This window comes from Solicola agrisoli (assembly GCF_049059935.1).
In the GTDB taxonomy this organism is placed as follows: Bacteria; Actinomycetota; Actinomycetes; order Propionibacteriales; family Nocardioidaceae; genus JAURVT01.
This window is the reverse complement of sequence record NZ_JBMGQR010000026.1, coordinates 1-49,655: the sequence shown is the minus strand read 5'-3', so window position 1 is coordinate 49,655 and position 49,655 is coordinate 1. Positions and strand designations below refer to the sequence as shown.

The 49,655-nt window shown below is 73.1% G+C and carries 47 protein-coding genes and 1 other RNA gene; 14 read left to right on the top strand and 34 right to left on the bottom strand.

Translation table 11 applies throughout. The annotated features are described in order from the left end of the window. From ACI6PP_RS11440 to ACI6PP_RS11420, 5 genes are all read right to left on the bottom strand, one after another. A partial coding sequence (locus ACI6PP_RS11440) for an aminotransferase class V-fold PLP-dependent enzyme (protein WP_421111708.1) occupies positions 1 to 457 on the bottom strand: 457 nt, incomplete at its 3' end. Then, positions 454 to 1,305 (bottom strand): carboxylating nicotinate-nucleotide diphosphorylase, encoded by an 852-nt coding sequence (gene nadC, locus ACI6PP_RS11435; RefSeq protein ID WP_421111707.1) that lies wholly within the window; start codon positions 1,303 to 1,305, stop codon positions 454 to 456. The genes nadC and ACI6PP_RS11440, both read right to left, overlap by 4 nt. Continuing rightward, positions 1,299 to 2,798, bottom strand: coding sequence for an L-aspartate oxidase (nadB, locus tag ACI6PP_RS11430; RefSeq protein WP_421111706.1), 1,500 nt, complete (start codon positions 2,796 to 2,798; stop codon positions 1,299 to 1,301). Before nadB ends, nadC begins: the two co-directional genes overlap by 7 nt. Continuing rightward, on the bottom strand, positions 2,795 to 4,054 hold the full coding sequence (gene nadA, locus ACI6PP_RS11425; protein WP_421111705.1) for a quinolinate synthase NadA: 1,260 nt from the start codon (positions 4,052 to 4,054) through the stop codon (positions 2,795 to 2,797). Before nadA ends, nadB begins: the two co-directional genes overlap by 4 nt. Beyond that, complete coding sequence (locus ACI6PP_RS11420; RefSeq protein WP_421111704.1) at positions 4,051 to 4,704, bottom strand: NUDIX hydrolase; 654 nt, start codon at positions 4,702 to 4,704, stop codon at positions 4,051 to 4,053. Before ACI6PP_RS11420 ends, nadA begins: the two co-directional genes overlap by 4 nt. A 94-nt stretch (positions 4,705 to 4,798) precedes the next feature. Here ACI6PP_RS11420 and ACI6PP_RS11415 point away from each other — a divergent pair, with 94 nt between their 5' ends. Then, positions 4,799 to 6,214, top strand: coding sequence for a magnesium chelatase ATPase subunit I (locus tag ACI6PP_RS11415; protein ID WP_421111703.1), 1,416 nt, complete (start codon positions 4,799 to 4,801; stop codon positions 6,212 to 6,214). Further along, complete coding sequence (locus tag ACI6PP_RS11410) at positions 6,214 to 8,196, top strand: vWA domain-containing protein (protein WP_421111702.1); 1,983 nt, start codon at positions 6,214 to 6,216, stop codon at positions 8,194 to 8,196. The genes ACI6PP_RS11415 and ACI6PP_RS11410 overlap by 1 nt, the downstream gene beginning before the upstream one ends. A gap of 4 nt (positions 8,197 to 8,200) precedes the next feature. Here the strand turns inward: ACI6PP_RS11410 and ACI6PP_RS11405 are convergent, their stop codons facing one another. The 9 genes from ACI6PP_RS11405 to ftsE all read right to left on the bottom strand — a co-directional run bounded on the left by ACI6PP_RS11405 (position 8,201) and on the right by ftsE (position 18,210). Continuing rightward, positions 8,201 to 9,793, bottom strand: coding sequence for a GGDEF domain-containing protein (locus tag ACI6PP_RS11405; RefSeq protein ID WP_421111701.1), 1,593 nt, complete (start codon positions 9,791 to 9,793; stop codon positions 8,201 to 8,203). A gap of 107 nt (positions 9,794 to 9,900) precedes the next feature. Further along, positions 9,901 to 11,790, bottom strand: a complete 1,890-nt coding sequence (locus ACI6PP_RS11400; protein WP_421111700.1) for an ArnT family glycosyltransferase — start codon at positions 11,788 to 11,790, stop codon at positions 9,901 to 9,903. Positions 11,791 to 11,906: 116 nt separating this feature from the next. Continuing rightward, positions 11,907 to 12,276: a transfer-messenger RNA gene (gene ssrA, locus ACI6PP_RS11395) on the bottom strand. A 72-nt stretch (positions 12,277 to 12,348) separates the two neighbouring features. Further along, positions 12,349 to 13,647 (bottom strand): putative bifunctional diguanylate cyclase/phosphodiesterase, encoded by a 1,299-nt coding sequence (locus ACI6PP_RS11390; RefSeq protein WP_421111699.1) that lies wholly within the window; start codon positions 13,645 to 13,647, stop codon positions 12,349 to 12,351. A gap of 38 nt (positions 13,648 to 13,685) precedes the next feature. Beyond that, positions 13,686 to 14,561, bottom strand: coding sequence for an amidohydrolase family protein (locus ACI6PP_RS11385; RefSeq protein WP_421111698.1), 876 nt, complete (start codon positions 14,559 to 14,561; stop codon positions 13,686 to 13,688). A 2-nt stretch (positions 14,562 to 14,563) separates the two neighbouring features. After that, positions 14,564 to 15,040, bottom strand: a complete 477-nt coding sequence (gene smpB / locus ACI6PP_RS11380) for an SsrA-binding protein SmpB (RefSeq protein ID WP_421111697.1) — start codon at positions 15,038 to 15,040, stop codon at positions 14,564 to 14,566. Positions 15,041 to 15,071: 31 nt separating this feature from the next. Further along, positions 15,072 to 16,481, bottom strand: coding sequence for a M23 family metallopeptidase (locus ACI6PP_RS11375; protein ID WP_421111696.1), 1,410 nt, complete (start codon positions 16,479 to 16,481; stop codon positions 15,072 to 15,074). An 88-nt stretch (positions 16,482 to 16,569) separates the two neighbouring features. Then, positions 16,570 to 17,490 (bottom strand): permease-like cell division protein FtsX, encoded by a 921-nt coding sequence (gene ftsX / locus ACI6PP_RS11370; protein WP_421111695.1) that lies wholly within the window; start codon positions 17,488 to 17,490, stop codon positions 16,570 to 16,572. 30 nt (positions 17,491 to 17,520) lie between these two features. After that, positions 17,521 to 18,210, bottom strand: coding sequence for a cell division ATP-binding protein FtsE (ftsE, locus tag ACI6PP_RS11365; protein ID WP_421111694.1), 690 nt, complete (start codon positions 18,208 to 18,210; stop codon positions 17,521 to 17,523). Between the two features lie 71 nt (positions 18,211 to 18,281). Here ftsE and asnB point away from each other — a divergent pair, with 71 nt between their 5' ends. Beyond that, positions 18,282 to 19,775: an asparagine synthase (glutamine-hydrolyzing) gene (gene asnB / locus ACI6PP_RS11360; RefSeq protein WP_421111693.1), complete on the top strand. Its 1,494-nt coding sequence runs from the start codon at positions 18,282 to 18,284 to the stop codon at positions 19,773 to 19,775. 10 nt (positions 19,776 to 19,785) lie between these two features. After that, entirely contained in the window at positions 19,786 to 21,018 is a 1,233-nt protein-coding gene (locus tag ACI6PP_RS11355) for an amidase (RefSeq protein ID WP_421111692.1), read from the top strand. On the opposite strand, the gene prfB is transcribed toward ACI6PP_RS11355, so the two are convergent. Both prfB and ACI6PP_RS11345 read right to left on the bottom strand, forming a co-directional pair. Continuing rightward, entirely contained in the window at positions 21,019 to 22,140 is a 1,122-nt protein-coding gene (gene prfB, locus ACI6PP_RS11350) for a peptide chain release factor 2 (protein ID WP_421111691.1), read from the bottom strand. It abuts the gene before it with no gap. A 20-nt stretch (positions 22,141 to 22,160) separates the two neighbouring features. Then, the gene (locus ACI6PP_RS11345; RefSeq protein ID WP_421111690.1) at positions 22,161 to 23,210 is read right to left on the bottom strand and encodes an endonuclease/exonuclease/phosphatase family protein; all 1,050 of its coding nucleotides are present in this window, start codon (positions 23,208 to 23,210) and stop codon (positions 22,161 to 22,163) included. Between the two features lie 83 nt (positions 23,211 to 23,293). Here ACI6PP_RS11345 and ACI6PP_RS11340 point away from each other — a divergent pair, with 83 nt between their 5' ends. Then, a complete protein-coding gene (locus ACI6PP_RS11340) occupies positions 23,294 to 23,992 on the top strand; it encodes a Type 1 glutamine amidotransferase-like domain-containing protein (RefSeq protein WP_421111689.1) in 699 nt (232 codons plus the stop codon). Here the strand turns inward: ACI6PP_RS11340 and ACI6PP_RS11335 are convergent. The 9 genes from ACI6PP_RS11335 to ACI6PP_RS11295 form a co-directional block, all read right to left on the bottom strand. Beyond that, positions 23,989 to 25,170 carry a calcium-binding protein gene (locus ACI6PP_RS11335; RefSeq protein ID WP_421111688.1) on the bottom strand — a complete coding sequence of 394 codons (1,182 nt, stop codon included), beginning with the start codon at positions 25,168 to 25,170 and terminating at the stop codon, positions 23,989 to 23,991. The two genes, ACI6PP_RS11340 and ACI6PP_RS11335, sit on opposite strands and share 4 nt — an antisense overlap. Before the next feature lie 137 nt (positions 25,171 to 25,307). Beyond that, the gene (locus ACI6PP_RS11330; protein WP_421111687.1) at positions 25,308 to 26,225 is read right to left on the bottom strand and encodes a hypothetical protein; all 918 of its coding nucleotides are present in this window, start codon (positions 26,223 to 26,225) and stop codon (positions 25,308 to 25,310) included. 57 nt (positions 26,226 to 26,282) lie between these two features. Beyond that, positions 26,283 to 26,684 carry a pilus assembly protein TadG-related protein gene (locus ACI6PP_RS11325; protein WP_421111686.1) on the bottom strand — a complete coding sequence of 134 codons (402 nt, stop codon included), beginning with the start codon at positions 26,682 to 26,684 and terminating at the stop codon, positions 26,283 to 26,285. A gap of 20 nt (positions 26,685 to 26,704) precedes the next feature. Further along, positions 26,705 to 27,142 (bottom strand): hypothetical protein, encoded by a 438-nt coding sequence (locus ACI6PP_RS11320; protein ID WP_421111685.1) that lies wholly within the window; start codon positions 27,140 to 27,142, stop codon positions 26,705 to 26,707. Next, on the bottom strand, positions 27,139 to 27,519 hold the full coding sequence (locus ACI6PP_RS11315; protein WP_421111709.1) for a TadE/TadG family type IV pilus assembly protein: 381 nt from the start codon (positions 27,517 to 27,519) through the stop codon (positions 27,139 to 27,141). The genes ACI6PP_RS11320 and ACI6PP_RS11315 overlap by 4 nt, the downstream gene beginning before the upstream one ends. After that, positions 27,516 to 27,692, bottom strand: a complete 177-nt coding sequence (locus ACI6PP_RS11310) for a hypothetical protein (protein WP_421111684.1) — start codon at positions 27,690 to 27,692, stop codon at positions 27,516 to 27,518. Before ACI6PP_RS11310 ends, ACI6PP_RS11315 begins: the two co-directional genes overlap by 4 nt. Positions 27,693 to 27,720: 28 nt before the next feature. Beyond that, on the bottom strand, positions 27,721 to 28,662 hold the full coding sequence (locus ACI6PP_RS11305; RefSeq protein WP_421111683.1) for a type II secretion system F family protein: 942 nt from the start codon (positions 28,660 to 28,662) through the stop codon (positions 27,721 to 27,723). Further along, positions 28,659 to 29,522 (bottom strand): type II secretion system F family protein, encoded by an 864-nt coding sequence (locus ACI6PP_RS11300; protein ID WP_421111682.1) that lies wholly within the window; start codon positions 29,520 to 29,522, stop codon positions 28,659 to 28,661. Before ACI6PP_RS11300 ends, ACI6PP_RS11305 begins: the two co-directional genes overlap by 4 nt. Next, complete coding sequence (locus ACI6PP_RS11295) at positions 29,519 to 30,760, bottom strand: TadA family conjugal transfer-associated ATPase (RefSeq protein ID WP_421111681.1); 1,242 nt, start codon at positions 30,758 to 30,760, stop codon at positions 29,519 to 29,521. Before ACI6PP_RS11295 ends, ACI6PP_RS11300 begins: the two co-directional genes overlap by 4 nt. A 316-nt stretch (positions 30,761 to 31,076) precedes the next feature. Between ACI6PP_RS11295 and ACI6PP_RS11290 the strand changes: the two genes are divergently transcribed. From ACI6PP_RS11290 to ACI6PP_RS11270, 5 genes are all read left to right on the top strand, one after another. Beyond that, on the top strand, positions 31,077 to 31,649 hold the full coding sequence (locus tag ACI6PP_RS11290) for a putative glycolipid-binding domain-containing protein (protein WP_421111680.1): 573 nt from the start codon (positions 31,077 to 31,079) through the stop codon (positions 31,647 to 31,649). A gap of 44 nt (positions 31,650 to 31,693) precedes the next feature. Beyond that, on the top strand, positions 31,694 to 32,164 hold the full coding sequence (locus tag ACI6PP_RS11285; protein WP_421111679.1) for a TspO/MBR family protein: 471 nt from the start codon (positions 31,694 to 31,696) through the stop codon (positions 32,162 to 32,164). A 66-nt stretch (positions 32,165 to 32,230) separates the two neighbouring features. Next, on the top strand, positions 32,231 to 32,626 hold the full coding sequence (locus ACI6PP_RS11280; RefSeq protein ID WP_421111678.1) for a MerR family transcriptional regulator: 396 nt from the start codon (positions 32,231 to 32,233) through the stop codon (positions 32,624 to 32,626). A 45-nt stretch (positions 32,627 to 32,671) separates the two neighbouring features. After that, positions 32,672 to 33,676, top strand: coding sequence for an aldo/keto reductase (locus tag ACI6PP_RS11275; protein ID WP_421111677.1), 1,005 nt, complete (start codon positions 32,672 to 32,674; stop codon positions 33,674 to 33,676). A 45-nt stretch (positions 33,677 to 33,721) separates the two neighbouring features. Next, positions 33,722 to 33,973, top strand: coding sequence for a hypothetical protein (locus ACI6PP_RS11270; protein WP_421111676.1), 252 nt, complete (start codon positions 33,722 to 33,724; stop codon positions 33,971 to 33,973). A 6-nt stretch (positions 33,974 to 33,979) separates the two neighbouring features. Here the strand turns inward: ACI6PP_RS11270 and ACI6PP_RS11265 are convergent, their stop codons facing one another. Further along, complete coding sequence (locus tag ACI6PP_RS11265; protein WP_421111675.1) at positions 33,980 to 38,749, bottom strand: NAD-glutamate dehydrogenase; 4,770 nt, start codon at positions 38,747 to 38,749, stop codon at positions 33,980 to 33,982. A 74-nt stretch (positions 38,750 to 38,823) separates the two neighbouring features. Between ACI6PP_RS11265 and ACI6PP_RS11260 the strand changes: the two genes are divergently transcribed. Continuing rightward, positions 38,824 to 39,309: a DUF2505 domain-containing protein gene (locus tag ACI6PP_RS11260; protein WP_421111674.1), complete on the top strand. Its 486-nt coding sequence runs from the start codon at positions 38,824 to 38,826 to the stop codon at positions 39,307 to 39,309. A gap of 12 nt (positions 39,310 to 39,321) precedes the next feature. On the opposite strand, the gene ACI6PP_RS11255 is transcribed toward ACI6PP_RS11260, so the two are convergent. From ACI6PP_RS11255 to ACI6PP_RS11230, 6 genes are read right to left on the bottom strand one after another with little or no spacing between them, the layout of a single operon-like run. Next, positions 39,322 to 39,885: a carboxymuconolactone decarboxylase family protein gene (locus ACI6PP_RS11255; RefSeq protein WP_421111673.1), complete on the bottom strand. Its 564-nt coding sequence runs from the start codon at positions 39,883 to 39,885 to the stop codon at positions 39,322 to 39,324. 1 nt (position 39,886) lies between these two features. Then, positions 39,887 to 41,515 (bottom strand): L-glutamate gamma-semialdehyde dehydrogenase, encoded by a 1,629-nt coding sequence (pruA, locus tag ACI6PP_RS11250; RefSeq protein ID WP_421111672.1) that lies wholly within the window; start codon positions 41,513 to 41,515, stop codon positions 39,887 to 39,889. A gap of 43 nt (positions 41,516 to 41,558) precedes the next feature. After that, positions 41,559 to 41,867 carry a hypothetical protein gene (locus ACI6PP_RS11245; RefSeq protein ID WP_421111671.1) on the bottom strand — a complete coding sequence of 103 codons (309 nt, stop codon included), beginning with the start codon at positions 41,865 to 41,867 and terminating at the stop codon, positions 41,559 to 41,561. After that, a complete protein-coding gene (locus tag ACI6PP_RS11240) occupies positions 41,864 to 43,273 on the bottom strand; it encodes a WS/DGAT/MGAT family O-acyltransferase (protein WP_421111670.1) in 1,410 nt (469 codons plus the stop codon). The genes ACI6PP_RS11245 and ACI6PP_RS11240 overlap by 4 nt, the downstream gene beginning before the upstream one ends. Positions 43,274 to 43,277: 4 nt before the next feature. After that, positions 43,278 to 44,507: a CpaE/TadZ family protein gene (locus tag ACI6PP_RS11235; protein ID WP_421111669.1), complete on the bottom strand. Its 1,230-nt coding sequence runs from the start codon at positions 44,505 to 44,507 to the stop codon at positions 43,278 to 43,280. Continuing rightward, positions 44,504 to 45,187, bottom strand: a complete 684-nt coding sequence (locus ACI6PP_RS11230; RefSeq protein WP_421111668.1) for a hypothetical protein — start codon at positions 45,185 to 45,187, stop codon at positions 44,504 to 44,506. The genes ACI6PP_RS11235 and ACI6PP_RS11230 overlap by 4 nt, the downstream gene beginning before the upstream one ends. Before the next feature lie 99 nt (positions 45,188 to 45,286). Here ACI6PP_RS11230 and ACI6PP_RS11225 point away from each other — a divergent pair, with 99 nt between their 5' ends. Further along, positions 45,287 to 45,517: a helix-turn-helix domain-containing protein gene (locus ACI6PP_RS11225; RefSeq protein ID WP_421111667.1), complete on the top strand. Its 231-nt coding sequence runs from the start codon at positions 45,287 to 45,289 to the stop codon at positions 45,515 to 45,517. 249 nt (positions 45,518 to 45,766) lie between these two features. Here ACI6PP_RS11225 and ACI6PP_RS11220 read toward each other — a convergent pair whose 3' ends face one another. Beyond that, on the bottom strand, positions 45,767 to 46,291 hold the full coding sequence (locus ACI6PP_RS11220) for a hypothetical protein (RefSeq protein ID WP_421111666.1): 525 nt from the start codon (positions 46,289 to 46,291) through the stop codon (positions 45,767 to 45,769). Positions 46,292 to 46,441: 150 nt separating this feature from the next. Here ACI6PP_RS11220 and ACI6PP_RS11215 point away from each other — a divergent pair, with 150 nt between their 5' ends. Next, entirely contained in the window at positions 46,442 to 47,074 is a 633-nt protein-coding gene (locus ACI6PP_RS11215) for a LysM peptidoglycan-binding domain-containing protein (protein WP_421111665.1), read from the top strand. Further along, positions 47,071 to 47,589 (top strand): Rv3235 family protein, encoded by a 519-nt coding sequence (locus ACI6PP_RS11210; RefSeq protein ID WP_421111664.1) that lies wholly within the window; start codon positions 47,071 to 47,073, stop codon positions 47,587 to 47,589. The genes ACI6PP_RS11215 and ACI6PP_RS11210 overlap by 4 nt, the downstream gene beginning before the upstream one ends. A 13-nt stretch (positions 47,590 to 47,602) precedes the next feature. Here ACI6PP_RS11210 and secA read toward each other — a convergent pair. Then, the coding region (gene secA / locus ACI6PP_RS11205) for a preprotein translocase subunit SecA (protein WP_421111663.1) at positions 47,603 to 49,655 on the bottom strand (2,053 nt) is incomplete at its 5' end.

The following is a 49,655-nucleotide window of genomic DNA, read 5'->3' as shown; positions in this document are numbered from 1 at the left end:
TGCCCACCTCGTTGCTGGCGGTCATCACCGTGCACAGCGTGGTGTCGTCGCGCAGGGCGGCCGCGACGTCGTCGGGGTCGACGGTGCCGGTGGCGTCGACGCCCACCCGGGTGACCTCGAACCCGTGCAGGCGCTCCAGGTAGGCCACGGACTCGGCGACCGCGGGGTGCTCGATCGCCGAGACCACGACGTGCCGCCCGCGCGGGGACGCCAGGGCGATGCCCTTGACGGCGAGGTTGTCGGCCTCGGTGCCGCCACCGGTGAGGACGACCTCGGCCGGTCTGCACCCCAGCTGCGCGGCGACCCGGGCCCGCGCGTCGGCGAGCCCGGCCGCGGCGGCCTCGCCGTAGGCGTGGTGGCTGGACGCGTTGCCGAACGTGCCCGTCAGGTAGGGCCACATCGCCTCGAGCACCTCACGGCGGACGGGCGTCGTCGCGGCGGCGTCGGCGTAGATCACGGCCGGGTGGTGACGTCGAGGCCGAGGTCGAGGGCCCGCGCGGCGTGGGTGAGGGCGCCCACCGAGATCACGTCGACCCCGGTGGCGGCGACCGCGGCCACCGTCTCCAGGCTGATGCCGCCGCTGGCCTCCACGAGGGCTCGCCCCGCCACCTGCCCGACGCCGGCGACGAGATCGGGCAGCGAGAAGTTGTCGAGCATGATCGTGTCGACGCCGGCGGCCAGCACGTCCTCGACCTGGTCGAGGCGGTCGACCTCGACCTCCAGGTGCGCCGTGTGCGGGATGCGCGCGCGGGCGGCGCGCAGGGCCTCGGTGAGCCCGACGCCCGCGGCGGCGAGCACCGCGAGGTGGTTGTCCTTGGCCATCACGGCGTCGGACAGGCTGAACCGGTGGTTGCTGCCGCCCCCGCAGCGCACGGCGTGGCGCTCCAGCGCACGCAGGCCCGGCGTCGTCTTGCGGGTGTCGGCGATCCGGGCGCGCGTGCCGGCGACGGCGGCGACGTGCGCGGCCGTCAGCGTCGCGATGCCGCTCATCCGCTGGACGAGGTTGAGCGCCACCCGCTCGGCCCGCAGCACCGACCGGGCCGTGCCCTCGACGCGCGCGATCACGTCGCCGGCCGCGAACACGTCGCCGTCGTGGACGAGCACGGTGGTCGACACTCCCCCGACGAGGTCCATCACGCGCGCGAACACGTCGACGCCGGCCAGCGTGCCCGGCTCGCGGGCGACGAGCGCGGCGTCGGCGCGGGCATCCTCGGGCACGAGCGCCTCGCAGGTGAGGTCGCCCCAGGGGGCGTCCTCGGCCAGCGCGCGCGTCACGACGTCGTCGACGGCCGCCTGCGTCAGCACGGGGCCACGTCCTTGGCCACCAGGTAGGTGGGCCGGGCCGCGCCCACCGTGTGGCCCGGGGCGTCGCTGCGGTGGTGCGCCCCGCGGCTCTCCTCGCGGAGCGTGGCGCCGGCGACGAGGGCACGACCGAGGTCGAGCAGGTTGTGGTCCTCGAGGTGGTCGGACGCCGCGACCGCACCGTCGAGCACCGCGGCGGCGGCGGCCAGCCCGTCGGCGTCGCGGACCAGCCCCGCACCGGTCCACATCACGTCCTGCAGGGCCTCGCGCGTCAGCGGCTCGTCGCCGCCGCCCAGCGCCACGACCTCGACGTCGACGACGTCGGGCTCGCGCCACGGCTCGTCGAGCGCGCGGGCGCAGCGGGTGCCGAACACGGCGCCCTCGAGCAGCGAGCTGGACGCCAGCCGGTTGGCGCCGTGGACGCCGGTGCGGGCCACCTCGCCGACGGCCAGCAGGCCGGGCAGCGAGGTGCGTCCGTCGAGGTCGGTGCGCACGCCGCCCATCCAGTAGTGCGCGGCCGGGGCCACCGGGACGGGCTCGCGGGCCCAGTCCAGGCCGTGCGACGCGCACTGCGCCGTGAGGCCGGGGAACCGGCGCGCCAGGTGCTCGGCGCCGAGAGCGGTGGCGTCGAGGACGACGGGCGCGCCGCCCTGCTCGGCCATGGTCCGGGCGATGGCGCGGGCGACGACGTCGCGGGGCGCGAGCTCGGCACGCGGGTCGACGGCGGTCATGAAACGGCTGCCGCGGGCGTCGCGGAGCACGGCGCCCTCGCCGCGCACCGCCTCGGAGATCAGCGCCCCACCGGGGACGGCCAGCATCGTGGGGTGGAACTGGTACATCTCGAGGTCGCCCACCACGGCGCCGGCCCGCAGCGCGGCGGCCAGCCCGTCGCCGGTGGCCACCGAGGGGTTGGTGGTGAACGGGTAGAGCTGCCCCGCACCACCGGTCGCCAGCACCACCGCGTCGGCCGAGAGCTCGTCGCCGCGGTCGGTGCGCACGCCCACGACCGCGCCGTCGCGGACGACCAGGTCGGCCACCGCGGTGTGCTCGACGACCTCGACGCCGGAGCGTCGCAGCGCCTCGACGAGCGCGAGCTCGATGGCGGCACCCGTCGCGTCGCCGCCGGCGTGCAGCACCCGCGCGGCCGAGTGCGCGGCCTCGGTGCCGCGCGCGTACGCGGCGCCGTCACGGTCGAAGTCGACGCCGCGGCGCACCAGGCCGGCCACGGCGGACGGTCCCTCGGCGCACAGCACCTCGACGGCGGTCGGGTCGCACAGCCCGTCGCCGGCGGCCAGGGTGTCGGCGACGTGCGAGGCGACGGTGTCGTCGCCACCGGCCCCGTCGGCGTCCCAGACGACGGCGACGCCGCCCTGCGCCCAGCGCGTGGCGCCGTCGGCCACGCCGGCCTTGGTGACCACGGTGACGTCGTGGTGCGCCGCCGCCTCCAGCGCGCAGGTCAGGCCGGCGATGCCGCTGCCGACCACCAGGACCCTCACGGCCTGGCCGCCAGCATCCGCTCGAGCGCGACGCGGGCAGGCGCGGCGACGTCGGCCGCCACCTCGATGCGGTTGAGCACCTCGCCGTCCACCAGCGCCTCGAGCACCCAGGCCAGGTAGCCGGGGTGGATCCGGTACATGGTCGAGCAGGGGCAGATCACCGGGTCGAGGCAGAAGATCGTGTGCTCGGGGTGCTCCTGCGCGAGCCGGTTGACCAGGTTGACCTCGGTGCCGATCGCGAACGTCGAGCCGGGCTCGGCCGCCGCGATGGCCTTGACGATGTAGTCGGTGGAGCCGGCCGCGTCGGCGGCGTCGACGACCGGCATCGGGCACTCGGGGTGCACGATCACCTGGACGCCGGGGTGCTCGGCGCGGGCCTTGTCGACCTGCGCGACGGTGAACCGCTTGTGCACCGAGCAGAAGCCGTGCCACAGCAGCACCCTGGCGTCCGTCAGCGTGGCCTCGTCGTTGCCGCCGAGCGGCTTGTTCGGGTTCCAGGTGGGCATCTGCTCCAGCGGGACGCCCATCGCCTTGGCGGTGTTGCGACCGAGGTGCTGGTCGGGGAAGAACAGCACCCGCTGCCCGCGCTCGAAGGCCCACTCCAGCACCGTCGCGGCGTTGGACGAGGTGCACACGATGCCGCCCCGCTCGCCGCAGAACGCCTTGAGCGCGGCCGAGGAGTTCATGTACGTCACGGGGATGACGGGCACGCGGCCGTCGGCGTCGGGCTCGGTGCCGTAGAGGTCGCACAGCTCCTCCCAGCACTCCAGCACCGAGTCCTCGTCGGCCATGTCGGCCATCGAGCAGCCGGCCGCGAGGTTGGGGAGCACCACCTGCTGGTCAGGGCGCGACAGGACGTCGGCGGTCTCGGCCATGAAGTGCACGCCGCAGAACACGATCGCCTCGGCGTCGGGACGCGTCAGCGCGGCGTTGGCGAGCTGGAAGGAGTCACCCACGAAGTCGGCGTACCGCACCACCTCGTCACGCTGGTAGAAGTGCCCGAGCACCACGACGCGCTCCCCCAGCGTCTGCTTGGCCGCGACGATGCGGGCGTCGAGCTCGTCGGGCGAGGCGTCGCGGTAGGCCTGCGGCAGCTCCCCCTGGCGCGGCGTGCCCGCCGGGACCGGGTCGGCGACGGACGCGCCGGGGCCGTACGTCGGCGCGGCGAGGTCGAAGACCCACGGACCGCTCGCGAGGTCGGTGTCGCACGTGCTCGCGCCGCTGCGGATGGTGGTGTCGACGGACGGTGCACTCATGACGTCTCCTGAGGTGCGTAGCGGTACAGACGGGGCGGCCGGTGCCGCCCGCCGGTGAGGAAGCGCCCGGTGGCGACGACGGTGCCGTCGGCCTCCACCTGGCGCCGGAAGTTGGCGGGGTCGAGCCGCTGCTGCAGCACGACCTCGTAGACCTGTCGCAGCTGCGCCAGGGTGAACTCCTCGCCCAGGAAGGCGTGGGCGAGGCGGGTGTACTCGACCTTGGTCCGCAGCCGCCACAGCGCGTAGGCCACGATCGCGTCGTGGTCGAAGGCCAGGCCCATGACCTGCTCGGCCTCGAACCAGCGGACGTTGTCGTCCTCGACGGTGGCCGCCGCCTCCTCGGGCTGCACGAGCGCCCAGTAGACGATCGAGACGACGCGGGCGCCCGGCGAGCGGTCGGGCGTGCCGAACGAGTACAGCTGCTCGAGGTACGTCGGGCTCAGCGCCGTGGTGGCCACCAGGTTGCGGCGCGCGGCGTCGTCGAGGCTCTCGCCGTCCTCGAGCGGTCCCCCGGGCAGCGCCCACCGTCCCTCGTAGGGCTCGCGGATGCGGCGGACGAGCGGGATCCACAGAGACGAGGACGCGCCGTCGTCGCTCTGGCGGAGCGCGAAGATCACGGTGGAGACGGCGAGGTCGACCTCGGCGGGCACGGCCACCACCTCCGACGTCTGAGTAAAGGTCGAGATGACCTGAAGCAATAATAGTCATCGGAACCTTTACACGGCAAGGCGTACGGTCGAGGCCATGGTCGGAACCGACATCCCCACCTCCCCCGCCCCCTCCATCAGCACCCTCGGCGAGCTCCGTGCGAGCGGCGCCGAGCCCCGCTCGGTCAAGGCCGAGGTGCGCGCCAACCTCGTCGCCCGGCTCCGCGCCGGCGAGCCCACGTTCCCCGGCATGGTCGGGTTCGAGGACTCGGTCGTCCCCGCCATGGAGCGCGCCCTGCTCGCCGGCCACGACGTCGTCCTGCTGGGCGAGCGCGGCCAGGGCAAGACCCGCCTCATGCGCAGCATCGTCGGCCTGCTCGACGAGTGGACGCCCGTCGTCGAGGGCTCGGAGCTGCGCGAGCACCCGCTCGCCCCGCTCACCGACGCCACCCGTCGTCGCATCGCCGAGCTCGGCGACGACCTGCCCGTCACCTGGCTGCACCGCGAGGACCGCTACGGCGAGAAGCTCGCGACGCCCGACACCAGCGTCGGCGACCTGATCGGCGACGTCGACCCCGTGCGCATCGCCGAGGGCCGCACGCTGGGCGACCCCGAGACCATCCACTACGGCCTGCTCCCCCGCACCAACCGCGGCATCTTCGGCCTCAACGAGCTGCCCGACCTCGCCGAGCGCATCCAGGTCGGCCTGTTCAACATCCTCGAGGAGCGCGACCTGCAGGTGCGCGGGTACGCGCTGCGGCTGCCGCTCGACGTCATCGTCGTCGCGTCGGCCAACCCCGAGGACTACACCAACCGCGGCCGCATCATCACCCCGCTCAAGGACCGGTTCGGGGCCGAGATCCGCACCCACTACCTCGACGACGTGCAGGACGAGGTGGCGCTGATCGCGCAGGAGGCCGAGGTCGTCGCCGAGGTGCCGCGGCACGTGCTCGAGGTGCTCGCCCGGTTCGTCTACGAGCTGCGCGGCTCCAGCGCCGTCGACCAGCGCTCGGGCGTCTCGGCCCGGTTTGCGATCGCGGCCGCCGAGGAGGCGTCCGCCGCGGCCCTGCGTCGCTCCGCGCTGTCGGGCGAGGAGCCGCCGGTCACCCGCGTCTCCGACCTGCCCGACGTGGTGCCGGCGCTGCGCGGCAAGGTCGAGTTCGAGATGGGCGAGGAGGGACGCGAGGACGAGGTGCTGTGGCACCTGCTGCGCGTCGCCACCGTCGACACGTTCCGGCAGCGCCTCGGCGGCCTCGACCTCACCGCCTTCACCGAGCGCTTCGCCGACGGCGAGATCATCGAGACCGGCCCGTTGGTGCCCGGCTCGTCGCTCCTGGAGCAGATGGGCGCCGTCTCCGGCCTCGCGACGGTCCTGGACCGTCTCGGCGTCGAGGAGGACACCGTCTCCCCCGGCCAGGCCGCGGCCGCGGTCGAGTTCGTCCTGGAGGGGCTGCACCTGACGCGGCGCCTCGCCAAGGACGAGGTCGACGGGCGCACGGTCTACGGGGCCTGATGCCGTACCGGGGGCGGGGCCACCGCTACGGGTCGTGGCGCGGCGGGCCCGACCCGCTCAAGCCGCCGTTCGACGTGCGCGACGCCGTCGACCAGATCGGCAAGGACGTGCTCGCCGGGTCCGACCTGCGCAGCGCGATCGACCGGCTGCTCGACCGCGGCGCGTCCGGACGCGACGGGCTGCAGGAGATGCGTCGCCGCCTGCGCGAGCGGCGCGAGATGCTCGAGCGCCGCGGCAACCTCGGCGGCACGCTCGACACCGTCCGCGCCGCGCTCGACCAGGCGCTCGCCGCCGAGACCGACGAGCTCGCGAGCCGCGCCGACGACGACGCCGCCCGGATGGCCGAGATGGAGCTCGCCGAGCTCCCGCCCGACACCGCGAGCGCCGTCCGTGAGCTCGCCGACTACCAGTGGGCCTCCGACGAGGCCAGGCAGATCTTCGACTCGATCAAGGACCTGCTCAAGCGCGAGGTGCTCGACGCCCAGTTCGCCGGCATGAAGCAGGCCCTCGAGGGCGGCGACCCCGAGGCCATGCAGGCCGTGCGCGACATGCTCGCCGACCTCAACCAGCTGCTCGCGGCCCACGCCCGGGGCCAGGACACCACCGAGCAGTTCGAGCGGTTCATGGAGCAGCACGGGGAGTTCTTCCCCGAGCAGCCCCAGGACACCGACGACCTGATCGACCTCCTCGCCCGCCGTCAGGCCGCGGCCGACCGGCTGATGCGCTCGCTCACCCCCGAGCAGCGCGAGGAGCTCTCGCAGCTGATGCAGGACGCGATGGGCGACGACGTCGACCTGCAGTCCCAGCTCTCCCAGCTGCAGGACAACCTGCACGGCCTGCGTCCGGGCATGATGCGCGGACGTGGTCGCGTCGACGGCCAGGGCGACCCGGACGGCGAGCCGATGGGGTACGGCGACGCCGTGGGCGCCGTCGCGGACCTGTCCGACCTCGAGCAGCTGGAGGCGCAGCTGTCCCAGGACTACGGCGGCGCGTCGCTGGACGACGTCGACGTCGACGCCCTGGAGCGCCAGCTCACCCCCGCGGCCGTCCAGGACCTGCGGGCCCTGCGCGAGCTCGAGCGCGAGCTGGAGCGACAGGGATACCTCCACCGCGACGGTGGCGAGCTGAGCCTGACGCCCAAGGCGCTGCGGCGTCTCGGCGAGTCGGCGCTGCGCCGCGTGTTCGACGACCTCGACTCCCAGTCGCGCGGCGACCACAGCCTGCACCGGCCGGGCGCCGCGGACGACCGCACCGGCGCGAGCCTGCCGTGGAACTTCGGCGACGAGCGCCCGCTCGACGCCGTCGGCACCGTCCGCAACGCCGTCCTGCGCACCGCGGGCAGCGGCCGTCCCCTCGACGGCCGGCTGCGTCTCGACCCCGACGACTTCAGCGTCGAGGAGACCGAGCACCGCACGGTCGCGGCGGTCGCCCTGTGCGTCGACCTGTCGTTCTCGATGGTCCAGGAGGACCGCTGGGGACCGATGAAGCAGACGGCGCTGGCGCTGTCTCACCTGATCAGCACCCGGTTTCGCACCGACGCGCTGCAGATCATCGGGTTCTCGCGGATGGCGCACCGCCTCACCGACACCGAGCTGGCCTCGCGCGAGCCGTCGTACGAGCAGGGCACGAACCTGCACCACGCCCTGCAGCTCGCCGGCCGCCACCTGCGTCGTCACCCCGAGGCCGAGCCGGTGGTCCTCGTCGTCACCGACGGCGAGCCCACGGCCCACCTCGAGCCCGACGGCAACCCGTTCTTCTCCTGGCCCACCACGCAGGAGACGCTGCGCGCCACGCTCGGCGAGGTCGACGCGATGACCCGCATGGGCGCGACGATGAACTTCTTCCTGCTCGGGGACGACCCCGGACTCGCCCGGTTCGTCGGCGCCGTGGCCCGACGCAACGGAGGACGGGTGTTCGCGCCCAGCCTGGACCGGCTCGGCGAGTACGTCGTGAGCGACTACCTACGGAGCCGCCGCGGCTGAGGGCTCAGCCCGCCGCCAGGTCGTCGCTGCGGCGCCTCCTGCGGTGCTTGACCTCGTACATGCGCGTGTCGGCGGTGCTGAGCAGGCGGTCGACGTCCAGGCCCTCGTGGGTGCTGGCGATGCCCAGGCTGGCCGACATGAGCGCCAGGTGCGGGCGGTCCTGGTCGTGGGTGAGCGCGTCGAGCGCGAGCGAGATCCGGTCGGCCACGAGCGTGCCGTCCTCGCGGGCGGAGTCGCGCAGCACGATGACGAACTCGTCGCCGCCGAGCCGCAGCGTGAGGTCGACCTCGCGGGTGTTCTCCACGAGGAGCCCGGCGAACACCGAGAGCAGGTCGTCGCCGGCCTCGTGGCCCCAGGTGTCGTTGACCCGCTTCAGCCGGTCGACGTCGAACAGCAGCAGCGTGCTCGGCACCGAGTGCGCCTCGTCCGAGGCGAGCCACTCGTCGAACGCCCGACGGTTGCCCAGGCCGGTGAGCGGGTCCTCCCGGGCGGCACGGCGGTCACCCTCGCTCATCTGGTAGCGGGCGTACCCGACGATCGCGGCGCGCATCATCTCCAGCCGGTTCTCGCGCTGGGCCCACCAGCCGCGGGCGACGGTGGCGCCGAACGCCAGGCCGGACGACGCCCAGCCGTCCCCCTCGGCGTCCTGGACGGTCAGCGCGACCCAGCGCACGTACCGGTCGAGGCTGGTGTCGGCGTCGGGGGTGAGGACGTCCACCGCGCGGCGGGCCTCGGCCGCGGCGGCCTCGACGTCCCCGGACGCCGCCAGCACCTCGGCCAGCGTCGCCGTGCACTCGACGGTGTTGGCGTCGTCCTCGGCCGCGCCGAACTCGCGGCGCAGCTCGCGCAGCTCGGCGAGACGCGCGGCGGGCTCGGCGTCCCAGTCGTTGGCGGCCAGAAGCAAGCGTGCCTGCAGCACGAGGTGCGGGAAGGACGACGGCGACCGCAGCCCGATGGCCCGGCGGGCGTGCTCGACGGCGGTGCGACGCAGCCGGACGACGTCGCGCTCGTGGCTCGTCCGTGTGCTCGCGAGCATCGCGATCTCACGGGCCCAGATGGCGTGCACCGACGCGAGGCTGAGCTCGTCGATCAACTGGGAGTCGGGGAACTCGAGCGGGTCGGCCCGCAGCGCGGAGGTCCGCTGGTAGTGCGGCGCCGCGAGCTCGAACAGCCGCAGCTCCTCGTAGGCGGTGCCGAGACCGGCGTGGGCCCAGGCGACGAGCCCCGGGTCGGTCGACCTCCGGGTCTCGTACTCGCACCGCACCAGGTCGTCGATGGACTCCGCCGCCCGTCCGAGCCGCTCGAGGGCCACCGCCCGCAGGCTCAGGGCGTTGGCCGCCCAGCCACGCTCGTGCAGGCTCTCGCCGATGCCGACGCACGCGTCGGCGGCACGGAGGGCCTGCTCGAGGTTGCCGGCCATCAGGTGCGCGACAGCGAGGACGTACTCGGTGGCCGCGCGCTCGTGCGAGACCTCGCCGCCGAGCCCGTTGAGGACGCCCTTGAGCTCACCGACCACGGTGAGCGCGTCGCCGCCCTGGGCGCGCTGCATCGCGCCGGCAAGCGTGCGCCCCAGCGCACCCCCCACGCGAACAGGCATCGGGCTGCTTCCTCCTCGTCAGTCCTGACGACAGAATGCCCCGTCGAGGGCCTCGACGTCCCTTGTTTGGGGGAATCGTCGGACTCGACGGGGCATCTGTCCATCCCTCAGGACGAGAGGTCGTAGACCGTGGTCCCTCCGACCGTGGTCGCGGTGAAGGTGGCCTCGACCCACGCGGTGATCTCGCTGCCGGACGAGCTGCCGCCGCCCCCGGGACCGCCGCCGCGACCTCCCTGCCCGCCGGAGACGAAGTAGGCGACGTCGCCGTCGGCCACGTACTGCTTGAACTGCGCGAGCGTCGGCGAGTCGTCGCTCCCGCTGAACCCGCCGATGGCCATCACGGCGACGTCGGTGCTCAGGATGTAGCCGGCCGCCGACTGCGAGCCGACGGTGGCCGCCGCCCAGCGGCTCGTCGTGCCCTCCAGCAGGGTGGTCAGCTCGGTGCTGGACGACTGGTCGCCGCCCATGCCCCCGCCCATGCCGCCCTGGCCGGCCGACGCGGGACCCGCCGTCGGCGTCGAGCCGGTGTGTCCCGACGTGACGGTGGCCGCGGTGAAGGCGGTGGTGCCGGCCACCGAGAACAGCGCGCCGACCACCACCGCGACGACGGCGACCTTCTTGAGCCGGTCGGTCGAGAAGGCGAGCACGATCGCCGAGGCCCAGCCGCCGACGAGCATGGTCCAGGCGAGCCAGGTCATCCAGCCGCTCGCGTCGCGTGTCATCAGGTGGAAGCCCCAGACCGACGAGGCGAAGATCATCAGAGCCAGAGCTCCGCGCGCGACGTGGTCGTCGCGGTGGGCCCACAGGAAGCTGCCGCCGATGCCGACGAGGGCGCCGATCGCGGGGACGAGGGCCACCGCGTAGTACGGGTGGATCGTGCCCGACATGAACGAGAAGACGGCCATGGTGACCAGGAGCCACGAGCCCCACAGCACCAGGGCCGCACGGGTCCGGTCGGTGCGGGTGGCGCGGCGCGTCAGGAGCAGTCCGGCCACCAGCGCGACCAGCGCGGCCGGGACCAGCCAGGAGACCTGCGCGCCGAACGCGGTGCCGAACATGCGGGTGATGCCGGTGGAGCCGCCGAACATCGAGTTCTGCCCGCCGCCTCCCCCGCCGCCGCCGTTGCCGCTCCCGCCGAGGATGCGGCCCAGGCCGTTGTAGCCCACCGCGAGCTCCCACAGGGAGTTGTTCGTCGAGCCGCCGATGTAGGGGCGCGACGCCGCCGGCCACAGCTCGACGAGCGCGATGAACCAGCCGGCCGAGACGACCATCGCGGCGGTCGCGGCCAGCAGGTGGCCGATGCGCGCGCGGACGCTCGTGCTCGCGGCCAGCAGGTAGACGAGCCCGAACGCCGGCAGCACCAGCAGGCCCTGGGCCATCTTGGTCAGGAACGCGAAGCCGATCGCGGTGCCGGCCAGCAGCATCCAGCGCAGAGCCCGCGAGCGTCCGGCCGACGAGGTGGAGTCGATCGCCCGCACCACGCAGTAGGCGGCAGCCGTCATCAGCAGCACCAGGGCGGCGTCGGGGTTGTTGAAGCGGAACATCAGCGCGGCGACGGGCGTCAGCGCGACGGCCAGCCCCGCGAGCAGCCCGGCCGCGGGCCCGGACCAGCGCTTGACCGCGCCGTGCACCAGTGCCACCGTGCCGACGCCCATCAGCGCCTGCGGCAGCAGCATGGAGAACGACGAGAAGCCGAGGATCCGTGCCGACAGCACCATCACCCACAGCGACGCGGGCGGCTTGTCGACGGTGATCGCGTTGGAGGAGTCCAGCGACCCGAACAGCCACGCCTTCCACGACTCGGTGCCCGACTTCACCGCCGCGGCGTAGAAGTCGTTGGCCGTGCCGGACTGCGACAGCCCGATGACGTACAGCGCCGTCGTCGCGGCGATCAGCGTCCAGAACAGGGGGCGTGCCCAGCGCGGCTGGTTTGCGGGCGGCGCGGCGGCCGGGGCAGGGGGTGCGGCGGGCGGCCGTTGCAGGGTGGTGGCAGACATGGGTCATACCCTCGGGCCCCGACCTGTGACCCCCACCGGTCCGCGCTGGGAGGTGCCTGTGAACGCACGAGACGCGCCGCCGGTGGGGCGACGCGTCGGGTGCACAGGGGGTGGACTGGTGGAGCTGGCGGGAATCGAACCCGCGTCCTTCGACGTCCGTTCAGGTCTTCTCCGGGTGCAGTCCGTCAGATCGCTGTTCTCAGCCCCGGTGCTCGGACGGACACGTCACCGACAGGCTCAGTCGCTGTTGATGTCCCACTCACGCCCCGCGACCGGACGTGAGCAGCAAGTCTCCTAGATGACGCCAGGCTCCGGAACGGAGACACATCCGGTCTGACGGTTCACCGGCCGCTCAGGCGGCGAGGGCGAACGAAGTGCGACTGTTATCGGCACTTGTTGGTTTCCAAGGAACGTTTACGAGATGACCTTGGCTTCTCGACCCGCTTCTCCTGACCGCCACGACCGAAGTCGAAACCGATCAGCCCCTCTGTAGTTGTTCGACACTGCGTTGTGCACTGCTCTCGCAGCGTACCCGTCACAACCGTCTCGGCGCACGCCCTATTCCGACGGGTGCTGCACGACCCAGGCGGCGAGGTCGTCGACCGGCATGGGCTCGGCCACCCCGTACCCCTGCAGGAGGTCGACTCCCAGCTCGGTGGCCAGCTGCTCGTCACCGGGCGTCTCGACGCCCTCGAGGACCGCTCGGGCGCCGAGCGCGTGGATCATCTGGACGGTGGCGGCGAGCAGGTCGCGGGACCGGTGACCGGCGCGTCCGCGCACGAGGAGCGAGCGGTCGATCTTGATCAGGGCCGGCTGCAGGCTGTCGAGGATGCCCAGGCTCGAGTACCCGGTGCCGAAGTCGTCGATGCTCACGGTGGCCCCCAGCCGCCGCAGGAGCAGCAGCGTGTCGTACCCGCGGCTGCCCTTCTCGAGCGACACCGACTCGGTGACCTCGACGACGAGTCGCTCGTAGCCGCCCGGCACCTCCCACGCGAGCAGCCGGTCGACGAAGTCGCGCTCGCCCAGCTCGCTCGGCGACAGGTTCAGCGCCACCCGCATGCCCGCGGTGGTCACGCTCTGGTCGAGGCGCAGCATGTCGTGGGTGACCAGCTCCATGGCCAGCTGTCCGAGGGCACGGACCTGCCCGGTGTCCTCGGCGATCGCGATGAAGTCCTCGGCGACGACGTCCTCGCCGTCGCGCTGCCCCCGCAGCAGCGCCTCCACCACGGCCGTCCCGCCCGTCGCCACGTCGACGATCGGCTGGTAGTCCAGGCGGAAGGCGCGGTCGCGCAGCGCGACCGCGAGTCGCTGGCGTCCGCGTCCGCGCACCACCGCGGCCTCCTCGACGTCGGGGTCGAAGAAGGCGTGCCGGTCGAACCCCTCGAGCTTCGCCGCGGACTTGGCGGCGTCGGCCTGCTGCAGGAGGTCCTCGATGCTCATGGCGCCCGCGGTCGAGGTGGCGACGCCGACCGTCGCCGTCAGCTGGACCTGCTGCCCGCCGACGAGCATCGGCGCCCGGATCGAGTCACGCAACCGCGACACCGCGCGCTCGAGCTCGGGACGCGCAGGCGCGTCGACCAGCGCCACCACGAACTCGTCGCCGGCCGTCCGTCCGACCAGGTCGCCGCGGCGGGCGGCGTGACGGAGCCTCTCGGCCACCTCGACGAGCGCGCCGTCCCCGGCCCGGCGTCCGTAGCGGCCGTTGATCTCGGCGAACCCGTCGAGGTCGATCCACAGTGCTGCGACGTCGTGCAGGGCCACCGTCTCGGACAGCCGGGACTCCAACGCCTCGACGGTGAGCAGTCCGGTCTTGGAGTCGCGTTGCCGACGGTCGGGCAAGCCGCGTGCGTGTCCCACGTGCGGACCTCCTGGCTCGAGCCCTGCCCCCCGACCATTCAACCGCGGCCGGGGAACAAGCGCACCCCGTTGTGCCAGCAGACGTCGCGCAGCCAGTCGTCGCCGAGGCCGGTGCGCTGCAGGGCCTCCACCTGGTGGGCGTAGGTGTACGGGATGTTGGGGAAGTCCGAGCCGAGCAGCACCTTGTCCTGCAGCGCGACCAGGCGCGGCAGCAGGTGGCGCGGGTAGGGCGCCGACTCCTCGGTGAAGTCCGTGAACACCATCGTGGTGTCGAGGTGGACGCGCTCGTGCTGCTCGGCCAGCTCGAGGAACTCCTCGTACTCCGGCGTCCCCATGTGGGCGACGACCAGCGGCAGCCGCGGGAACCGTCGGAGCACCTGCCGCACGCCGTCCACCCCGGTGAACCGGCCCGGCGCGGGGCCCGAGCCGGCGTGCAGGACGACGGGCCGTCCGGTCTGGGTGAGCACGTCCCAGACGGGGTCGAGCAGCGGGTCGTCGGGCGCGAACTGCCCCACCTGCACGTGCGCCTTGAAGACCTCGACGCCTCGCTCCACCGCCTCGGCCACGTACTCGCCGGCGCCGGGCTCGGGATAGAAGGTGGCCGAGCGCAGCGACTCGGGGTGGGCGTCGGCGAACTCGGCGGCCCAGTCGTTCAGGTAGCCCGCGATGCCGGGCTTGTGCGCGTACGGGAGCGCCGAGTAGTGCCGCACCCCCATCGCGTGCAGGTGCGCGACGCGCTCGTCGTCGCTCCAGCGGTAGGTGATCGTCCAGGGCCGGCCGATCAGCGGGCCGGCGGCGTCGAAGTACGCCCAGACCTTGCGCAGGATCGGGGGCGGCAGGAAGTGCACGTGGACGTCGAACAGCCCCGGGACGCCGAGGTGGGCGGCCCAGTCGGGCAGGTCGCGGTCCTGCACGGTCAGCGCAGGCCCTTGAGCCTGCGATCCACCTCGGCCTTGGCCTCGCGGTCGAGCTGCCGCTCGGCGAGGGCGTGCCGCTTGTCGTAGGCCTTCTTGCCCTTGGCGACGGCGATCTCGACCTTGGCCCGGCCGTCCTTGAAGTACAGGGCGAGCGGCACGATCGTGTAGCTGGACTCCGACGACTTGCGCTCGATCTTCTCGATCTCGTGCTTGTGCAGCAGCAGCTTGCGCTTGCGACGCGTCGTGTGGTTGGTCCACGTGCCCTGGGTGTACTCGGGGATGTGGACGTTGTGCAGCCAGATCTCGCCGCCGTCGACGTCGCCGAACCCGTCGACCAGCGACGCACGTCCGGCGCGCAGCGACTTGACCTCGGTGCCCGTGAGGACGATGCCCGCCTCGACGGTGTCCTGGATCAGGTAGTCGTGGCGCGCCTTCTTGTTCTGCGCGATGAGCTTGCGCCCCGTCTCCTTGGCCATGGGTCCATTGTCGCGCAGGTGCGCAAGCCCGTTAGAGCCAACCCATCGGGTTCACGGTGTCGCCGTCCTCGAGCACCATGAAGTGCAGGTGGCAGCCCGTGGAGTAGCCGGTGGTGCCCGAGTAGGCGATCACCTGGCCGCGCTTGACCTTCTGGCCCACCCGCACCTTGAACCGCGACAGGTGGTTGTAGGTGGTGGCGATGCTCTTGCCGCGCATCTGGCCGTTGGCCAGGATGATGCGGTTGCCGTAGCCGGCGTTGAAGTACTTCTCGATGACGCGTCCGCCGGCGGCGGCCCTGACCGGGGTGCCGCAGGGGACGCCGAAGTCGGTGCCGTCGTGCAGCTTCCAGACCTTGAGCACGGGGTGGAAGCGCATGCCGTAGCGCGAGGTGATCGGACCGTCGACCGGACGCGACAGCGTCCCGCCGCCGTCGGCCGCGTCACCGGCGCCGCCGGTGTCCTCCTCGGGCTCGGGGGCGCTGGACGACCCGCCTCCCCCGCTGCTCTGCTTGCGCTTCTTGGCGGCGGCCGCGGCGTGGCGGCGCTTCTCGGCGGCCCGCTCGCGGGCGGCGATCGCCTTGAGCTTGTTGCCCAGCCGGCTGCGCTCGGACTCCAGGCGCCCCAGCTCGGCGAGGTCGTCCTGCTTGAGCGCCGCCGCGGCCGTCTCGGCCTTCGACGCGGTGCCGACGAGCTGGGTGACCTTGGCGGTCTGCGCGGCCTGCTCGGCCTCGAGCCGCTCCTTGGTGGCGAGGTTCTCCGCGGCGGCCTTGCGCTGGGCCTTGACCGAGTCGCGAAGCTTCTCGACCTTCTCCTCGTTCAGCGTCAGCATCACGCGCGAGGCGTCGAAGGTGTCCATCTGGGCCAGCTGGGCGTCGCCTACCGACCCCGACAGCACCATCTGCTCGGTGAACTTGCTCGGCGCCTCGCCGCGCAGGAGCCCGCTGAACGCCCGCAGGCTCGGGTCGCCGTTCTGCAGCGACTCGAGCGTGAACTCCTTGACGTCGGACTCGGCCCGCTTGAGCTTCTTGCGGCCCTTCTTGAGCGCGGTGCGCGCGCCGTCCAGCTGCCCCTCGGCCTGCGTGAGCTTGGCCTGCATCGCGGTGTCCTGCGCCTTGGCGGTGGCGAGCTGGCCACGGGTGGTGGTGAGCCGGCTGCGCGCGGTGGACAGCGACGTCTGGGCCGCCTCCAGCGCGGCCGCGGCCTGCGAGTACTGCTTGCTCGACTGGTCCAGGCTTGCCTTGGCGCCGCCGATCTGGCCGGCGACGTCCTGCTGCTTCTTGCGGACCTTGTCCTTCTGGTCGTCGGCCGACCCGGGCGAGGCGATCGCCAGGACGAGCCCGCACGTCACGAGCAGGGCGAGCAGGGCCTGACCACGGTGGACGGAGCCGTCGCGGACGACGAACCAGGACCGCGGCCGACCGAGGGGGAAGTGTCGGGCCACGGGAGGACGCTACGTCACCTGGACCAGAAAACCCGGGCATTCCCCGGCGAGTCTCGACGTCAGGTCGAGGTCGAGAGCCGCGCGGCGGTCAGACCTTGAGGTACTTGCGCGTCATCACGAGCGTCGGGACGAGGGCCAACAGGAGCGCCAGGACCGAGATCCAGCCGCCCACGTAGAAGGCCTCCTGCCATCGCACCCAGGTGGTGATCTGGCCCAGGGACGGTCTGAGGTACCCGTAGACGGCGAAGTGCATGAACGCCGCGAGGCCGCCGCAGGCGAGCGCAGCCGAGATGATCGCGGCGGCGAGCGACTCCAGCAGGAACGGGGCCTGGATGTGCCAGCTGGACGCACCGACCAGGCGCATGATGCCGATCTCGCGGCGGCGGGCGAACGCCGTCATGCGGATGGTGTTGGAGACCTGCAGGATCGCGGCGATCACCAGCACGAGCGCGGTGCCGAGCGCGGCCCAGCGCAGGATGCCCAGGGCCTGGAACAGCGGGCCGAGCAGGTCGCGCAGGCTGTTGACGTTGCCCACGCCGTCCATCCCGCGCACCTGGCTGGTGACGCCCTCGAACTCCCGCGGGTCGTCGAGCGTGACGAAGTACGAGACAGGGAACGCGTCGGGTCCGAGGGTCTCGAGCTGCTTGCGGCCCGTCTCGGTCTGGCCGAGGTACTCCTGGGCGCGCTCGAAGTTCTGCTCCGGCGACCGCTTGTCGAACGAGCGGACCTCGGGGTTCTCGCGCAGCGCGTCCTGGACGGCGGTCTGCTGCTCGGCGGTCGAGCCTCCCTCGATGCACTGCTCGCTCGGGGAGTTCTCGGTGCACATGTTGACCTGCAGCTGCAGGCGGTCGCCGAAGTACTGCTCGGTGCGGTCGGCCTGCTGCTGGATGAGCAGTCCGAGCGCCGCGAGGAGGAGGGAGACCGTCATCGTCACCACGAGGGAGACGGTCATCGAGAAGTTGCGTCGCAGGCTCGTTCCGAGCTCGGCGAAGACGCTGCGCATGGCCATGGGTGTCGTGTGTCCGATCGGGTCGGTGCGTCAGTTCTGGTAGCCGTAGGCGCCGCGCGACTGGTCGCGGACGAGCTCACCGGCCTCCAGCTCGATGACGCGCTTGCGCATCTGGTCGACGATGCCGGCGTCGTGCGTCGCCATGATCACCGTGGTGTCGGTGCGGTTGATGCGGTCGAGGAGCTTCATGATGCCGACCGACGTGCCCGGGTCAAGGTTGCCGGTGGGCTCGTCGGCGATGAGGATCATCGGCCGGTTGACGAAGGCGCGCGCGATGGCGACGCGCTGCTGCTCGCCGCCGGAGAGCTCGTCGGGCAGACGGTGCCCCTTGCCCTCCAGACCCACCAGCTCGAGGGTCTCGGGGACGAGCTTGTTGATCTCGGCACGCGAGCGGCCGATCACCTGCAGCGCGAACGCGACGTTCTCGGTGACGGTCTTGTTGGGGAGCAGGCGGAAGTCCTGGAACACCGTGCCGACCTGGCGGCGCAGGCGCGGGACCTTCCAGTTCGCCAGGCGGTTGATCTCCTTGCCGGCCACGAAGACGCGTCCGGACGTGGGCCGCAGCTCGCGCAGCACCAGGCGCAGGAAGGTGGACTTGCCGGACCCGGACGTGCCGACGAGGAAGACGAACTCGCCCTTCTCGACCTCGAGGTTGATCGCGTCCAGCGCCGGGCGACGCTGCCCGGAGTAGGACTTCGTCACGTTCTCGAATCGGATCACCGGGACAGCGTACGGGCGGCGCCCACGGCTTCCGCGGACCCTGCCGCACGCCGTGTCGGTAGTCTCGTCACATGTGCGGCATCGTCGCGATCCACGACCCGAACGGCCCTGACGAGACCCTCGGCGGGAGGATGCTCGACCGCATCACGCACCGCGGACCGGACGGTTCGGGCGAGCGCACCGTCGGCCCGACCTGGCTCGGCCACGCCCGGCTGTCCATCGTCGACCTCGACCACGGCGCGCAGCCGCTCGGCTCGGCCGACGGCCACTGGGCCGTCGTCAACGGCGAGATCTACAACCACGCCCAGCTGCGCGAGGTGTCGCCGCGCGACTTCCGCACCGACTCCGACAGCGAGGCCGCCCTGGCCGCCGCCGTCAGCGACGACCCGAACGGGTTGGCCGACCTGCGCGGCATGTACGCGTTCGTCGTGGCCCACGAGGACGGCGACGTGGTGGCGGCGCGCGACCCAGTGGGCGTCAAGCCCCTCTACTGGGCCCGCATCGACGGCGCGACGCTGTTCGCGTCCGAGATCGGCGCGTTCGACCCCGCGCACCGCTCGGCCGTCGCCGAGTTCCCGCCCGGGTTCCGCTGGACGCCCGAGGCCGGGCTCGTCCGGTTCCGCGAGCTGCACGTCGAGGGCGAGGAGCTGACCAGCCGCGACGACGCGACGACCGCCGTCCGCGAGACCCTCGAGACCGCGGTGCACCGCCGGATGATGGCCGACGTGCCCGTCGGGGTGTTCCTGTCGGGCGGGCTCGACTCCAGCCTGGTGGCCGCGATCATGGCCAAGCACTCCGGCGACGTTACGGGCCCCGTCCACTCCTTCGCCGCCGGCACCGCGGGCAGCTCGGACCTCGTCGCCGCGCGCCGCGTGGCCGAGCACCTCGGCCTGGAGCACCACGAGCGCGTCTACGACGCCGACGAGGTGCTGCGCGTGCTGCCCGCGGTGGTGCAGAGCATCGAGTCGTACGAGCCGTCGCTCGTGCGCAGCGCCGTGCCCAACTACCTGCTCGCCGAGACCACGGCGCAGACCGTCAAGGTCGTGCTGACGGGCGAGGGCGCCGACGAGCTGTTCGCCGGCTACGCCCACTACCGCGACATCACCTCCGACGACGACCTGCGCGACGAGCTCGTCCGCAGCGTCGCCGGCCTGCACAACCTCAACCTCCAGCGCTGCGACCGCGTGACGATGGCCCACGGTCTCGAGGCCCGCGTCCCGTTCCTCGACCGCGACCTGGTCAACCTCGCCGCCCGCATCCCCATCGGCTGGAAGCTGCCCGGCGAGCTCGGCCAGGAGAAGGCCCTGCTGCGCGAGGCGTTCACCGGCTGGCTGCCCCACGACATCCTGTGGCGCGCCAAGGAGCAGTTCGGCGACGGCAGCGGCACCGCCGACGTCATGGCCGCGCGCGTCACCGACCTCGTCCCCGACGAGGGCTGGCAGGACCAGCGCGTCGCCGGCCTGCCCGCTCCCCGCAGCCAGGAGGAGCTCGCCTACCAGCAGATGTTCGCCGAGCGGCTGGCCGGCGTGGACGCCGCGGTCCTGGGCAGGTTCGCCACGGCATAGCCTCCCGGGCATGACCCTCGACGACGTGCTCGCGGACGTCGCCCGGCGCGACGGCGAGCTGAGCGCCTTCGTCCACGTCGACGCGCACGACGTCGGCGGCGAGGGCCCGCTGGCAGGACGCCTCGTCGCCGTCAAGGACAACGTCGCCGTCCGCGGCGCGCCGTGGGCCTGCGGGTCGGCCACCCGGTGGGACGGCCCGCCCGCCGACCACGACGCCGAGGTGGTCCGCCGCCTGCGCGCGGCGGGTGCGGCCGTCGTCGGCACCACCAACCTCGACGAGTTCGCGATGGGCGCGTCCACGGAGAGCTCCGCGTGGGGCCCGACCCGCAACCCGCACGACCCGCGTCGCACGGCGGGCGGCTCGAGCGGTGGGTCGGGCGCCGCGGTCGCCGCCTACGGGGTGCTCGCCGTGGGCACCGACACCGGCGGCTCGATCCGCGAGCCGGCGGCGTTCTGCGGGATCGTCGGCGTCGCCCCCTCACCCGGCACCGTCCCGACCGACGGCGTCGTCGACTTCGCGCCGACGATGGACCGGGTGGGCCCGCTGGCGCCGACGCTCGCCGACGCCGCGCTGCTCCACGAGGTGATGGCCGGCGTGACCGACGGACGACTGACGCACGCCGCCGAGGTCGGCGCGCACGAGCGCCTGGTGGGCCGCGCCGTCGGCGTCGTCGTCCCGATGTCGGGCGGCCGCAACGCGCCCGAGGTGGTCGAGCGGTTCGAGGCGGGCGTGGAGGTGCTGCGAGGCCTCGGGGCGTCCGTCGTGCACGTCGACGTCCCGCGCTTCGGCGACCTGCTCGACGTCTACTTCACCCTCACCTGCGTCGAGGCGCTCCCCGTCCTGGAGGCGCACGTCGGTCGCGGGCGGCTGGGCGAGGAGGCGGCCAACCGCCTGGAGACCGGACGTCGTCTGCTCGGCTCGGACGAGCACCGCGACGCGCTGGCCGTCCGCGAGCGCATCCTGCGCGACGCCGCCGAGGCGTTCGACCGCTGCGAGGTGATGGTGAGCCCGACCGTGCCGCTGGTGGCGCCGCTGGTGGGACGCGTCGGCGTCGACGACCCACTCGCCACCCCGCGGACGGACTGGTGGACCGTCGAGGCCAACCTGGCCGGGATCCCGGCCATGTCGGTGCCGGCCGGGACCGGCGGCGGGATGCCCGTCGGGTTCCAGCTGATGGCCCCGCCGGGCCGCGACGACCGGCTCTACCGGTTCGGAGCGGCCGTCGAGGCGGGCCTCAGCTGATCAGACCGGCGTGACGTCGACGCCGCGACGCCAGCGGATGCCGGCCTCGATGAAGTCGTCGATCTCGCCGTCGAGCACGGCCGAGGGGTTGCCCGACTCGTGCTCGGTGCGCAGGTCCTTGACCATCTGGTACGGGTTGAGCACGTAGCTGCGCATCTGGTCGCCCCAGTTGGCGTTGCCGCCGGCCTCGCCACGCAGCTCGTCGAGGTGGGCGCGTTCCTCGGCCTTCTTGAGCGCGAGCAGCTTGGCCTTGAGGATCACCATCGCCGACGCCTTGTTCTGCAGCTGGCTCTTCTCGTTCTGGCAGCTGACCACCGTGCCGGTGGGGATGTGGGTCAGGCGCACCGCCGAGTCGGTGGTGTTGACGCTCTGGCCGCCGGGGCCCGAGGAGCGGTAGACGTCGACGCGCACCTCCTCGTCGGGGAGGTCGATCTCGTCGGTCTGCTCGAGCACCGGCACCACCTCGACCGCGGCGAACGACGTCTGGCGCCGGCCCTGGTTGTCGAACGGCGAGATCCGGACCAGGCGGTGGGTGCCGCCCTCGACCGACAGGGTGCCGTAGGCGTAGGGGGCCTTGACCGCGAAGGTCGTGGACTTGATGCCCGCCTCCTCGGCGTACGAGGTGTCGTAGACCTCGACGGGGTACTTGTGACGCTCGGCCCAGCGGCCGTACATGCGCAGCAGCATCTCGGCGAAGTCGGCGGCGTCGACGCCGCCGGCGCCCGAGCGGATCGTGACCAGGGCCTCGCGCTCGTCGTACTCCCCCGACAGCAGCGTGCGGACCTCGAGCGACTCCATCAGCTTCTGCAGCCGGGCCAGCTCGGTGTCGGCCTCGGCCATCGAGGCGGGGTCGCCGTCACCCTCCTGGCCGAGCTCGACGAGCACCTCCAGGTCCTCGATGCGCGAGCGCAGGTTGACCACGCGCTCGATCTCGGACTGGACGCTCGACAGCCGGGCGGTGACGCGCTGCGCGTTGGCCTGGTCGTCCCAGAGGTCGGGCGCCGCGACCTGCTCCTGGAGGTCGGCCACCTCGGTGCGCTTGTTGTCGAGGTCGAGGACCTTCTCGATCGACGTCAGGGTCGCGTCGAGCTGGCTGATCTTCTCGGAGTAGTCGGTGGCCACGTCGCCGAGGTTACCGCGACCTACCGACGCAGCCTGACGTCGGCGTGGACCAGGTTGTGGTCGGAGTCGAGCAGCTCCCAGGCGGTGCCGGACGTCCGCCGCGTCTCGGGCACCACGGCCCACGCGCGCACCACCGTCCCCCGCTCGACGAAGACGTGGTCGATCTTGCCGCCCTCGGGCAGCGGGACCGTGCCGCCGTTGAACGAGGCCAGCTCGCGGTGCCGGTGCCGGCGGGCCACCGCCTCGGCGTCGTCGAAGCCGGCGTCGGCGAAGGCGTCCACGGCGCTGGCCCCGTCGGCGGTCGAGGCGGAGTTCATGTCGCCGGCGAAGACGACCGGCAGGCCGCGCGTCGCCGGCTCGTCCCGGGTGACGTGGGCGATGGTGCGGGTGGCGTCGTCGTAGCGGACCCGGTCCCAGTCCTTGGTCCGGCCGTTGGGGTCGGTGGCGCCGTTCTTGCGGTACTCCAGGTGCAGGTCGACCACGACGAACCGGGCGCCGGTGCGGCGCTCGCGCAGCACGTTCCAGGTCATGGTCTTGCCGTAGATCGGCGTGGAGTCCGGGAGCCAGAGCAGGTCGTGCGGCAGGTCGCGTCCGCGCTCGTCGCGGTGGCTGTACCGCTTCGCGTCGTAGTAGGTGTACCGCCCGGCGCCCGACCGGAGCGGGTAGCCCTGCACCGGGTGGCGCGTCCCCGCGTAGTCGGCGGGTGCCTCGGCGTAGCCCCGGCGCTGCATCGCCCGGGTGAGCGGCGCCCGGAACGACTCGACGTCGACGCCGGTCTGCGTCGGCGTGGGGTTGTTGCCGATCTCCTGGGTCGCGACGACCCCGAGGTGGTGGCGCGCCACCCGCTCGGCGACGTCGTCGGCCCGGCCCTCGGCCCAGGAGGGGAGCTTCGTGGCGCAGTCGCGGCCGATCGTCGCCTCGCAGATCGCCTTGGTCGGCAGGCAGCCGTGGCCGCAGACGTTGTAGGTGCCGACGCGGACGTCGATGGTGCCCGGGTGGGCCTGGGCGGCGGGTGCGGGTGCGAGCAGGGGCACCAGGGCGAGCCCGAGGAGGACGGAGAGGATGCGCATGCCTGTGTGATGCCCGCGGGCGGTGAACGGTTCGCACCGGCCGGATGAACACGGGTCGGACGGACTCTGGGAGGCTCGTGGCCATGACCTCCCGCGTGCTGGCCCTCGGCGGTGGCGGCTTCTCGATGGAGCCCGACAACCCGCTGCTCGACGACTTCTGCCTCTCCCTCGTCCCGCACGACCGGACGCCCAAGGTGTGCTTCGTGCCCACCGCCAGCGGCGACGCGGAGTCGTACGTCGAGGGCTTCGAGTCCGCGTTCGACGGACGCGCCGAGACGTCGGTCCTGCGGCTGTTCGGTCGCGAGGTCCGCGACCTGCGGGCGTTCGTCGCCGCGCAGGACGTGGTCTACGTCGGCGGCGGCAGCACGCTGAACCTGCTCGCGCTGTGGCGCCTGCACGGCCTGGACGTCGCCCTGCGCGAGGCGTGGGAGGCGGGCGTCGTCATGGCCGGGATCAGCGCCGGCATGAACTGCTGGTTCGAGGGCTCGATCACCGACTCCTGGAGCACCGACCTCGACCCGCTCCCGGACGGCCTCGGGTTCGTCCCCGGCACCGCCTGCCCGCACTACGACGGCGAGGAGCGTCGCCGTCCGGCCTACGAGTCCGCGATCGCCGACGGCTTCGGCGACGGCCACGCCGCCGACGACGGCGCCGCGCTGCTGTTCGTCGACGGGGTGCTCGACGAGGTCGTCGCGTCGAGGCCCGACGCGCGCGCCTACCGGGTCGAGCGAGGAGCGGACGGCGTCACGAGCACGCCGCTCCCGACGCGCTACCTCGGCTAGGGCGTTCCCTCGCAGGCGGTGACGGTCTCGGCCGAGCAGAGGTCGGTGCCGTCCCGGCCGTCCGCGGTGTCGCGACCGGCCTCGCCCACGAGGACGTCGTCCCACACGTCGCCGACCAGCGTGTCGTCACCGGGCCCGCCGTAGGCCCGCCCGCTGACGGTGAGGACGTCGTCGCCCGCGCCCCCGTAGGAGGTCGTGCCGGACGTCTGGGAGAACGTGTTGCCGGTCTCGATCGTGTCGTTGCCGTCCTGGCCCCAGAGGCGGCTGCCCGTCCCGGCCGCACGGACGAGGTCGTCGCCGGCGCCGGCCGCGATCAGGTCCGCGCCGGCGCCCTCGGGGGGCACCGCGACGTCGTCCAGGGGCAGCAGGCCCCAGAGCCGGTTCGCCTGCGGGGTGCCGAGGATCGTGTCGGCGTGCGAGCTGCCGCCGGCGGACCGCACGTCGACCAGCGTGTCGGTCCGCCCCCCGTTGCCGGCACCGGTGGTGCGACCCGCCGCGAGGTCGATGCGCACCGGGCTCGTGGCGTTGTAGTAGCTCACGGTGTTCTGCAGGTCGCCGTTGCCGTCGTAGCTGTCGGGCCCGGGCGCGTCGATCATGACCACGCCCTGCTCGGTCCCGCTGGCGGCGCGGGCGACGTTGCGGTCGCGGCCGGGCCCGCCGACCAGGGTGGTGCCGATGCCGCCCACCATGACGTCGTCGCCGGCGTCGCCGAACGCCGCCGCCCAGCCGTTCGTGTCGTCGACACGGTCGTTGCCGTCACCGCCGGAGATCTGACTGACCGCGCCGTGCGTGGTGATCCTGTCGGCACCGGCGTCGCCGCGCACCGAGTCGGCGAGACCGGCGACGGTGATCCGGTCGTCGCCGGCACCGCCCGCGATCCGGGTGGCGAAGTTCTCGCCGCCGGTCACCACGATCGAGTCGGCACCTGCCCCGCCCGAGATGGTGTCGCCGCCGGGCGAGCACACGAGGTCGTCACCACCGCGGGCCGAGATGGTGTTCTCGCCCGAGCCGACGATGACGTCGCGTCCCGCGGTGCCCTTCACGGCGGCGACCGACGTCGATCCGACGATGGTGGCGCGCTTGCCCTGGCACGTCGGCGTGGCCGCGTGCGCACCGGTCGGTGCCACGGCGAGCGTGGCGAGCAGGGCTGCGCCGGCGCTGATCGAGATTCTGGCCATGATGCTCACGATGATGAGATCCCCCCCGGGTGTCTTCGTCACCGCCACCGTAGGAGCCACCGCCACGTCGACCGACCCGAAGCGCGAGAGTTACCACGTATGGATGAGGTTGCCTTCCTCCATACGGAGGGGCCGTCTCACCCGATCGGCACAGGCCCCTCGCACCGCACGACGGTGGTCGCGTCGCACTGGTCGGTGCCGCCGCCTCCGTCGGCGAAGGCGTCGGTGCGGATCCGGTCGTCGCCGCCCTGGCCGAGCACCCGGGTGCCGAACCCCACGGCGTCGATGCGGTCGTCCCCACCGCCGGCGCGGATCACGTCCGCGCCGACCATCTGCGGGTCGCTCTGCAGGCGGCCGACGAAGACCACGCCGAAGAAGCGGTTGGCGTGGCGGTCGCCGATCATCACGTCCGGGGCGCTGGTGCCCCCGACCGAGCGGACCCGGACGAGATGATCGGTGCCCGAGGGCCCCCGGACGCGCCCGCGCCGGAGGTCGATGCGCACCGGGCCCGCCGACCCGGTGTAGCTGAGGATGTTCTCGGGGTTGCCCGCGCCGTAGTAGAGGTCGGGTCCGGCGTCGTCGACGATCGTGATGCTCGAGTCGCGGGTGCCGGCGACGACGTCGAAGCCCTCGCCTCCGAAGACGTCACCGCCCCCGGCGTCGACGATCACGTCGCGCCCGGCGTAGCCGTAGGTCGCGTTCCCGTTGGCGACGTGGATGACGTCGTCGCCCTCGTCGCCACTGACGTAGTCGCTGCCGCCGTCGACCCGGATGCGGTCGTCGCCGGTGCCGCCGGCGACGAACGACGCCGTCCCCGTGACGCAGATCCGGTCGTCGCCCGGACCGGTCGTGGCGAAGCCGGCGTTGCCCGTGACGATCACGTCGTCACCGTCGGTGCCGGAGACGTCGGGGACGTTCGGGTCGGGAGGACCTCCCACGATCGTGGCCGTGCGACCGAAGCAGGTCGGGACGTCGGCGGCGTGGACGGGTGCCGCGACCAGGGCCGAGATCACGGCCGCCCCGGCGACGATCGTGAGTGCGGGACGGACGTGCATGGGGGCCTCCAAGGCGCTGCCTCAACGTACGCCCGCCGCGAGTCGCTGAGAAGGAGCTCACCGAACCTTGAGGAGCACCGCTGCCTCGCCGGTGACGCGGGTGCGGTCGCCCCAGCCGGGTGGGCCCAGCGGCAGATCCATGGGCGCGGCGACGCGGACGCGCACGGCGTCGCCGTCGGGGGTCACCTGCCACCGCAGCCCCGGGTACTGGCTCGGCGCGCCGGTGTCGGCGAGGTACTCCGCGACGTACCGCCGGGCGGAGGACGCGTCGATGGTGGCGTTCTCGCCCAGACCGCCGGTGTAGACCTGCTCGCCCTGCACACCGTCGGCGGCGGCGAGCGCGGCGCCGTCGGCCAGGTTGTTCAGCTCCTGGCGGGTCAGGAACGCCGCCGACGCGTTGACCACCACGGCCGCCAGCAGCCCCACGACCACGAAGAAGCCGACGATCATCGGGGTCACCGAACCACGGTCCTCGCGCCTCACGTGCGGTCCTCGCGGAACGTGCCGTACGGCTCGACGTGGGTGGACTGCACACGGATCGTGGGCCTGCCCGACCCAAGCACCGACGGCACCAGCGGCAGCGGCTGGTAGGTGCGCACGACGACGGTGACGATCGAGCCCGGCACCAGGCAGCGGCGCGGGTCGGGACGGCAGGTGACCCGCACGCGTCCGCTGCCGATGCCCAGGCCCTGGTCGCGCAGCGCGAGGTCGGCGGCCTTCTCGGCACGGGCGTACCCGGTCTGCTGGTCGGGGGCCAGGACGAACGCCCGTCCGGCGGCGCGGCTCGCGGCGCTCACGCCGTACGACGCCCGCTGCAGGTCGAACACCGCGAGCAGCAGGTAGACGAGCGGCACCAGCAGGATCAGCGCGAGCCAGGTGACCTCGACGATCGCGCTGCCCTGCTCGTCGCGGGTCACGGCAGGGCCTCCTCGACGGCGTTGCCCTCGACCTCGACCGCGAGCCCCGGGCCGAGCAGCCCCAGCGCCGGCACCTCGGCCCTCGCCACGACGCGCGTGCCGGGCAGACCGTCTACGTCGGTCTGGGTCGCGGTGACGTCGCGGGCGTAGCGCGACGCCAGCCCCTGGTCGATCAGCGTGCGGGTGCGCGCGGCGCCCTGCTCCGGCCCGGCGTCGACGGTCGCGGCGTACCGGGCACCCTCGGACGCGGCGGCCGTCATCGTGTTGCGGACGTGCAGCACCAGCGCCACCTGCATCACCCCGAGCACCAGCGGCACGAGCACGACCATCACCAGGCAGAAGTCGACGACCGCCGCCCCGCCCTCGGCCTGCGTCAGCCGCCGACCGACGACAGCGCGGCCTCGAGCATCGAGCGCAGCTGCGGCCCGGCGAACGCCGTCAGCAGGGCGACCAGGCCCGCCGACATCACGGTGATCATCACCCACCCGGGGACGTCGCCGCGCTCGTCGCGCGGACGCCGGCCGGCACGCAGCAGATGACTGAGGTTCATGGTGTCTCCTTCGATGGGTGCGCATGGCTCAGCGCGTGGTGAGGTCGAGGCCGATCAGGCCCGGGAAGAACGCGAAGACCACCGTCACCGGCAGCAGCAGGAAGACGACCGGGATCATCATGGCGACCTCCTTGCGCGCCCCCTGCTCGATCAGCTCGCGGCGGCTGGACTCGCGGGCGTCGGCGGCCTGGGCGTGCAGGACGTCGACCAGCGGGGTGCCGCGCTCGACGGCGACGGCCAGGCCCTCGGCGAAGCGCGACAGGCTGGCCAGGCCCGTGCGGGCGGCGAGCTGGTCGAAGGCGACGGTCATGGGCGTACCGGTGCGGATCGCTGCCAGGACGCCGCGCAGCTCGTGCGACATCTCGCCGTGGCTGGTGGCGACGACGCGCTCGAGCGCCGCGACGGGACCCTCGCCCGCGGCGACGGACAGCGCCATCAGGTCGGCGACGGTGGGGAACTCCTCGACCATGCGCCGCTCGCGGTCGCGGACCGCCCGGGTGAGCGCCTGGTCGCGCAGCAGCACGCCGGCGGCGAAGGCGACGACGCAGAGCACCAGCGCGGGCAGTGGCGCGACCGGGGTGCCGAGCGACCACACCAGCACCGCGCCCGCCGTGGCGGCGAAGGCGCCCGCACCCCACAGCACCTGCTCCACGCGGAAGGTCTCGACGGACTCGGCGACGCCGAGCCGGCGCTGCCGCCGCCGGACGCTGGTGCCGCCGCCGACCACCTGCTCGACGACGTCCGCGACCCGGCGCACCGACGGGCCGAACACCGACCACCACGCCGAGGCGGGCAGCAGCGAGGACGTCGCGGGCCCGGATCGTCCGGCCACCTCCGGCAGGTCGCGCAGGTACGGGACGAGTCGGTCGTCCAGGCTCGGACGGCGCGCCCGGACGAGCGTCGCGACGACGAGCCACAGTCCCCCGGCTCCGGCGAGTCCGAGCAGGCCCCCGGTGACGGCGGGCGTCATGCCAGGATCCGACGCTCGGCGGGCAGCCGGCCGATGCGCATCATCAGGCGATAGGCGACGACGCAGACCACCGCGCCGCCGACGAGGACCGCCAGGCCGCTGCCCGAAGCGAACCGGGTCACGACGTCGCGCTGGAACGACATCATCAGCAGCACGACCCAGGGGGCGGCGACGGCGAGCCGGGCGCCGTTGACCGTCCACGCCTGGCGCGACTCCAGCTCGCCCCGGGTGCGGGCGTCGTCGCGCAGGAAGCCCGAGAGCGCGCGCAGCATGCGTCCGAGGTCGCCGCCACCGACGTCGCGGGCGATGCGCAACGCCTCGACGACGCGGTCGCCGACGGGGTCGGCGAGCCGCACCTTGAGCGAGTCGAGCGACTCGGCGAACCGCCCGGAGGCCTGATAGTCGCGGCCGAACCGCGCGAACGCGTCACGCAGCGGCTCGGGGCCGCGCTCCCCCAGCTGCCCGAGCGCCTCGGGCAGCGAGAGCCCCGCGCGGACGGCGGACGCGAGGTTGTCGACGGCCTCGGGCCAGCACTCGGCCAGCTCGCGCGCCCGGCGCTGGGCGCGGCCGCGCAGCACGGCGACGGGCAGCCAGGCGGCCATCGCCGCGAAGACCAGCGCGACGGGCAGCGTGCGCGACACCCCGAGCATCAGCACGGCCACGACGGCGAACCCGACGCCCGACATCGACGCGAGCGCGACCGGGCTCACGTCCTCCACCCCCGCACGACGGAGCAGCTCGTCGGCCCCACGCCCCACGGCCGGACGCGGCGCCCGCGGGCGTCGTTCGCCGGTGTCGGTGAGCGCCAGCCAGACCAGGGCCAGCCCGACGCCGACGCCGAGCCCCAGCAGCGTCGTCATCGCGGCGCCTCCGCCGCGGCGAGGAGACGGTCGAGGTCGATGCCGGCCTGCTCGAACCGCTCCCTCCGCACCGGCATCCCGGCCCCGCGGACGAGCGCGCCGCCGCGGCTCGCGAACACCGACTCGGTCTCGATCAGGTCGTTCTCGACCCGACCGGTGACGCTCGCGACCTCCCGCACCGTCCGGTGCCCGCGCGCGTCCATCGCCACGTGGACCACGAGGTCCACCGACGACGCCACCGTCGGCACCACGAACCGGCTGCCGATGTTCTCGCCCGCCAGCAGCGGCAACGTGCACATCTTGACCAGCGCCTGACGAGCCGAGTTGGCGTGGATGCTCGCCATGCCGGGCAGACCCGCGTTCAGCGCGAGCAGGAGGTCGAGGCACTCCGCCGCGCGCACCTCCCCGACGACCACCCGCGACGGACGCATCCGCAACGACTCCTTGACGAGCGTGCGCAGCGGGATCTCGCCGGTGCCCTCCAGCCCGGCCTGACGGGTCTGGAGCGCCACCCAGTCGGGGTGCGCGAACCGCAGCTCGTAGACCTCCTCGGCCGACACGATCCGCTCCGAGCCCGGGATCGACGCCGCCAGGCAGTTCAGCATGGTGGTCTTGCCCGCCTGGGTGCCGCCGCTGACGACCACGTTGAGGCCCGCGACGACCGACGCGTGCAGGAACGCCGCCGCGTGGGGCGGCAACGAGCCGAGCCCCACGAGGTCGTCCAGCCCGTGCGCCCGCGCGACGAACTTGCGGATGTTGACCGCGGCGAACCCTCGGCTGATGCCCTCCAGCACCACGTGCAGCCGGTGACCGCCCGGCAGGGTGGCGTCGACGAAGGGCTGCGAGACGTCCAGCCGGCGCCCGCTCGACTTGAGCATCCGCTCGACCAGCTCGCGCACCTCGTCGGGCGTCAGGATGACGTTGGTCAGCTCGTGGCGCCCGCTGCGCGCGACGAACACCCGCGACGGGTCGTTGATCCAGATCTCCTCGACCGAGTCGTCGTCCAGCAGCGCCTGCAGCGGACCGAACCCCGACACCCGGTCGACCAGCGACCCGACCACACCGGCGACGTCGTCCAGCGGCGCGACCGCCCCCGTCAGGCTCCGGTCGTCGTGCGCCCGCGCCACCTGCTCGGCGATCCGCCGCACCAGCGGCGCCTGGCGAACGGGGTCGATCCCCTCGTCGCGCACCCGCGCGCGGACCTGCTCGGCGAGCGCGCTCGTGTCCACCACGGCCATCGGTCCACCCCCGGTCCTGGATCGGATGGCACCGATGGTCCCCCGGAACCCCGGGCCCCAAACCCCCTCGACGGCAATCTGTGGACAACTTCAGGCGTTGGAGTCACAGGACTTCACACCCGTCACACCGCTCGTCAACACGGCTCGTCCGGGCGGACGAGACCGACCGGCACCACCGACGCCCCGAGGCCCGCGTCGAGGTCAGGGTTGTCCAACGCATCAGCCGCCGATGCGTGGAAGAACTCGGACCTCGACGTCCCGGCCGAGGTGGTCCGACGAGCGCGGACGGCGGGTGGGAGCCGCTACCCTCTCGCGCATGACCTACGACCCGCTCCCCCGGTCGGCGGCGTGGCGCCACCTCGGCGCCCGCGACGGGTTCGAGGTGCTGCACGTCGACCACCACGACCGCGGGCTCACCCTGCGCGGCCACACCTCGGCGGTGGAGGACGGGGTCGCGTGGTCGGTGGGGTACGTGGTCGAGGTCGATCCCGCCTGGCGCACGCTGCGGGCCGTGGTCACGGGCTCCGGTGCCGACGGAGACCGGTCGACGACGCTGGAGCGCACCGGGCAGCACTGGCTCGTCGACGGGGAGAGGCGCCCCGACCTCGACGGGTACGTCGACGTCGACCTCGAGTCCTCGGCGGTCACCAACACGCTGCCGGTGCACCGGCTCGCGCTCGAGGCCGGGACGCCCCGCGCGGCACCGGCGGTCTTCGTGCGCGCCGACGACCTGCGCGTGGAGTCGATCGAGCAGACCTACCGGCGGCTCGACGACGCCGGCACGCGGTTCGCGTACGAGTCCGCGACGTTCGGCGTCGCCTGCGACCTGACCTACGACCGCCACGGCCTGGTGGTCGACTACCCCGGGCTCGCCGCGCGCCACCTCTAGGCCGCCGGGTGGCGGGAAGCGGGAGGCCGAGTCAGGCTCGTGCCATGTTCGCCAAGCGCCTCGCCGCCACCGCCACCGCCGTCACCGCCACCGCCGTGGTGGGTGGGCTCGCCGGGTCCGGAGCCGACGACCCGTGGTTCCGCCGGCTGCGCAAGCCGGCGTTCCAGCCGCCCGGCGCGGCCTTCCCGGTGGTGTGGACCGCGCTGTACGCCGACATCGCGGTCAGCACCGCCGCCACGCTGGAGCAGATGCACCGGCCGCGGGAGCGGGCGGCGTACCAGCGGGCCCTGGCGCTCAACCTCGTGCTGAACGCCGGCTGGACGTGGACGTTCTTCAAGGCCCGGCAGCTGCCGGCGGCGGTCGTCGCGGCGGGTGCGCTGGCGGCCAGCAGCGCCGACCTCGCCCGGCGCAGTCGCGACGCCAGCCCGCGGGCCGCGGTCGCGCTGGTGCCGTACGCCGGGTGGTGCGGGTTCGCGACGTTCCTGAGCGCGACGCTGTGGAGGCTCAACCGCTGACGCCCGGCGTGTGACGTCCGGCCCTTCGTTCGTGTTCGAGCGCGCTCGAACCCGCACACTGGACAGATGACCACGATCGACGCCACCGACCAGACGCTCTCCATCGCCGAGGCCGCCGAGCGCACCGGTCTGACCACCCACACGCTGCGCTACTACGAGCGCGACGGGCTGCTGCTCGGCCCGGTCGCACGGACCGCCGCCGGGCGCCGCGCCTACGGGCCGGCCGACATGCAGTGGATCGAGATGATCAACCGCCTGCGCGCCACCGGCATGCCGATCCGCGAGGTTCGGGCGTACGCCGACCTGTGCCGCAAGGGCGACGGCAACGAGGCCGAGCGCCTCGGCATCCTGCACGCGCACCGCGACCGGGTGCTCGCGCAGCTCAACGAGGTCACCGAGCACCTCGGGGCCATCAACCGCAAGATCGGCATCTACGAGGACCGCGTCGGCACCCCGTCCTGACACTGGGCTTGCGTTCGACCGCACTCGAAGGTCCACGGTGGAGGCATGACCCAGATCTCCACCCGCACCCTCGGCAGCACCGCCCACGACTCCGCCCTCGACGTCTCCGCCCTCGGGCTCGGATGCATGGGCATGTCGGAGTTCTACGGCACCATCGACGAGGCCGAGGCCGTCCGCACGCTGGACCGCGCCGTCGACCTCGGCGTGACGTTCTTCGACACCGCCGACATGTACGGCCCGTTCACCAACGAGCAGCTGGTCGGGCGCGTCCTCGGCCCCAAGCGCGACGGACTGGTGATCGCCACCAAGTTCGGCAACGTGCGCAACCCCGACGACCCGACCGACCGCAGCATCAACGGCAGCCCCGAGTACGTGCACCGCGCGTGCGACGCGAGCCTCCAGCGCCTCGGGCTCGACCACATCGACCTGTACTACCAGCACCGCGTCGACCAGAGCGTCCCCATCGAGGAGACGGTCGGTGCGATGAAGGAGCTCGTCGAGGCCGGCAAGGTCCGCCACATCGGGCTGTCCGAGGCGTCCGTCGACACCATCCGGCGCGCCCACGCCACGCACCCCGTCACCGCCCTGCAGACCGAGTACTCCCTGTGGACCCGCCACGTCGAGGACGAGATCCTGCCCACGCTGCGCGAGCTCGGCATCGGCCTGGTGCCGTACTCGCCGCTCGGACGCGGCTTCCTCACCGGCCAGATCACCTCCCCCGACGACCTCGAGGAGGGCGACTTCCGCCGCCACAACCCGCGCTTCCAGGGCGAGGCGTTCGACGCCAACCTGCGCCTGGTCGACGCGGTCAAGGCGATCGCGCAGGACAAGGGCGTGACGGCCGGCCAGCTCGCGCTCGCCTGGGTGCTCGCGCAGGGCGACGACGTCGCCCCCATCCCGGGCACCCGTCGCACCACGTACCTGGAGGAGAATCTCGGCGCGGTCGACGTCAGCCTGACCGCCGACGACCTCGCCGCCCTCGACGCGGCGATCCCCGCCGACCAGGTGCAGGGCGAGCGGTACCCCGACATGGCGTCCATCGACCGCTGACCCGGTTGCCCACCATGTCGAACACCTGTTCGATACAGTGCCACGGTGGGCAGCAACCGGCGCTACGGGCAGCAGGCGGCGAAGCCGTCGCACGAGCCCGTGGTGCCGCGGGTGCGGCACGTGCTCGTCAAGGAGTCGTCACGGGCCGACCTCGACCCCTACCCGGGTCTGGTCGTCTCGTGGCGGCGCCAGAACGACGGCTGGTGGGCGCTGGTCGCGTTCGTGCCCGCCGGCTCGGAGTCGCTCGTGGTGCGGTGGGTCGCCGCCGGGCACCTGCGGCCGGTCGGCGCCGCCTGACGACGCTCAGAGCAGACCGCGCACCACCCGCAGCGCCACCGACAGCCGGGCGAGGTCGATCTCGTCCTCGGCCCAGATCGCGTCGAGCGTGTCGGCCGCGCGGTCCATCGCGACGCGGTGCGACTCGACCCAGGCGTCGACGCGGGCCTGCGCGTCGTCGCCGTCGGTCTGCTCGAGCACCTGCTCGGCGAAGGACACGTGGACGGCGTGCAGCTCGTCGCGCAGGGACGCGCGCGCCATCGTGCGCCACCGGTCGTCACGCGGCAGCTGCTGCACGCGGGCGGAGAACAGGTCGAGCCCCAGCGCCTCGCCGACGCGGACGTGCACCGCCGCGACCAGCTCGGGGTCGAGCCCGCGGTCGTGCGCGAGGTGCGCGATGCCCATCGCCGAGTAGGCCGGGCCGACGCTGGCCGCCCGGTGCGCGATGTCGTCGGGCAGACCGGCCTCGACGTACCCCGCGACCGACGCGTCGAACGCCTCGCGCTGACGCCCCACGAGCACCCGCGGCATCGCCGCGACCACCCGCTGCACGGTAGTGCCGAAGTAGTCGACGATCTGCTCGGCGTCGACGTCGCGCTGGTTGTTGACCAACCACCGCGTCACCCGCTCGTCGAGCGTGCGGAGCGCCAGGCGCACCTGAGTCTGGACGTCGGCCGCCACCTGGTTGTCGAGGGCGTCGACGTCGTCGCTGAGGGCCTGGGTCCCGTAGATCTCGCGCGCGACCGCGTGGGCGCGGGCGAGCTCGTCGATCGAGGCCCCGGTCTCGGAGCGGAGCCGGTGGTAGAACGTGATGCCCGCGGAGTCGACCAGCTGGTTGACGATGCGCGTCACGACGATCTCGCGGCGCAGCGGGTGCTCGTCGATCGCCGCCCGGTAGCGGTGCTGGATGGCGCTCGGGAAGTACGAGTACAGCTCGCCGCGGAAGAACGGGTCGTCGGCGATGCCCGAGGCGAGCAGCTCGTCGGCGAGCACGATCTTGGTGTAGGCGAGCAGCACCGCGAGCTCGGGCGTGGTGAGGCCCTTGCCCTCGGCGCGGCGCTGGTCGATCACCTCGTCCTCGGGCAGGAACTCGATCTCGCGGTCGAGGTGCCCCTCGCGCTCGAGCGCCCGGATCCAGTCCTCGTGGGCGTGCACCAGGCTGCTCGAGTTGGCCTGCGAGTTGGCCAGAGCGATGTTCTGGTCGTAGTTGTGCGCGAGCACCAGCCCGGCGACCTCGTCGGTCATGGTAGGGAGCAGCTCGTTGCGCCCCTCGACGTCCAGCTCGCCGGACTCGACGACGCGGTCGAGCAGGATCTTGATGTTCACCTCGTGGTCGGAGGTGTCGACGCCGGCGGAGTTGTCGATGAAGTCGGTGTCGATCCGTCCGCCCGACGCCGCGTACTCGATGCGTCCCAGCTGGGTGAGCCCGAGGTTGCCGCCCTCGCCGACGCAGCGCACGCGCAGGTCGGCGCCGTTCACGCGGATCGCGTTGTTGGCCTTGTCGCCCACCTGCTCGTGGGTCTCGGTGCTCGCCTTGACGTAGGTGCCGATGCCGCCGTTCCAGAGCAGGTCGACCGGCGCCTTCAGCACCGCCGTCAGCAGCTCGGCGGGGCTGAGCCGGGTGACCCCCGGGGTGAGGCCGAGCGCCTCGCGCACCTGCGGCGAGACCGGGATGCTCTTGGCGGTGCGCGGGTAGACGCCGCCGCCCTCGGAGATCAGCGACGTGTCGTAGTCGGCCCAGCTCGAGCGGGGCAGGGCGAACATGCGCTCCCGCTCGGCGAACGACGTCGCGGCGTCCGGGTTCGGGTCGAGGAAGACGTGCCGGTGGTCGAACGCCGCCACCAGGCGGGTGTGCCGCGACAGCAGCATGCCGTTGCCGAACACGTCGCCCGACATGTCACCGACGCCGACGCAGGTGAAGTCCTGGTTCTGGCAGTCGACGCCCATCTCGCGGAAGTGCCGCTTGACCGACTCCCACGCGCCACGGGCCGTGATGCCCATGGCCTTGTGGTCGTAGCCGATCGACCCGCCGGACGCGAAGGCGTCGCCGAGCCAGAAGCCGTAGTCGGCCGAGACGCCGTTGGCGATGTCGGAGAACGTCGCGGTGCCCTTGTCGGCGGCGACCACGAGGTAGGAGTCGTCGCCGTCCCAGCGCACGACGCGCTCGGGCGGGACGGTCTGCGTGCCGCGCCGGTCGTCCGTGATGTCGAGCAGCGAGGAGATGAAGGTCCGGTAGCAGGCGACGCCCTCGGCCAGCCAGGCCTCGCGGTCGACGGCCGGGTCGGGCAGCCGCTTGCAGTAGAAGCCGCCCTTGGAGCCCACCGGCACGATCACGGTGTTCTTGACCATCTGCGCCTTGACCAGGCCGAGGATCTCGGTGCGGAAGTCCTCGCGACGGTCCGACCAGCGCAGGCCGCCGCGGGCGACGGGGCCGAACCGTAGGTGGACGCCCTCGACGCGCGGCGAGTAGCAGAAGATCTCGAAGCGGGGCCGCGGCTCGGGGAGGTCGTCGATCGAGCGGGCGTCGAGCTTGACCGAGACGTACGACTTCGGACGGCCGTCCTCGTCCTGCTGGTAGAAGTTCGTGCGCAGCGTGGCGCGCACGAGGCCGACGAACGAGCGCAGGATGCGGTCGGCGTCCAGGCTGGCCACCTCGTCGAGCGCGGCGGTGATCGACTTCTCGATGGCCGTCGAGCGCTCGGTGCGCTCCTCGCGGGTGCCGCCGTCGGGGTCGAAGCGGGTCTCGAACAGCTGCACCACCAGGCGGGCGATGTCGCCGTTGTCGAGCAGCGCGCGCTCCTGGTAGTCCTGGCTGAACGGCGAGCCCGCCTGACGCAGGTACTTGGCGTACGTGCGGAGCACCACGACCTGGCGCCAGGTGAGGCCGGCGCCGAGCACCAGGCGGTTGAAGCCGTCGGCCTCGGCCGCGCCGCCCCAGCACGCGACGAACGCGTTCTGGAACTCGCCGAGGACGGCGTCGGTGACGCGTCCCTCGTAGTGCAGGCCGAAGTCGTAGACCCAGGCCTCCTCCGAGCCGACCGAGATCCGGTACGGACGCTCGTCGACGACGTCGACGCCGAGCGAGGTGAACACGGGCAGCACGTCGGCGAGGGACAGCGCCTGTCCGTGGCGGTAGATCTTGATCCGGCCGCTGGCCTGGTCGTCGGTGGACGAGCGGCGGAACTTCAGCGCGATGGTGCCGGCCGCGAGCGACTCGAGCCACTGCAGGTCGCGCACGGCCACCGATGCGGTGAAGTCCTCCTTGTACGCCTCGGGGAACGCGCCGGCGTACGTCTGGAGCGCCTCGGTGGTGGCGGCCTGCCCGAAGACGTCATCGATGGCGGTGGAGAAGTCGTCGTCCCAGGTGCGGGCGGCGTCGACGAGACGCGCCTGCAGCAGGTCGTGGTCGGGATCGGCGACGGTGCCGCCACCTGCGGGACGCACGACGAAGTGCAGGCGCGCGAGCAGCTGGTCGCTGACCAGTGCGGTGTACTCGACGCTGGCGTCCTCGCCCGCGACGTCGGCGAGCAGCGCCTGCATGCGCAGCCGGACCGTGGTCGTGTACCGGTCGCGCGGGAGGTAGACCAGGCAGGACAGGAAGCGGCCGAGCTCGTCGCGGCGCACGAACGAGCGCACCTGGCGGCGGTCGCGGGAGTTGAGCAGGTCGGTGGCGATCTCGGCCAGCTCGGGCACGCGCGCGCTGAACAGCTCGTCACGCGGGTAGCCCTCGAGGAGGTCGACCAGCGCCTTGCCGTTGTAGCTCGCCGGGTCCCAGCGCAGGTGCTCGAGCACGGCGCGGGTGCGGCGTCCGAGCACGGGGACGCGCAGCACGCTCTCGGCGTAGGCCGACGAGGTGAACAGCCCCAGGAACCGGTGCTCCCCCACCACGGTGCCCGACTCGTCGTAGGTGCGGATGCCGATCCGGTCGAGGTAGACCGGGCGGTGGACGGTGGAGCGGGTGTCGGCCTTGGTGACGATGAGCAGCGAGCGGTCGCTCGTGCGCGCGGCAGCGGCGGCGGCCTCGCTGCCGGCCTCGCTCGACACGATGCGGTCGCTGCGCAGCAGGCCCAGGCCGGTGTCGGGCACGACGCGCATGACGCCCGCGCCGCCGGAGTCGTCGATGGCGTAGTCGCGGTAGCCCATGAAGGTGAAGTGGCCGTCGGCGAGCCAGGCCAGCAGCTCGCGCGCCTCGTCCACCTCGTCGGCGGGGACCCCGGGCGTCGGCTCGTGCAGGGCGTCGGCCAGCTCGAGCGCCCGGGCGGTCATCGGCCGCCAGTCCTGCGTCACCTCCTCGACGTCGCGCAGGACGTCGCGCAGGCCCTGCTCGATCGTCGCGTAGACCTCGGGGTCGCTCGAGGAGTCGAGGTCGACGTGGATCCACGACTCGCGGACGTCGGTGAGGCCGTCGCGCTCGGCGCGCGCCGGCTCGGACGGGTCGGGCACGCGGACGTCGACCAGCGTGCCGTCGGCGTCGCGGGTGACGAGCAGCTGGGGGTGGACGATCCGGTCGATGCCGTACCCGTGCTCGACGAGGAACGACGTCACCGAGTCGACCAGGAACGGGCGGTCGGCCGTGACGACCTCGACGACGATGTGGCCGCCCGCGTTCCAGCCGTCGTCCTCGACGCTGGGCGTGAACGCGCGCACGAGCGAGGAGCCCTGCGGGCACGCCGACGCCAGGCTGCGGTGGCTCAGGGCCGCCGCCTCCAGCTCGTCCGGCGACTCCGCGGCGAGCTCGCTCGCGGGCAGGTCCCGGTAGTAGTACGCGACCAGACCGGTGCGGTCCTGGATGGTCAAGATGCGACCCCTTCGGCTCAGCACGCCGCACGCCGTTGTGCGACGGCACGACACTAACGCCCTAGTCTGTCGCCATGAAGATCGAGGAGACCGTGACGTACCCGGGCGCCACGCCGGAGGCCGTGTTCGCGCTGATCAGCGACGAGGGGTTCCGCACCGACGTGTGCGACCAGATGAACGCCACCCGCCGCGAGGTCACCGTGACCTCCAAGGGCGAGGCCGTGACCGTCACGATCTCGCGCACCATCCCCGCCGCGCTCCCCGACGCGCTCAAGAAGATCGTCGGCGACACCGTCAGCGTCGACCAGGTCGAGACCTGGGACGCCCCCGACGCCGGCGGCGACCGCACCGGCCGCGTCACCGTCGACATCAAGGGTCAGCCGGCCAGCATGAAGGGCACGACCACCCTCGCCGCCAAGGGCGACGACACCGTGCTCACGGTCGTCGGCGACGTCAGCGTCAAGATCCCCTTCATCGGCAAGAAGGTCGAGCCCGAGGTCGCCAAGGCGATCGTGCAGGCGCTCCGCCTCGAGTGCCGCGAGGGCAACAAGCGCCTCTGACGAACCCGCCGGTCAGGCGTCGTCGACCCTGAAGACCCTCAGCTGCAGGGCGAGCATCCGGTAGTAGCCGACGACCGTCGTCAGCTCGAAGACGGTGCGCTCACCCAGCACGCCCGCGACCTGCACCCAGGTGTGCTCGTCGACGTCGCCGTCGAGCAGCGACCGGACGAGGGTGAGCGCGGCGGTCTCGTGGTCGTCGAGGCCGGCCGGGTCGGACTCGTCGGCGAGGGCCTGGAGCTGGGCGTCGTCCAGCCCGATCGTGCGGCCGACGGCCTCGTGGGCCTGCCGCTCGAACGCGCACCGCTCGCGCGCGGCCACCGCGAGGATCGCGATCTCGCGCACGCGGTCGGTGAGGCCGGAGCCGAACCGCACCGCCGCGCCGAGCTCCTGCAGCGCGTGCCCGACGGGCGGCGACAGCAGGAAGGCGTCGAACGGGCCCCGCAGGGAGCCGTCGTCGTCGGTGAGCGGGAACGCCTGAGGGCCCTGGGCCCGGCGCCCGCCCGCGACGGCCTCGTAGACGCGGCGTTGCGCGTCGTCGAGGTCGACGGGACGGTGCGGCTCGAGTCGGCGGGACACGTCAGCCCATGTGGGGGTACGTGTAGTCGGTCGGCGCGTCGAACGTCTCCTTGATCGAGCGCGTGGAGCTCCAGCGCTGGAGGTTCTGCATCGCGCCGGCCTTGTCGTTGGTGCCCGAGCCGCGCGCGCCGCCGAAGGGCTGCTGGCCGACGACGGCGCCCGTGGGCTTGTCGTTGACGTAGAAGTTGCCGGCGGCGTAGCGCAGGCGGTGCATCGCGTCGCGGATGGCGTACCGGTCGGTGGCGATGATCGCGCCGGTGAGGGCGTAGGGCGCGATGCCCTCCATCTGGTCGAGCACCTTGTCGTAGTCGGCGTCGGCGTAGACGTGCACCGCCAGGATGGGGCCGAAGTACTCGGTGGTGAAGACCTCGTCGGTGGGGTCGGAGCACTCGAGCACGGTGGGCCGCACGAAGTAGCCCTCGGAGTCGTCGGCGGTGCCGCCCGCGACGACCGTGATGCTCTTGGTGCGCTTGGCGCGGGTGAGCGCGGCGTCGTGCTTGGCGAACGCGCGGTCGTCGATGACGGCACCCATGAAGTTCGACAGGTCGGTGACCGGCCCCTGCGCGATGCCGTCGGTGATGGCGGCGAGGTCCTTCTTGATCACGTTCCACAGGCTGCGCGGGACGTACGCGCGCGACGACGCCGAGCACTTCTGGCCCTGGTACTCGAACGAACCGCGGATCATCGCGGTGCGCAGGACGTCGGGGTCGGCGCTCGGGTGCGCGACGATGAAGTCCTTGCCGCCGGTCTCGCCGACCAGGCGCGGGTAGGTGCGGTAGCCGGCGATGTTGGCGCCGACCTCGGACCACAGCTGCTGGAAGACGGGCGTGGACCCGGTGAAGTGGATGCCCGCGAGGTCGGGGTCCTTGAGCACCACCTGCGAGACGGCCTGGCCGTCGCCGGTGACGAGGTTGATGACGCCCGGCGGCAGGCCGGCGGCCTCGAGCAGCCGCATCGTGAAGTACGCGGCGAACGTCTGCGTGGGCGCGGGCTTCCAGACCACCGTGTTTCCCATCAGCGCCGGGGCGCTGGGCAGGTTGCCGGCGATGGCGGTGAAGTTGAAGGGGGTGATCGCGTAGACGAAGCCCTCGAGCGGGCGGTGGTCCATCCGGTTCCAGACGCCCTTCGAGTTCGCGATCGGCTGGTCCTCGATCAGCTGGCGCCCGAAGCCCACGTTGAAGCGCCAGAAGTCGATCAGCTCGCAGGCGGAGTCGATCTCGGCCTGCACGACCGTCTTGGACTGGCCCAGCATCGTGGCCGCGTTGAGCGTGGCGCGCCACGGGCCGCTGAGCAGCTCGGCGGCCTTGAGGAAGACGGCGGCACGCTCGTCGTAGGGCAGGTCGCGCCACGCGGGGGCGGCGGCCTTGGCCGCGGCGACCGCGCGGCGGGCGTCGCCCTGCGTCGCGTTCTTCAGCGTGCCCAGCACGTGCGCGTGCGCGTGGGGCTGGACGACCTTGATCTTCCTGCCGCCGCCGAGGTCCTGCTCGCCGCCGATGGTCTGCGTGAGGTCGAGGGGCGTCGAGGCGAGCTCGACGAGCGCCTTCTCGATCTCGGCGCGCTCGGCGCTGCCGGGGGCGTAGGTCAGGACGGGCTCGTTGACCGGGGCGGGGACGACGGTGCGTGCTTCCATGCCTCCCACCCTGCCATCTCGGCCCGACAGGGCCAAAGTGCACCTACAGCAGCAGATCGAGCTCTTGGGCGGCGTACCAGGCGAGGTCCTCGCCCACGAGGAACGAGGCGATCCTCGTCAGGGGGACGTCCTCGGCGGGGTCCTCGGCGTCGTCGAGGTCGGCGGCGACGACGAGCGCCTCGCCGTGCTCGTCCTCGGCCCACGCGGCGGCCGAGGACGCGGCGTCGTCCTCGTCCTCCTCGTCGTCGCTCACCGCCACGAAGGCGACGGTGCCCTCACGCCGCAGGACCCCGTCGGACCGCAGCGCGCGCAGGTGCTCGCGGGTGACGGCGAGGTAGGCGCGGGTGCTCACGACTTCTTCGCCGGGCGCTTGCGGCCGCGCGGTGCGCGCTGGCGCGACGGGCTGGTGCTCTCGACCAGCTCCTCGAGGGCCTCGGTGATGCACTGCCCGAGGACGTCGGCGTCGGGGATCGCCTGGCGGTCGGCGACGAGGCCGAAGTAGACGCCGCCGTCGTAGGACGTGACGCCGATCGACAGCAGACGGTCGTGGGTGAGCGGCAGCGCGGGGTACGTCTCGGCGACGCGCGCGCCCGCCATGTACATCGGCTCCTGGGGCCCGGGCACGTTGGTGATGACGAGCTGGAACGGACGTCCGAACGCGGAGTCGGCGACGCGGGCGCCGACCGCGTGGAAGGTCGTGGGCGCGAAGCCGGGCAGCCCGGCGAGGGTGTTGGCCGCGACGGCGACACCGGTCTCGCGGTGCGCCTTGAGCGCGTACGACACCTGGTGGAGCCGGACGACGGGGTTGCTCTCGCCGACGGGCAGCGTGAGCAGGTGACCACGGACCTTGCTGCCGAGCGAGGTGGGCGCGCCGTCGGGCGACACCACCGACATCGGCACCATCGCGCGCAGGCGCATCGTCTCGGCCACGGGCTCGGCGCGGGTGAGCAGCCACGCCCGCACGGCGCTCGCGATCGTGGCGAGGATGACGTCGTTGACGGTGCCACCGTGCGCGTCGCGGACCCGGCGGTAGTCGTCGAGCCGGGTCGCGACGGTGACGAACCGCCGGTGCTGGCTCAGCTCGCCGGTGAGCAGGTGGTCGTGGTCGGGCCGCGGCGGGCCGAGCACGGGGAGCAGCGACGCGACGCGCGCCAGCGCCGCGCCGGCCAGACCGACCACCTGCGTGGGGTGGGCGGCGAGGTCGGCCATCGCGTCGGCGACGAGCGTGACCGGGCTCGGGGCGACGCGCGGGCTCCAGCCGTCGGGCGGGACCTCGCGGTCGCGGGTGGTCTCCTCCAGCAGCACCTGGGCGAGGTCGACCGTCTCGGACCCGTCGACGAGCGCCTGGTGCGACTTGATGAGCAGCGCGACGCGTCCGCCCTCGAGGCCCTCGACGAGGTACGCCTCCCACAGCGGCTTGTCGAGGTCGAGGCGGCGCGAGATGAGCCGCGAGACGAGGTCGCGGAGCGACTCGGTGGTGCCGGGGCTGGGCAGGGCCGAGCGTCGGACGTGGAAGGTGAGGTCGAAGTCCTCGTCGTCGACCCACACCGGTGCGCCGACGCCGCCGGGCACGCTCATCACCCGCTGGCGGTAGCGCGGCACCAGGGCGATGCGCTCGGAGATGACCCGCACGAGCCGGTCGTAGTCGAAGCCGTCGGGCCCCGGCTCGAGCACGGCGAGCGTGGTGACCTGGCGCGGCGTCGTGCGGGTCTCCTCGCTCAGGAAGGTGGCATCGAGCGGATTGAGGCGAGCGGGCACGGGGTCAGGCTAACGGGCGTCGTCGGCGCCGGCTGCGCGTGCGGCCGGGTAGGGGCCCGTCGCGGACGACGACCTGGCGGGTGAGCTCGGCGAGGTCGCGACGCAGCGGGGCGTCCGGGGCGCACTCGACCAGGGCCTGGCCGTGCACCCAGGCGCGGTCGACGGCCGCGCGGTCGTCGCGCAGGAACGCCGACGGGGCGACGCCGGTGAAGCGCTCGATCGAGCGCGAGACCTCGTCGGTGTCCCAGCCCAGCGAGTCGCGGACACGGTTGACGACGACGAGCGGCGCCCGTGCCGGGACGACCTCGCGCAGGTCGTGCAGGCCACGGGTGAGCCTGGCGAGCCCGAGCGGGTCGGCCGAGCCGACGGCGACCACCGTGTCGGCCCGGTCGAGCGCGGCGAGCGCCGTCGCGGTGCGTCGCGGGGCGGCCGACCCGAGCTCGTCGTCGCCGCCGTCGAGGTCGAAGCCGACGTCGACCACGACGAGGGCGGCGGTCGTCCGGGCCACCTCCAGCACCGCGTCGAACGCGGCCGGGCGCAGCGCGGGCCAGCGGTCGGCGCGCGGCAGCCCGGTGAGGACGGTGAGCCCCGGCACGACCTCCCGCGAGTGGGACGCGAGGCCGGCGGCGTCGAGACCTCCCGCGTTGGCGGCGCGTGCGGCGGCGAGCAGCCCGCTCACCTCGTCCAGCATCGCGAGCATGGGCGCCACCGCCCCGCCGTGGACGTCGGCGTCGACCAGCAGCGTCGGGATGCCCAGGTGCGCCGCCTCGCTGGCCAGCCCGACCGCGACGGTGCTCCGGCCCGGCGCACCCGTGGGCCCCCAGACGGTCACGACCCGTCCGTGGCCGGGCTCGGCACCGGGCGCAGGCGGCTCGTCCGCACCGGCGCGGGCGTCCTCGACCACCCGGGGCAGGTCGACGACGTCGTCGACGCCCACCACGGCGGCGACCCCGAGCGCCGTGGCGCGGGCCGCGTCGACCTGGTCGCGGGTGGGCGCGACCACCACCGGCACCGCACCGCTCTCGCGGAGCCGGCGGACGACGTCGACGTCGAGGCCGGGCAGGCGCATCGACAGCAGGGCGACGTCGGCCCGGCCGCTGGCCGCGGTGGCGACGACGTCGGCGACGTCGACGCACCGGCGCGCGAGGTGCAGGCCCGGCACCTGCTGGACGTCCTGGGCGACGGTGGACTCCCACGGCTCGTCGGCGGCCGCGAGCAGGACCGCGAGGCTCATGCGCCCGGCACGCGCACGAGGGTCACGCGCGCGCCGCCCACCGCACCCACGACGTCCTCCAGGGCGGCGTCGTCGACGGCGACCAGGACCGTGGTGGAGGTGGCGTCGCCCAGCGCACCGCCGTCACCGCCCACGTCGAGCACGCGGACGGCCGTCGCCACGCGTCGCGCGCCGGGTGCGTCGGTCGCCCCGGCCTGCGCGCCGTCCTGGGGCGTGACCCAGACGTCGACGGTGTCGCCGGTGGCGAGGTCGTCGGGCAGGGCACCCCGCTCGACGCGCAGCGGCACCTCGGCGTCGGCGGCATCGGCCTGGTCGGTGATCGCGCCCTCGGCGACGAGCTCGCCGCCGTCGAGCGAGCGCGACCAGACCCGGCCATCGAGGGCGTCGACGAACCGGTCGGACGCCGCCCCCTCGGCCACGACGTAGCGCGACCGGGTGTCGTCGTCGAGCCGGACGCGGACGGGCCGCAGCTGAGCGACGTCGGCGGCCTCGCCCGCGCGGACGTCGGACCGCGTGGCCCAGACCGCGACCGTGTCGTCGGCCGTGCTGACCAGCGTCGCCACGCCGGCCACCGAGGCGGCCACGATCACCAGGCCGACGAGGACCCGCGGGTCGCTCCACCGACGACGACGCAGCCGCGCCGCCCTGGGCGCCCCCGAGGGCGTCTCGTGAGAGGACATGGCGCACATCACACCGTGGCCGGGCCCATCCGTCCAGCGGTTCTCCACAGGTGGGCGTCGTGGACGCGGCCCGTCGGTCCCTGCTGGCACACTGGCCCCATGCCGTTGGGATCACAGCAGCCGCGGTTCCTGTCCGCGATCGAGGTCGCCGAGGTGCTCAGCGTCACCGAGCGCGTCGTCCTCGGCCTGCTCCGCACCGGAGAGCTGCGCGGCATCAAGATCGGCGGCCGCGGCATCTGGCGCGTCGAGGCCACCGAGCTCGAGGACTACATCCAGCGGCAGTACGCGGTGACGCGGCGGGAGTCGCAGGCGGAGTCGCCGTCCTCCTGAGCAGCGGTGCCCGCCGCTGGTCTGCTCGCGCGTCGTTCGGCAGCGAGGACGGCGGTGCGTCCCACTCTGCGAGACGTGCGGGCCCTGAGCGGTGCCGACCATGGCAAACGGTCGCGAACCGTGGGGAATTCACCACGGTTCGTGACCATCTGCCGTGGTTCGCAGACTCAGGTCCCGAGGTCGTCTCGCAGACCGAGACGCTGACCGCGGCGCCCCACCGCCGCCGTCCTCGGTGCGTCTTTCCACCACCTACCGCTGACACCGCACCGCGACGACCGCCCCGAACGGCACGATCTCCGTCCGGGAGCGATCCTCTGAGACGCGCAGCTCCACGAAGTCCTCCCCCACCCGCACGGGGAGGCCGTCGACGCGTGAGCCGTCGCGCCTGACCACCTGCACGACGGCGTGGTCGCGGACGAGCACGGTCCAGGCGTTGGTCCAGCCCATCCGGGCGGCAACCTCGCCGCCACGAGCGCGGGCCGCCGGGGAGGCCGGGGCGCCGACGACCCCGAGGACGGCGTCGAGCGCGACCACCCAGTCGACGGCACCGCCGGCACGGAGCAGCAGCCAGGTGCGGGCGACGGTGTCGACCTCGCCGTCCACGGAGCCGAGGCCGTCGACCCGCAGCGACACCCTCGACCCCACGCAGCGCTCGGCCCAGCCCACCTGCGACCAGGCGCTCCGGGTGCGCTCGGCGATCTCGGCGTCGCGCTCGCGCTGCTCCCACGCCTCGGCCGACGACTCGAGGTCGGCGAACAGCTCGTCCCACGCCACGACGGCAGGCTACGGCGCCCACAGGCGGCTGTCCGGGTCTTGACGTCGGCCGCCGAGCCGTCCAAGATCTCCACACGTTGCCAAACGTCGTCAAACGTAGCGAAACAACTCCGGAGGTGTCCGATGCGGTCCGTCGCTCGTCATCTCCCGGTGCCCGCCGTCGTGGTCGGCGCCGCGGTGCTCGCGACGTCCGCCCCGGCGCGCCTGGCCCGCCTGCACGACGCCGGGCCCGCCCTGACCGTCGAGACCGCGCTGGCCGACGTGGTCGTCCTCGCCGGCACGGCAGCCGCGGCCTACCTGGCCCTCACCTCGACGCTCGTCGTGCTCACCGCCCTGGTGGCGCCGCGGTCGCGGGCGCTGCGGATGGCGGTGCGCCTCACGCCGCGTCGCTGGCGGCGGATCGCGCTGACGGCCGCGGGGGTCGCCGTCCTGGTGGCCGGGGCGAGCCCGGCGGTGTCGGCGCAGGCCCCGTCCGCCGACGACCGGCGCCCCGACCTCAGCGGGCTGCGCCTTCCCGACCGGCCCGAGTCGCCCGCGCCCGTGCGCGCGTCGACGCCGACGACGACTACCACCACGTGGGTGGAGGTCCGCACCGGCGACTGCCTGTGGGACCTCGCCCGCCGCTCGCTGCCCGCGTCGGCCGGTGACGCCGACGTGGCCCGGTCGGTCGAGCGCTGGCACCGCGCCAACCGGGGCCGCATCGGCCCCGACCCCGACCTGTTGCTGCCGGGCACCCGCCTGCGTCAGCCCCGACCCGCACCCAACCCGGAGGCCCGGCCATGACCACGCTCGACATCCGCCGCCTGCCCGACCACCCGCGGCGCCACCGGCTCGCCGCGGACGACCAGTGGCAGCTGCCGCTCGAGGGGTGCCTGGCCGTCCAGCCCGAGTCGCACCCCTGCCCGCGTCCGGCGCTCGAGCTCGTCGAGCCGCCGGCGCCGAGCGACCACATGGAGGCCCGGGCGCTGGCGATCGTCCAGGTGCTCGTCGAGGTCGCGGGCGGGCACCGTCCGCTGTCGCAGCTGATCCGATGCACGACCCCGGAGGTGCACGACGAGATCGCGCGCCGCCTCGCGACCCTTGCCCGCGTGCGCACGAGCGGTCCCCGGCGCACCACGGCCACCCCTCGCTCGCGCGTCGCGTCGGTCCACGTCAGCCGGCCCGCCGGCTACGCGGCCGAGATCTCCGCGCGCATCGTCCAGGGTCCGCAGTCCCGCGCCCTCGCGCTCCGGCTCGAGCTGCGCGACGACCGCCGCGACGACGCACGCTGGACGTGCGTCGCCGTGGCGTGGGGCTGAATCCTGGGACCGGTCAGCGGTTCTTCTTCCTGCTGTTGCGCTGTGCCTTGGCCTTCTGGCGCGACCTGTTCTTGGCGTTGACCTGCTGCTGCACCTTGGTCGGTGCCTCCTCGACGCGGACCTCGGGCTCGCCGCCGACGTCGTCGCTCGGCGCCGAGTAGCTGAGCCGCTGCTGGCGCTCGCGCTCCAGGCCCTTGGCGGTGATGTGCGGCGTGTGGTCGTGGCCCTCGTGGCCGGGCTCGTCCTCGACCTCGTCGTCGCTCTCGACCTGGACGTCGAGGTTGAACAGGAAGCCGACCGACTCCTCCTGGATGCCCTCCATCATGGAGTTGAACATGTCGTAGCCCTCGCGCTGGTACTCCACGAGCGGGTCGCGCTGGGAGTAGGCACGCAGGCCGATGCCCTCGCGGAGGTAGTCCATCTCGTAGAGGTGCTCGCGCCACTTGCGGTCGAGCACGCTGAGCACGACGCGACGCTCGAGCTCGCGGGTGACCTCCTCGCCCAGCTCGGCCTCGCGCTTGGCGTACGACGCGCGGGCGTCCTCGAGGACGGCGTCGGTGAGGATGTCGCGGGTCAGGCCGGTACGACCGCCGTGCTCCTCCTCGAGCGCCGCGGCGTCGAGCGACACCGGGTACAGGGTGCCGAGCGCGGTCCACAGCGCGTCGAGGTCCCACTCCTCGGGGAAGCCCTCGGTGGCGCCGGCGACGTAGGCGGTGACGACGCCGTCGATCATCTTGGAGACCCAGTCGCGCAGGTCCTCGCCCTCGAGCACGCGACGGCGCTCGGCGTAGACGACCTCGCGCTGACGGCTCATCACGTCGTCGTACTTGAGGATGTTCTTGCGGGTGTCGAAGTTCTGCGCCTCGACCTGCGACTGCGCGGACGCGATCGCGCCGGTGACGCGCTTGTTCTCGATGGGCACGTCGTCGGGGATCTTCATGGTCTGCAGGACCCAGTCGACCCAGTCGGACTTGAACAGGCGCATCAGCTCGTCCTCGAGGGACAGGTAGAAGCGCGTCTCGCCGGGGTCGCCCTGACGGCCCGAGCGGCCGCGGAGCTGGTTGTCGATGCGGCGCGACTCGTGGCGCTCGGTGCCGATGACCGCCAGGCCGCCCACCTCGCCGACGGCGTCGTGCTCGGCGGCGACCTGTCGCTCCATGTCCTCGACCGTGGCGGCCCAGGCCGCCTCGTACTCCTCGGACTGCTCGAGCGGGTCCAGGCCCTTCTTGCGCAGGGTGGCGTCGGCCAGGAACTCGACGTTGCCGCCGAGCATGATGTCGGTGCCTCGACCGGCCATGTTGGTGGCGACGGTGACGGCGCCCTTGTGGCCGGCCATGGCGACGATCGCGGCCTCGCGGTCGTGCTGCTTGGCGTTGAGCACCTCGTGGGCGATGCCGCGACGCTTGAGCAGCTTGGAGAGGCGCTCGCTCTTCTCGACGCTCGTCGTGCCGACGAGGACGGGCTGGCCGTCCTCGTGACGCTCGGCGATGTCGTCGACGACGGCCTCGAACTTGGCGTCCTCGGTGCGGTAGACCAGGTCGGGCTGGTCGACGCGGGCGACGGGACGGTTGGTCGGGATCGGCACGACGCCGAGCTTGTAGATCTTGTCGAACTCCGACGCCTCGGTGAGCGCGGTACCGGTCATGCCCGAGAGCTTGTCGTAGAGCCGGAAGTAGTTCTGGAGCGTGATCGTGGCGAGGGTCTGGTACTCCTCGCGGATCCGGACGCCCTCCTTGGCCTCGATCGCCTGGTGCAGGCCCTCGTTGTAGCGGCGTCCGTCCAGGATGCGGCCGGTGTGCTCGTCGACGATCAGCACCTCGCCGTCGATGACGACGTAGTCCTTGTCGTTCTTGAACAGCTCCTTGGCCTTGACGGCGTTGTTCAGGAAGCTGATCAGCGGGGTGTTGACCGAGTCGTAGAGGTTGTCGATGCCCAGGTGGTCCTCGACCTTGTCGATCGCGGGCTCGAGCACCGAGATGGTGCGCTTCTTCTCGTCGACCTCGTAGTGGACGTCGCGCTCCATCGGCTTGACCAGCCCGGAGAACACGCCGTACCACTTGACCTCG

What these genes read in the sequence shown, in the direction of transcription:
- nadA (WP_421111705.1), bottom strand. Translation starts at nt 4,054, where the DNA reads ATGAGTGCACCGTCCGTCGACACCACCATCCGCAGCGGCGCGAGCACG.
- ACI6PP_RS11415 (WP_421111703.1), top strand. Translation starts at nt 4,799, where the DNA reads ATGGTCGGAACCGACATCCCCACCTCCCCCGCCCCCTCCATCAGCACC.
- ACI6PP_RS11410 (WP_421111702.1), top strand. Translation starts at nt 6,214, where the DNA reads ATGCCGTACCGGGGGCGGGGCCACCGCTACGGGTCGTGGCGCGGCGGG.
- ACI6PP_RS11405 (WP_421111701.1), bottom strand. Translation starts at nt 9,793, where the DNA reads ATGCCTGTTCGCGTGGGGGGTGCGCTGGGGCGCACGCTTGCCGGCGCG.
- ACI6PP_RS11400 (WP_421111700.1), bottom strand. Translation starts at nt 11,790, where the DNA reads ATGTCTGCCACCACCCTGCAACGGCCGCCCGCCGCACCCCCTGCCCCG.
- smpB (WP_421111697.1), bottom strand. Translation starts at nt 15,040, where the DNA reads ATGGCCAAGGAGACGGGGCGCAAGCTCATCGCGCAGAACAAGAAGGCG.
- ftsX (WP_421111695.1), bottom strand. Translation starts at nt 17,490, where the DNA reads ATGGCCATGCGCAGCGTCTTCGCCGAGCTCGGAACGAGCCTGCGACGC.
- asnB (WP_421111693.1), top strand. Translation starts at nt 18,282, where the DNA reads ATGTGCGGCATCGTCGCGATCCACGACCCGAACGGCCCTGACGAGACC.
- ACI6PP_RS11355 (WP_421111692.1), top strand. Translation starts at nt 19,786, where the DNA reads ATGACCCTCGACGACGTGCTCGCGGACGTCGCCCGGCGCGACGGCGAG.
- ACI6PP_RS11345 (WP_421111690.1), bottom strand. Translation starts at nt 23,210, where the DNA reads ATGCGCATCCTCTCCGTCCTCCTCGGGCTCGCCCTGGTGCCCCTGCTC.
- ACI6PP_RS11340 (WP_421111689.1), top strand. Translation starts at nt 23,294, where the DNA reads ATGACCTCCCGCGTGCTGGCCCTCGGCGGTGGCGGCTTCTCGATGGAG.
- ACI6PP_RS11335 (WP_421111688.1), bottom strand. Translation starts at nt 25,170, where the DNA reads ATGGCCAGAATCTCGATCAGCGCCGGCGCAGCCCTGCTCGCCACGCTC.
- ACI6PP_RS11330 (WP_421111687.1), bottom strand. Translation starts at nt 26,225, where the DNA reads ATGCACGTCCGTCCCGCACTCACGATCGTCGCCGGGGCGGCCGTGATC.
- ACI6PP_RS11310 (WP_421111684.1), bottom strand. Translation starts at nt 27,692, where the DNA reads ATGAACCTCAGTCATCTGCTGCGTGCCGGCCGGCGTCCGCGCGACGAG.
- ACI6PP_RS11305 (WP_421111683.1), bottom strand. Translation starts at nt 28,662, where the DNA reads ATGACGCCCGCCGTCACCGGGGGCCTGCTCGGACTCGCCGGAGCCGGG.
- ACI6PP_RS11300 (WP_421111682.1), bottom strand. Translation starts at nt 29,522, where the DNA reads ATGACGACGCTGCTGGGGCTCGGCGTCGGCGTCGGGCTGGCCCTGGTC.
- ACI6PP_RS11295 (WP_421111681.1), bottom strand. Translation starts at nt 30,760, where the DNA reads ATGGCCGTGGTGGACACGAGCGCGCTCGCCGAGCAGGTCCGCGCGCGG.
- ACI6PP_RS11290 (WP_421111680.1), top strand. Translation starts at nt 31,077, where the DNA reads ATGACCTACGACCCGCTCCCCCGGTCGGCGGCGTGGCGCCACCTCGGC.
- ACI6PP_RS11285 (WP_421111679.1), top strand. Translation starts at nt 31,694, where the DNA reads ATGTTCGCCAAGCGCCTCGCCGCCACCGCCACCGCCGTCACCGCCACC.
- ACI6PP_RS11280 (WP_421111678.1), top strand. Translation starts at nt 32,231, where the DNA reads ATGACCACGATCGACGCCACCGACCAGACGCTCTCCATCGCCGAGGCC.
- ACI6PP_RS11275 (WP_421111677.1), top strand. Translation starts at nt 32,672, where the DNA reads ATGACCCAGATCTCCACCCGCACCCTCGGCAGCACCGCCCACGACTCC.
- ACI6PP_RS11260 (WP_421111674.1), top strand. Translation starts at nt 38,824, where the DNA reads ATGAAGATCGAGGAGACCGTGACGTACCCGGGCGCCACGCCGGAGGCC.
- pruA (WP_421111672.1), bottom strand. Translation starts at nt 41,515, where the DNA reads ATGGAAGCACGCACCGTCGTCCCCGCCCCGGTCAACGAGCCCGTCCTG.
- ACI6PP_RS11235 (WP_421111669.1), bottom strand. Translation starts at nt 44,507, where the DNA reads ATGAGCCTCGCGGTCCTGCTCGCGGCCGCCGACGAGCCGTGGGAGTCC.
- ACI6PP_RS11230 (WP_421111668.1), bottom strand. Translation starts at nt 45,187, where the DNA reads ATGTCCTCTCACGAGACGCCCTCGGGGGCGCCCAGGGCGGCGCGGCTG.
- ACI6PP_RS11225 (WP_421111667.1), top strand. Translation starts at nt 45,287, where the DNA reads ATGCCGTTGGGATCACAGCAGCCGCGGTTCCTGTCCGCGATCGAGGTC.
- ACI6PP_RS11210 (WP_421111664.1), top strand. Translation starts at nt 47,071, where the DNA reads ATGACCACGCTCGACATCCGCCGCCTGCCCGACCACCCGCGGCGCCAC.